This is a genomic window from Gordonia rhizosphera NBRC 16068 (genome assembly GCF_000298195.1).
In the GTDB taxonomy this organism is placed as follows: domain Bacteria; phylum Actinomycetota; class Actinomycetes; order Mycobacteriales; family Mycobacteriaceae; genus Gordonia; species Gordonia rhizosphera.
Genome location: NZ_BAHC01000182.1, coordinates 1 through 48,699, shown reverse-complemented (window position 1 = coordinate 48,699; position 48,699 = coordinate 1). Strand labels below are relative to the sequence as shown.

Here is a 48,699-nt window from a genome sequence, read left to right as displayed (position 1 = left end):
CGAACCGTCGATTTCACCGACGGTCAGGATGGTCGTATTGGCCATCTTGCCCCAGCTGATCTCGCCGAGCACCGGAAGCGCGTCCTCCATCGAGGGGAAGGTGTGGGTGGCACCGAGCTTCTCGGCCATCTGCAGCTTGAACGGCACCGGGTCGATCGCGGCGACGATCCGCGCTCCGGCCGCCGCGGCGCCCTGCACCGCATTGATACCCACACCGCCGATACCGACGACGACAACCACGTCACCGGCGTGCGTCCCACCGATCTCGACCGCGGACCCCCAGCCGGTTGCGACACCACATCCGAGAAGCGCCGCGGTCTGCAGCGGGATGTCGTCCTCGATCTTGATCAACGATGCCTGGTTGACGGTGATGTAGGGCGCGAACGTGCCGAGCAGGCACATCTGGGTCAGGCCCTGGCCGTCAGAGGTGGTGCATCGATGTGTGTCGTCGGCGATCGCGAGACCGGTCAGCAACCGGGCGCCCTCGTCGCAGAAGTTCTGGTCGCCCCGTGAACACGGTTCACAGACACCGCAGGCGGGGATGAAGGCGGTGACCACGTGGTCGCCCTCCTTCAGGCTGGTGACGCCCGGTCCCACCTTGGTGACGACGCCGGCACCCTCGTGGCCGCCGAGCACCGGCATCGGTGCCGGGCTGTCACCGGTCCGCAGATGGTGATCGGAGTGGCACAGACCGGAACTGACCAGCTTCACCTGGACCTCACCGGCAACCGGGTCGCCGAGCTCGAACTCCTCGATCTTCCACTTCTCGCCCGGGTTACGGAGGATTGCACCCTTCGTCTTCATGTAGCGCGCCCTTTCTTTGAGCATCGGTGTGCGATCTGACTCCCATCGTTGCCGGATATGCACCTGCGTGCATACGAAATCGCGATTTCGATTGCCGGAGCATCTGTTTGATCTCGCCGGTCACCTATCGATCGACCTTCCTGCCTTTGTGCAAGTGACCCCACGGCGCCGATCAGCTCTCGACGAGCAACGGGGGTTGACGGTCGTGTAGGAATGGTCACATGGCGAAGACGGCCCGGCTGCGCTGGCTCATCCCCGCACTCCTGATCCTCGGCTGGCTCGTCATCGGCGGTATCACCGGGCCGTTCGCAGGCAAGCTGGCGTCGGTGTCGACGAACGACATCAGCGCCTTCCTTCCTTCGTCGGCAGAGTCCACCGAAGTCAACGATGCTCTCGGCGGTTTCCAGGACACCTCGACGGTGCCCGCGGTGGTGATCGCCGAGCGTCCGTCCGGGGTCACCGCCCAGGATCTCGAGTTCCTGACGACCGCCACCCAGCCGCTGTCGGGGGCGCCCGGGTTCGGAACTCCGTTCTCCCCGCCGATCCCCTCGACCGACGGCCAGGCGGCGCAGATGTTCGTGCCGATCGAGAGCCAGGGGGAACCCGCCGACACCGTCGAGCAACTGCGGGACGCCCTGTCCCCCGCGCCTGCCGGGCTCACGGTGCTGGTCACCGGCCCGGCCGGACAGATCGCCGACCTCGGCGAGGCCTTCGCCGGGATCGACGGGATCCTGCTGCTGGTTGCCGGACTGGTGGTGATCGTGATCCTCATCGTGGTCTACCGCAGTCCGATCCTGCCGTTCGTCGTCATCATCTCGGCGGTGTTCGCACTCGGCCTCGCCTCCGGGGCCATCTACCTACTCGCCGACCAGAACATCCTGGAACTCAACGGCCAGAGCCAGGGCATCCTGTTCATCCTGGTGTTCGGCGCCGCCACCGACTACGCGCTCCTGCTGGTGTCCCGCTTCCGCGAGGAACTCGTCGGGAACGCCGACAAGTACACCGCGTTGCGAACGGCGTGGCGGGCCACCATCGAACCGGTCGCCGCCTCGGCGGGCACCGTCATCGCGGGCGTCCTGTGTCTGCTCTTCTCCGACCTCAATTCCAACCGCAGTCTGGGCCCGGTCGCGGCGATCGGCATCGTGGCATCGTTCCTCGCCGCCATGACCTTCCTGCCCGCCGCGCTCGCACTCCTCGGACGCGCGGCGTTCTGGCCGTTCCGACCGCGGTTCGACCCCGACACCCGGCAGTCCGGCAGCACCCATCGTCTGTGGCGGCAGATCGCCGACCGCGTCGCGATCCGGCCCCGGCCCATCTGGATCGGAACGCTCGTCGTCCTACTCATCGGCGCCGCGTTCGCGCCGACCTTCAGGGCCGACGGCGTCGCACAGACCGACTTCTTCCTGGGCACCGTCGACTCCGTCACGGGGGCCGAGGTCCAGGCGCGGCATTTCGATGCCGGTAGCGGATCTCCGACGTGGGTGATCACCAACCAGGATCAGGCCGACCAGGTCCTGCAGACCGTCCGCCGCGTTGACGGCGTCGGCCGGGCCGAGATCGTGACCAGAGACGATGCGCCGGTCGTCGTCGACGGCAAGGTCGCGATCGAGGCCACACTCACCGAGAACGCCGACTCCCTCGCCGCCCAGGACATCGTGGCCGACATCCGCGAAGTGGTGCACCCGATCGCAGGTGCCGACGCCCTCGTCGGCGGCACCACCGCCATCGACCTCGACACCCGCGAGACGGCGATCCGCGACCGTAATCTGATCATCCCGATCGTGTTGCTGGTGGTGTTCGCCGTGCTGATCGCGCTGCTCCGCAGCCTGCTCGCGCCGGCCCTTCTGCTCGCGACCACGGTGCTGTCGTTCGCCGCCACCCTCGGGGTGGCCGCGCTGCTGTTCAACGGGCCGTTCGGCTTCCCCGGCGCCGATCCGGTGGTTCCCCTCTTCGGCTTCGTCTTCCTCGTCGCGCTGGGCATCGACTACAACATCTTCCTCATGACACGCGTACGCGAGGAGGCGTTGGCCCACGGCACCCGGTCGGGGATGCTCCGCGGTCTCACCGCGACCGGCGGTGTCATCACGTCCGCCGGTGTTGTGCTGGCCGCCACGTTCGCGTCGTTGGCGGTCATCCCACTGCTGTTCCTCGCGCAGGTGGCGTTCATCGTGGCGTTCGGGGTCCTCGTCGACACCCTGATTGTCCGCACCCTGCTGGTTCCGGCGATCACCCTCGATATCGGCAGACGGGTCTGGTGGCCGAACTCCGTGCCCCGCTGACCCTTTCGAAACCGCCTCGAGACCATCCCGGAATCGGGCGACAGACCCGGGACCGGAGAGTTCGACGAAACGCGGACGTTACATCCAAGGGAAGACTAACGTCGTCATATCCACCTTGAATGATCGTTAGCTGGTGATCGCAGATGACTCTTGCCAAGCACAAAGCGCCGCCGGGCCGTGAGGACTTCACGTCCCTCCGCAGCGGTGGCCTCAATTGGGAGTCATTCCCCTTGCGCCTGTTCATCAAGGGCAATGCGCGGTTCTGGGATCCCGTCGCGATCGACTTCAGCCGCGACGCCCAGGACTGGCACGACATCACCGACGAGCAGCGGCGCAGCACCACCTACCTGGTGAGCCAGTTCGTCGCCGGCGAGGAAGCCGTCACCCAGGACATCCAGCCGTTCATGAAGGCCATGGCCGCCGAGGGCCGCTTCGGCGACGAGATGTACCTGACCCAGTTCTGCTACGAGGAGGCCAAACACACCCAGGTCTTCCGGATGTGGATGGACGCCGTCGGACTGACCGGCGACCTGCAACCCTTCGTCGCCGACAACCCGTACTACCGGCAGCTGTTCTACGAGGAGCTCCCTGACTCGCTGCATCAACTCGACGACGACCCGTCGCCCCGCAATCAAGTGCGGGCGAGCGTCACCTACAACCACGTCATCGAGGGCAGCCTCGCCCTCACCGGTTACCACGCCTGGCAGACGGTGTGCACGCGTCACGGGATCTTCCCCGGGATGCAGAAGCTCATCCGGTTCATCGGTGGCGACGAACGACGCCACATGGCCTGGGGCACCTTCACCTGCCGACGGCACGTCGCCGCCGACGACTCGATGTGGGATGTGATCGCCGAGCGGATGGGCGAACTGATGCCGCTCGCGCTGGGCATGATCAACTGGGTTAACGAGCAGTTCGACGAGCAGCCCTTCGGACTCGACAACAACGAGTTCATCGCATACGCGGCCGACCGCGGCCAGCGCAGGCTGGGCGCCATCGAATCGGCCCGCGGGAGATCGGTCGCCGAGATCGACCTCGACTACTCCCCCGAAGCGCTCGAGGATCAGTTCGGCGAGGAGGACGCGGCCTCCGTCGGTGGCTGACCCCAACCGCTGGTCGAGTAGCGACGCGCGAGCGAAGCGAGCCCGACGCGTATCGAGACCACACCCGTGACAACAAACTAGAACACGTTCTAACCTGACTTCGTGGATGTCACCTACGACGCGACGAAACGCGAACTGACCACCGACCAGGGCACCCTGCGTTACCACGAGGCAGGCCCCGACGACGCACCACCGCTGATCCTGCTGCACGGATCGGGTCCCGGCGTCACCGGTTGGCGCAACTACCGCGGCAACCTGGGCTTCTTCGCCCAGACCCACCACTGCTACGTCCTCGAGTTCCCCGGCTTCGGCGTCAGCGATCCCGTGGAGGGGCATCCGGTGCTGACCGCCGGGTCGTCGGTCATCAGGTTCATGGACGCGCTCGATATCGGCTCGGCCGCGATGATCGGCAATTCGATGGGTGGTGTCGTCGGGGTCAACCTGGCCATCAAGAAGCCGGATCGTGTCGAGAAGCTGGTCACCATCGGCGGCGTCGGACCCAACGTGTTCAGCCCCAGCCCGAGCGAGGGCCTGCGGCTGCTACAGGAGTTCACCGACGCACCGGATCGGGACAAGCTCGTCCGCTGGCTGACCTCGATGGTCTTCGACAAGAAGCTCGTCACCGAGGCACTCATCGAGGAGCGCTGGGCCGCCGCCATCCACCCGGACGCCCAGAAGACCGCCCAGATGATGTACGGCTCGGCCGCTTTCGAGATGCAGCAGCAGTTCATGGCCGCCTCCGACACCCCGCCGTACTGGTCGATGATGCACAAGGTGTCGTGCCCGACCTTGCTGACCTGGGGGCGCGACGACCGGGTCAGCCCACTCGACATGGCGATGATGCCGATGCGACTCATCCCGGACGCCGAGCTACACGTCTTCCCCAACTGCGGCCACTGGGTGATGATCGAGGCCAAGGAGGCGTTCGAGGCCACGGTCGCAGCCTTCCTCGCTCGGACCGACACGCTCCGGCCGTAGATCCGGGCCAGTATGTGGCTCGAATCTACGGCGATCCGGCATCAGACGATGGGCAGTGGGGGCACGAGGCCACCGCCCCGGGCCAACCGTGGCGGTTCAACACCTTCCCGATCTTCACCGCGGTCGAGCACGCGCGGGCGAACACCTGACCCCAACCGATTCGGAGCGTCTCTCGGTCGGCACCGGCAGCAGCGTCCAGGTCGCGCTCCATGTCTTGATCGCGAGCGTGCACATCGTCGTGCCCAAACCGCCCGTCCAACTCCACCACCACGTGCCAGTCGGGATAGTCGACATCCCGAAACCCCTTCCGCCCCACGCCCGTCGGCGATTGCCGGTGCGGCCTCGGAAGACCATGCGCACGTTCGACTCTGGTCAGGTATCCATACTCGAGTACCGAGCACGTGCCGTCGCGCGCGTCACGGAGCACACCCTCGACGAACGCACGCCGCCGCATCCGCGGGCGGGACTGCAATGCAACGAGAAGTCGCTCGGCAGTGGTCTTTCGAGCTTGCAGGACCTCGGTGAGGCACGCAACGACACGCATCTCCGAACTCACCAGCGCGACCATGTCGAGCGCGGCTTCCTCGACCCGCTGCCGCGGTGGGTGAGCGTCACAAAGCACCTGCTCGTCGAATCTGGCTGCATAGTGGACGACCACACTCGCGCGCCGAGTCACTCGACGGTGACGCGCGACCATGATGTGAATCGGGCCGGCGCCGTGGTCCTGGGCTGTACCGACAGCCGATGCATGGCTCAGCGCGGACGGCCACGCATCGAGTACCGCCGCCCACGCCCGCTGCCGCCATGTCAGCGGTCCGGTGTGGTCGACATAGGTCCCGGGATAGATCGTGGCCCACTCGCGACGGCGCACCCGACACCGGATGTAGGGCACGGTGAACCCGCACCCGATGACCTGGCGGCGCGCGATCACCCCGTCCTGGTCGTCGAGCAACTCCTGCAGCCGGGCTACATCCGGTGTCGGGGCCATGACAGAAAGTCTCGCCGACAACCACCCCAACCAGCCGTCCCAACCGAAAGCCTGTGGATAACCAACCGCGCCGTAGATCCGAGTCGATATAAGACGCGGATCTACGGCGCAGGGGGTCAGCGAGGAGTCAGAACTTCTCGCCCTTGGCTGCCTTCTCGACGAGCGAGGCCGGCGGCTCGAAGTGCTTGCCGTACTTCGACGCGAGATCGCGAGCACGGTCGACGAAGCCCGCCACGCCACCCTCGTAACCGTTGATGTACTGGATGACACCACCGGTCCACGCGGGGAAGCCGATGCCGAAGATCGAACCGATGTTGGCGTCCTCGACGGAGGTGAGCACACCTTCGTCGAAGCACTTCACGGTCTCCAGCGCCTCGGCGAAGAGCATGCGCTCCTTCATGTCCTCGAACGGGATCTCCGTGGTGCCCGAGTTGAAGTGCTCGCGCAGACCCGGCCACAGGCCGACGCGCTTGCCGTTCTCGTCGTAGTCGTAGAAGCCCTTGCCGTCCTTGCGGGCGGTGCGTCCGTTCTCGACCATCCAGTCGACGACGGCGGACGACGCGTGCTGCGGGAAGTCCACACCGGCTTCCTTGGCCGCGGCCTCGGACTCCTTGCGGATCTTCTGCGGAAGGGTCAGGGTCAGCTCGTCCATCAGCTGCAGCGGCGCGGCCGGGTAGCCGGCCTGGGTGCCCGCGTGCTCGATGAACACCGGGTCCACGCCCTCGCCGACGGCCGCGATGGCCTCGTTGACGAAGGTGCCGATGACACGGCTGGTGAAGAAGCCGCGGCTGTCGTTGACGACGATCGGCGTCTTGCGGATCGCCAAGGTGTAGTCGATGACCTTGGCCAGCACCGCATCCGAGGTCTTCTGGCCCTTGATGATCTCGACCAGCGGCATCTTGTCGACCGGCGAGAAGAAGTGGATGCCGATGAAGTCCTCAGCGCGCTGCACACCCTCGGCGAGGATGGTGATCGGCAGGGTCGAGGTGTTCGAACCCAGGATCGCGTCGGGCTCGACGATGTCCTCGATCTCCTGGAACACCTTGTGCTTGACCTCGACCGACTCGAACGCGGCCTCGATGACGAGGTCGACGCCCTTGAAGTCGGCGGCGTCGACGGTCGGGTGGATGCGGGCCAGCAGCGCGTCGGCCTTCTCCTGGGTGGTCTTACCCTTGGCGACGGCCTTGGCCTCGAGGTTCTCCGAGTAGGCCTTGCCCTTCTTGGCGGCGTCGAGGTCGATGTCCTTGAGGACGACCTCCATGCCGGCCTTGGCCGACACGTAGGCGATCGCGGCACCCATCATGCCCGCACCGATGACTCCGACCTTCTTGGCGGTGTACTTCGGGTAGCCCTCGGGACGCGAGCCACCGTTGTTGATGTGCTGCAGGTCGAAGAAGAACGCCTTGATCATGTTCTGCGCGACCTGGCCGGTGAGCAGGTCCACGAAGTAGCGGGTTTCGATGATGTCGGCGGTGTCGACGTCGACGTAGGCACCTTCGACCGCGGCGGCCAGGATGTTACGCGGAGCCGGCATGTTGGCACCCTTGATCTGCTTGCGCAGCAGGGCCGGCAGGGCCGGGAGGTTGGCGGCGAAGGCCGGGTTGGTGGGAGCACCGCCCGGGATCTTGTAGCCCTTCTTGTCCCACGGCTGCGCGGCGTCGGGGTTCGCGGCGATCCAGGCCTTGGCGGCGGGGATCAGTTCCTCGATGGAGCCGACGACCTCGTCGATCAGGCCGGTTTCCCTGGCCTTGGTCGGGTTGAAGCGCTGGCCCTGCAGCAGCACACCCATCAGCGCGTTCTGGATACCGAGCAGACGGACGGTGCGGACCACGCCGCCACCGGCGGGAAGCAGGCCGAGGGTCGCCTCCGGCAGACCGATCTGGACACCCTTGACATCGGCGGCCACGCGGTAGTGCGTGTGCAGCGCGATCTCCAGGCCGCCGCCGAGTGCGGCGCCGTTGATGGCGGCGACGACGGGCTTGCCGAGGGTCTCGAGACGGCGAAGGACACGCTTCATGCCGTTGACGCTGTGCGTCATCTCGGTGGCGATCTCTTCCTTCGACCGACCACCGGCTCCGCTGGTCATGTCCTTGAGGTCGCCACCGGCGAAGAAGGTCTTCTTCGCGGAGGTGAGGACGACACCGGTGATGTCATCCTTCTCGGCCTCGAGGCGCTCGACGGTCGCGGACATCGACGACCGGTAGAGGTCGTTCATCGTGTTGGCGCCCTGGTTGGGGTCGTCCATGGTCAGGACGACGACGCCATCGGCGTCCTTCTCCCAGGCAATCATGTTGTCACTCATGTTGTTTGAAAGGTTCTTTCTGTAGGGCCTCCCCGCTCCCCGAGGAGCGAGTGAAGCGAGCCTCGAAGGGTCAGAGACGCTCGATGATGGTCGCGACGCCCATGCCGCCGCCGATGCACAGGGTGACCAGGCCGTAGCGGCCGCCGGTGCGCTCGAGCTCGTCGAGGCAGGTGCCGAAGATCATCGCGCCGGTTGCGCCGAGCGGGTGACCCATGGCGATGGCGCCACCGTTGACGTTGACCTTCTCGTGCGGGATCTTCAGATCCTTCATCCACTTCATGACGACCGACGCGAAGGCCTCGTTGAGCTCGAAGACGTCGATGTCGTCGACCGTCAGGCCTGCCTTCTTCAGCGCCAACTCGGTGGCCGGGGTCGGACCGGTGAGCATGATGGTCGGCTCGGAGCCGATCTCGGCGAAGGTGACGATGCGGCCGCGCGGGGTGAGGCCGTTGCGCTTGCCCGCAGCCTCGCTGCCGATCAGGACGAGTCCGGAGCCGTCGACGATGCCGGAGCTGTTACCGCCGGTGTGGACGTGGTTGATCTTCTCCACGTTGTGGTACTTCTGCAGCGCCACGTCGTCGAAGCCGGCCATGTCGGCCAACGCCTGGAAGGCAGCCTTGAGCTTGCCGAGCGACTCGACGGTCGACCCGGGACGACGATGCTCGTCGTGGTCGAGCACGATGACGCCGTTCATGTCGCGGACCGGTACGACCGACTTGGCGAAGTAGCCTGCACTCCAAGCCTTCTCGGCGCGATCCTGCGACTCCGCGGCGTAGGCGTCGACGTCTTCGCGGCTGAAGCCCTCCATGGTGGCGATCAGGTCGGCGCCGATGCCCTGCGGAACGATGTAGTTCTCGTACGCGGTGAGCGGGTCGGTGAAGAGTGCACCGCCGTCGCTGCCCATCGGCACGCGCGACATCGACTCGACACCACCGGCGAGCACCAGGTCATCGAAGCCGGACGCCACCTTGGCCGCGGCCAGGTTGGTGGCCTCCAGCCCCGAGGCGCAGAAACGGTTGATCTGGGTTCCCGGAACACTCTCGGGCAGACCGCTGTTCAGCGCTGCGGTGCGCGCGATGACCGCACCCTGCTCACCTACCGGCGAGACGACACCGAGCACGACGTCGTTGACTTCTGCCGGGTCGAGGGAGCCGTGCCGTGCCAGAACCTCGTCGATCAGGCCGGAGACCAGATCGACGGGCTTGATGCTGTGCAGCGAACCTCCACGCTGCTTGCCACGGGGCGTACGGATCGCCTCGTAGATGAATGCTTGATCAGCCACGTTGTGTGTTCCTTTCACATGAACAGGTGTGGTTCCGACTTCCAGGCTAACGCGGAATAACTTGTTTGGCTATACCGGGTGGTCACGAAGCCACATGTATCGACAAATATGCGCTATGGTCGGTTCACCATGCCTACCCCGAAGACACCCCGGCGCATCCGGCCCGCGGACCGCAAGCGACAACTGCTCGACCATGCGGCAGCCCTGTTCGCCGAGCGCGGCTACGCCCAGGTGTCGGTCGCGGACATCGCCCGTGCAGCAGGCGTGACCGCACCGTCGGTCTACCGGCATTTCGCCGACAAGCAGTCGCTGCTGGCGGCCGCGGTCAACGCCGGCGTCGACGACCTCGAGACCTGCACCGGCCGGGCGCTGACCGAGGGCGACGCACCGGTGGACGACCTCATCTCCTCGGTGTGCGCGTTGGGTGTCAAACGACCCGAGTCGACGTCGCTGTGGCGGTGGGGCAGTCAGCACCTCACCGACGAACAGAACCGCGAGGTGGTGCTGCGCACCCGCGCGATCCTGCATCACTGGGCCGACGTTCTGGCCGACGGCACCGACCTCACCGAGCGTGAGGCGGTGACCCTCGCCTGGGCGATGATCAGCGTGGCCGGCAGCCTGTCGGTACACCGAACCCGGATGTCGCTGACTCGCACGCTGGCCGAGGTGGACGCTCTGGTGCGGCGCCTGATCGCGCTGCGACCCGACTCGGCACCGCCGCTTCCCGCCCTTCCCCCGTCCGGCACGGGCGCGCCCACCCGCCGCGACGAGATCCTGGACGCCGCCGCGACGCTGTTCGCCGAGCGCGGTTACGCGGGCGTCGGCGTGGACGACATCGGCGCCGCCGTCGGGATCACCGGTCCGAGTGTCTACAAACACTTCAGTTCCAAGATCGCGATCCTGATCGGCATCGGTCAGCGCGGCGCGACGCGCCTGGAAGCCGGCGTGATGACCGCCTACGCCTCGACCTCCGATCCCGCGAAACTGCTTGCGCTGCTGATCGACTCGTATGTCAACGTGATCACGTCCACACCCGAGCTGTCGGTCACGTTCAACAGTTCCGACGCACTGGCGGGCCAACCGAACGCCTCGGACCTCGTCGACATCCAGCGTCGTTACGTGGCCCGCTGGGTAGATCTGCTCATGCAGACCGACCCCGATCTGCCCCGTGACCGCGCGGCGATCGACGTCCACGCCGCGCTGAGCATCGTCAACGACGCGGTCCGGATGCGCCGCGGCACCAGCCGGCCTGAGTTCGGCGCACAGATGGCGTACCTGATGAAGGGTGTGTTGGGGGTGTGATGCCCGAAAATGCCGGCGTCAACCGCCACGCGTCTTCCGCAGACGTTTTGGGCCGGCCGAATTCTGCGCCAGTCAAGCAGTCCAGGGATTGAGTACCTCTATACCCACGTCTGCGAAGTCGTCGACATTGCGGGTGGCCAGACGTGCGCCAGCTCCGACACCACGTTCGTATCGTCCGCCTCCATCGACCTTCCGTTCTCAGCTGCGCGAACACTCAAGGCTGCCTTCAGATCGTCGTCCAGATCACGGATTGTCAAAGTAGCCATGTCCACCGCCCGATCAGCAACGAGATCATTGCATTCAATGCAAGCAGGTAGGTGCTTGGGACGCCAGAGTCCCCTCTACCTATTGGTGCACGCCTCGGCAGAGACAGAGATGCCAATTCCCGCCGTGACACCCGATACCACGGGCGTCACGGCGGGAACGGACGAACAATTGCATTACCCCAACGAGAACGGCCTACCCCACAGCGTCGTCTCGCTCTTCGACGAGGGGGTGGTCACCTGGATGGTGATCCGCGCCCGGGCCTGCGCGTAGCCGGCACAGCCGTTGACCCGCAACTCTTCCTGACTGTAGGCGACCGACGCTTGCTTTCCGGCGAACTGATAGCCGTTGATCGTGTACAGCGCGTTGTCGGCATCGAGCGCATAGTTCTTCTGGTCGATGATCGGCACATACGCGGCCTGCCCGGGACCCAAGGTCAGGGTGCCACCCGCGGTGGGCCCGATGAGCGCCCCCGTCGACGTGTTCACGCCCGCGGCACCGGAGGTGCCGGCGCCGGCCAGATTCACCTGACAGCCGACGACATACCCGCCCTTGATGACACCGCCCTTGGCCTTCCCGGTCACCGAGACACGCACCGCACCCGACACCCACGCCACCCGCGACGTCGGTATGCCGGCGACGTTGCCCGGCTGGACATCCACCTTCTCGTTGACCAGCCGCGCGGTCATGGTGGTACCGCCGCCGAGATCGGCATGGGCGGCCCCGCCCGGAAGTGGGCCCGCCGCGGCGGGTCCGATTCCCGACAACACACCCACACCGGCCGCCACACAGACACCCCACACCACGCCGGTGGAGATCACAGACTTGCTCTTCACGTCAGACTCTTCTCTTCTTGCACAATCACTTGCATCGATGGACAGGACTAGCTGAGGCTGAACGGCTGGCCGTACAACGTGGACTGGACATACGCGCCGGTACCACCGATGTTGGTGGTGTTCGACGCGTCGATCTCATACCCTTCGACTGCCTCGACCCTCGCGTACGAGCGCGCCTGCGCCGCGCCACCGCAACCCTGCACCTGGACCTCGAGGCCGGAGTACTGGTACATGGCGTGGCCACCGGTGATGTTCTGCGTCGACAACTGCACCAGCTTGATCTCGCCCGGCGCCAACGGGAACGAGACGGTCCCCGTCACTGTCGGTGTCGCCGAGATCGTGCTGGACAGCCCCGCCGTCAGGTTCCCCAGGGAGACTTGGCAGCCCACCAGATACCCGACGCGCAGCTTCCCGGTGCCCTTGCTCAACGTCGTGGTGATCTTGCCCGACAACACCGCCGATCGACCGGCACCATTGGCCGCCATCGACAGGGCCGGGAGCGCGGACTCACCCGTACGCCACGTCTGGACGGTCACCGCACCCTCGCTGACCCGCTTGTACCCATTCGGCAATCCCGCCGCCGACGCGGGTCCGGCCAGTACCGGTCCCGCCACCGTGGCGGCAACCAGCGCAGCCACCACCGCAAACCACTTCTTCACCTGGTATTCCTCTTCTCTCCCGACCACATTTCGGCATGACTCTGCAAACGTGGAGCCACAACATCACTCAGATCCGAGGCGGCGATCCGCAGATCTGCGCCCAGGGACCGCCACGGATCGGCCCACGAAGATGTGCGTCGGTACGACGCACATTTCGACCGTCTGACCTGCTCCAATCTCTCCGCTCCCTGAGTAAATCTGGGTTTATTTTCAGAAAAATAGCGGTCGCTTGGTGTCGTGTCAAACACGACATGGGCCCGAGGTGACGACCACCACCACGATCGTGGGCGCTGCGCGCGCACCGGAGAGCACGCGTCCTTGTCGCGGCGGTCACGCGCCCTCGGCACTGCTACGCTGTGATCTGAACCACGAGAGGGCGGACATGGACGGCGAATCGCCCGACGACCAGCCTCGCTACACCCGCGACGAACTGATCGCGAAGTTGGAGCTGTCTCAGGAGTTCGCGGAAAAGATCTGGAACGCTTTCGGTTTCGCTCGACGAACCACTCCGGAGAAGATCTTCGCCGAAGCCGATCTCGCTGCGTTACGTCTGTTCGCCGGCCCCGAGTCCGCAGTGCCCGTGGACATGCAGATCGCGACCGCACGCGCCATCGGTCAGGCGATGTCGAGGCTCGCCGACTGGCAGGCCGATCAGCTTCGCGTGTTCGACCGCGACCCGACCGTGGATCTGTCCATCGACGAGATGGCCGACACCGTTGGCCGGATCCAGCATCTCATCTGGCGCCGGCACCTGACCTATGCCCTCGAACGAGGCGTCGAGCAGGAATCGGATGAACATCTCGATCTGGTGGTGGGTTTCGCCGACATCGTCGGCTACACGAGCTTGTCCCGACGAATCGAGCTCAAGGAACTCGAGACACTCCTGGAGACCTTCGAGGAGGACACGTTCGAGATCGTCGCGGCCAACGGCGGCAGTGTGGTGAAAACGCTGGGTGATGCGGTGATGTTCAGCTTCCACGACCCCGCGTCGGCCGCCGCCACCGCGATCGCCATTCAGGATCACTCCGACAGCGGCGTCATCCCGACCCTACGGATCGGGATGACGCGCGGCCACGTCCTCAACAGACTCGGCGACGTCTTCGGCGAACCGGTCAACATCGCGGCACGGCTGGCCGGATCTGCCTATCCCGGAACAACATTGATCGACGAGGCGATGGGCATCGCCCTCGCCGGAGACGACCGATTCCGCATCCGACCCATTCCGACATTGAACGTCCGCGGCTACCGACGACTCAAGGCACGCACGCTCCAGGCGAACCGTTCTCACAACGGGTCGCCCACCTCGATCGCGGAGACAGGCGCGCCCGGCGAAGCCACCCCGTAGATCCGCACCTCGCTCGCCTTGAGAACCAGCACGACATCTTGCCCGACGACGAGACCGAGATCGCGCACCGCAGACCATGTGACCTCGGCGTCGACGATCTGCCGCCCGACCAGCGTGCGCACCACAGCGTGATCGCCCCGTGGCACTACATCGGTCACCCGTGCACGCATCATCGTGCGCGGGCTCCCGTGTGGCGGTGCAAGATACACCGCGACCGCGCGCGGCGAGAACGCCGCCGCGCACGGACTGCCCTCCGGCACATCCTCGACCACACCACCCACGACGCGGTGTCCCTCATCGTCGTCGACGGCGTGATCGACGTGGCGCCCGACGAAGAGGTTGAGCCCCGACAGCGACGCGGTGAACGGATGCCCCGGCGTGGTCAGCACCTCCCGCGTCCGACCGGCATCGACGACCCGGCCGGCATCCATGACCGCCACGTCGTCGGCCAGACTCACCGCATCGATGAGGTCGTGGGTGACCAGAACCGTGACCCCGGACCGTTGACCGAGCAGGTCGCGCAACAGCGAGCGGATCTGCTGTGTCACAGATACATCGAGGGCCGCGAACGGTTCGTCGAGCAGCAGGACCCGCGGTTCGCATGCCAACGCCCGCGCGAGCGCAACCCGCTGCGCCTGCCCACCCGACAACTGACCCGGCATCCGGTCGGCGAGATCGGCCACCCCCACCGCGTCGAGCCACCGGTCGGTGCGTTCGGTGACCTCGCCCCGTTGCAGCCGCAAGGCCGACGGCCCGAACGCCACGTTGCGGCGCACACTGAGGTGCGGAAAAAGCTTGGGCCGCTGGGCCAGCAGGACGACCGACCTCCGGTGCGCCGGAAGGAAACGACGCCCGTCCTGCACCACCTCGTCACCCACTGTCACCGTCGAGGCGCTGCGGCGCAGGCCGGCCAACACAGACAACGCCGTGCTCTTGCCCGCCCCGTTGGGACCCATGATGGCCAGCGTCGCGCCGTCGTCGATGTCGATGTCGACCGACACCGCCGGGGTGTCACATCTGATCGAGGCGTGCAGACCGCTCATCGCGCTCCCGTCGCACCCGGGCGCATGTGCACCCCGACGACAACCACCAATGCCACGACCATCAACACCAGTGCCAGCGGCAACGCCTGAATCGGGTTGTTGATCGCGTCGAGATAGATCTTCAACGGAGCGGTCTGCGTAGTACCGGGGAGGTTGCCCGCGAAGGTGATCGTCGCGCCGAATTCCCCGAGGGCACGCGCAAATGCGAGAACCGTACCCGCCAGCAACGACGGCACCACCAGCGGCAGCGTCACCTTCCACAGGGTCCGGGTGGGTCCGGCGCCGAGCGTCGCGGCCACCTGCTCGTACTCGTCGTCGGAGGACCGCAACGCCCCTTCGACGCTGATCACCAGGAACGGTAGGGCCACGAAGGTCTGCGCGAGCACCACCGCGGTGGTGGTGAACGCGATCGTGATCCCCTGATCGTCGAGGTACTGCCCGACGATCCCGCGCCGTCCGAGCGCGTAGAGCAGGGCGAGGCCCCCGACGACGGGCGGAAGGACGAGCGGCAACAGCACCAGGGCGCGGACGATCCGCACGACGACGCCGTTGGATCGGGCGAACACCACGGCCATCGGGACGCCGAAGACCAGACACAGAGCGGTGCTCGTCAGCGCCGTGACCACGGCCAGGCGCAACGCGTCGAGCGATGCGGGAGATGTCACCGATGCGACGAAGTCCGTCCATGGCATCCGGATGACGAGCGCCATCGGTCCGAGCAGGATGAACGCGACTCCGATCAGTGCCGGTACATAGACCCAACGCGGAACGCGACGCATCGTCGGGCCGATCAGCCCGCGGGCGGGGCGAAACCCGCCGCACCCAGGTACTCGGCGCCGGTCTCTCCGAGCACCATGCCGACGAACATCTGCGCGTCCTCGCTGTGTGTGGTTCCCTTCAGGGTCGCGATCGGGTAGCTGTTGACCACCCTGGCGAATGCGGCGTCGCCGACCGTGGCCACCGCGTCGCCGGCACCGCGGGCATCGGTGACGTAGACGAGGCCGGCGTCGGCCTGTCCGGAGGTCACCTTCGCCAACACCGCGCTCACCGATGTCTCCTCGCTGACCGGGTCGAGATCGACGCCGGTGTTCTTCTCGACCTGTGCGGTCGCCGCGCCGCACGGCACCTCGACCGCACAGACCACCGTCTTGATGTCGGGGTTGCGCAGACCGGCGAAGTTCACGATGTTCTTCGGGTTGCCCGGCGCGGTCACGATCACCAGAGTGTTGGTGGCGAAGACCTTCGGGTCCACGGCCTGTTCCCCGAGTCGGGCCATGGTCGCCTGGTTCGCGGTGGCGATCACGTCGGCGTCGGCGCCCTGCTGGATCTGGTTGACGAGCGCCGAGGAGCCGGCGAAGTTGAGCTTCACGTCGACGTCGTGCACCTTCTCGTACTCGTCGGCGATCTCGGTGAATGCCTCCGTCAGCGACGCCGCCGCATACACGTTCAGCACGGCCTTGCCGGCCGCGTCGTCGTTGCTCGCGCAACCGGTCGCGGCCGAGGCGACCGCCAGCACCACCCCCACCGCGGCGAACCCGCGGCGCACGGCCCTACTCATCGTCATCGGATCTCCTGGTTCGGTGCCCCGAGGTTCACGGTGCACGCCTTTCCACGATCACCGTGGTCGCCTTGACCACTGCGGTCGCCACCACACCCGGCTGCAGCCCGAGTTCGCGGACCGCCTCGGCACTCATGAGGGAGGTGACCTCGAACGGACCGCACTGCAACGTCACCTGGGCCATCACCCGGTCCGCGATCACCTCGGTGACCAGTCCGGTGAAGCGGTTCCGGGCCGAGCGCAGCACCCCGGCACCGTCGTCGGGTGGCCGACCGGCCCGCTCACGGGCCAGCGCGGCGAGCTGCTCACCGTCGACGGTGGTGACGGCGCGCTCACCGCTGGTCGCCTCGAGGACCCCCGAGGTCACCCATCGGCGCACGGTGTCGTCGCTGACTCCGAGTAGCGTCGCGGCATCGCGGATCCTGATCTCGGCCACCCGCACAATCTATCCGCATCTGCGGACGTATTTCGCACTTTGTTCCGCATCATCGGAGATATATGCCGGATTTGCGGAGATTTTCGTACTCTCTGTCTCCGGCACCGATGAATTCCGCCGACGCCCACGGTCTGTCCCACCGACCGCGGCTCGAGGTCAGCCGAAAAACGAGTCGCACCCTGTCGGTACCGATCGATAACGTGGAGAATCATGAGCTCACCATTCACCCCGGCCCGGATAGACGGCCCCGCGACAGGCGAGGTCGCCATAGAGGCGGTCGACCTGGTCAAGCGCTTCGGCGACTTCACCGCCGTCGACACGGTCAGCTTCACGGTCCCGCGGGGCTCGGTCCTCGGTCTCCTCGGCCCCAACGGCGCCGGCAAGACCACCATCGTCCGGATGATGACCACGCTGTCCCCGCCGACCAGCGGTTCCGCCCGAATCGCGGGCTATGACGTCGCGACCGAACCCGAGATGGTCCGTCGCAGCATGGGGTTGACCGGGCAGGCGGCCACCGTCGACGAGATCCTCACCGGCCGGGAGAACATCCGGATGATCGGGGGTCTCTACGGTATCGGCCGTCGAGAACTCGCCCGGCGATCCGATCAACTCCTCGAACAGTTCTCCCTGGCCGACGCCGGGAACAAGCAGGTCAAGTCGTACTCCGGTGGTATGCGCCGCCGACTCGACCTCGCGGTCAGCCTGCTCGCGGCACCGCCGGTGCTGTTCCTCGACGAGCCGACGACGGGTCTCGACCCGCGCAGCCGGTCGGAACTGTGGGATGTGTTGCGGTCCCTGGTCGCCGAGGGCACCACCCTGCTGCTGACCACGCAGTACCTCGAGGAGGCCGATCAACTCGCCGACAAGATCGTGGTCATCGACAAGGGCCGGGTCATCGCGCATGGCACGCCGCTGCAGCTCAAGGAGCAGGCCGGAGCGGCGAGCCTGGTGCTGACGGTGTCCGACGCCGGTGACATCCCCGAGGCGGAAGCGCTGCTGCGAAAAACCGGCGGCGAGGTCTTCGTCGACCACGGAGCGCGCCGGCTCACCTCCCCGGCCAACGGGCTGGGCGACCTGACCCGCGTCGTCTCGTGGTTCGACGAGAGCGGGATCGCCATCGACGATCTCGGTCTGGCCCGCCCCAGCCTGGACGATGTGTTCCTGTCCCTCACCGGCCACAAAGCCGAGGACGACGCCTCCACCGACGAGGAGAAATCCGCATGACCACCACACTCGTCACCGGCGACCCGGTGACCCAGCGCCCCGAGATCCATCAGACCAGCATCTGGCAGCAGTCCTGGATCATGGTCAAACGCAACATGATCCACACCCGGCGGATGCCGGAGATGCTGTCCGACGTCACCATTCAGCCGATCATGTTCGTGCTGCTGTTTGCCTACGTGTTCGGCGCCTCCATCACCAACACCGGCGGTGTGTCCTACAAGGAGTTCCTGCTTCCGGGCATCATGGGCCAGACGATCGTGTTCACCGCGTTCATCGTTTCCACCGGCATCACCGCCGACCTGGAGAAGGGCATCATCGACCGATTCCGATCGCTGCCGATCCGGCGGTCGTCGGTACTGATCGGACGGAGCATCGCCAGCCTGCTGCATTCGTCGATCGGCATCGTCGTCATGGCGATCACCGGTCTGGCGATCGGCTGGCGGATCAACGGCACCTTCGGCGAAGCGATTCTGGCGTTCGCGCTGTTGCTGATGTTCGGGTTCGGAATGATCTGGTTCGGCATCCTCATCGGTTCGTGGCTGCGTTCGGTGGAGGCCGTGAACGGATTCATGTTCACCACCCTGTTCCCGCTCACATTCCTGTCCAACGCATTCGTGCCGACCGCGCCCATGCCGACGTGGCTGCGCACCATCGCCGAGTGGAATCCCATCTCCGCACTCGTGCAGGCGTTGCGCGTGCTGTGGGGCAATGGACCCGCGGCTCCGGCCGATGCACCCCTGCCGCTGCAGTACCCGGTGCTCGCCACGCTGATCTGGGCGGTCGTCCTGACCCTGGTGTTCGCGCCGTTCGCCCTGCGTGCGTACACCAAGCGCACCTCGAACTGACCCGACACCCGGGTTGAGTACGTCACGCGGTGAACGTAACCGCCTCCAGCGGATCGGCGTAGATGGCATCGAGTGACACCGCACCGGCCGCCTGCTGTTGCACCGTCGTCCCCGAATGTGACACGCGGACGTCACGATCGGCGACCACCGACGTCGCGGCCAGCGCCTTCGCCACGGTGGGCAGGGTGGCGGGGAAATCGGTGAAGGCCTGACCGCCGAGCACGATGTGATCGGGGTTGAAGATGTCGGCGATCAGCGCGACCGTCCGGCCCAGGACCTCGGCGCGCTCTTCGAGGATCGCGCGGGCGGTCGGGTCACCACCGCGGGCCAGCTCATGCAGCCCTTCGGCGTCGGTCACCGCGAGACCCAGAGCGCGTGCCGCCTCGACGACACCGGTGTCGCTCACCGTCTGTTCGAGGCGCCCGGTGCGGTCCGGGTCGAGCAGGGTCGTCGCACCGGTCGGGAAGTGCCCGATGACCGGCGGGCCGGCGCTCGGCGTATGCACCGTGCCGTCCACGCTGAAGGCGATGCCAACCATCTCGCGCGCGTAGAAATAGAGGAAGCTGGCCTTGTTCTGGTCCGGGTTGGCGACCAGTTCGGCGGCTGCCATGGCCTCGACGTGCGAGGCCACCGACACCGGGACGCCCACGGTCTCGGCGATGATCCGTCCCACCGGCGCGCCCGTCCACCCCAGCTTCGGGTGGTCGACAAACCCTCCGGAGGCGACCCGGCCGCCGAGCGCGACCCCGGCCCACAGGATGCGGCGTCCGGTCCAGCGCCCCGCGAACCGACGGGCGCTCTGACCGATCGCCGTGAGTGTTTCCTCGGGTGTCGCGGCGACCGGGGTCGGGATCTGGATGGCCCCGACGACACGATGCCCGAGATCATGGGTGGTGATCGACGTGACCTTGTAGCCGATGTGGATCCCGACGGTCAGGAAGTCGGTGACGTTGAGCTCGAAGGGCAGTCGCGGACGTCCGATGGCGCCCGCGGGCGTGAGGTCGGCGCGTTCCCGGATGAGTCCGGCCTTCAACAGGGCGCCGACCTGGCGGTTGACGGTCGAGGTGCTCAGCCCGGTGCGATCGGCCGCGTCGTCGCGGAACACCGGCCCGGCGAGCCGCGCGGTCCGCAGGACGAGTGCGGCCGGTTTGGACGACAGTTGCAGCTCCGGTGTCGCGACGTGGATCGTCGGCGTCGCGACGCGCGGGGGGCCATAGGCGAGGGGACGGCGGCCGCGGGCGGCAGCCGGCCGCAGGGCCTGCGGTCGCGGAGGCGCGGTGGTGGTGTGGAGATCGAGTGTTGCGGTCATCGGTGTTGTCCTCGTCGGAAGCGCCACATCGGCCGACGCGTTCGCCGCGAGATGCGGCGCCGATCGTGCGGATGAGCGGAAGTCTGGGCCGTTGCGGCCCGGGGCGAATGGCGGGGTCAGCGCATTCGACGACAACACAGGACACGAGCCAGCGGCAGCCGACAGCCCAGAGCAGTTGTCACATAGGTGACCTCTGGGACGTAGGGCTGGGCGCTCATGTCGATCAAGCTAGCAACGGTCGCCAGGAGATGGCAACCCGCAGCGAGACGGGTCACAGGGCTGCGCCGGTGTCGCGCCCGATCCCCGCGCTCCAGCGGTTTGGGACGTGAAGCTGTCGGTGGGACGACGTAGCCTGGGACACATGTCCACCACAACCACGGGTAGGGCTTCTGACGCCGCGTTCCTCGAGGCCACCGACCCGTTCCGGCGTGAGATTCTCGCGCACTGCTATCGGATGATGGGGTCTCATCACGACGCCGAGGACCTCATGCAGGAGACCTATCTTCGCGCCTGGCGCGGCTACGCCAAATTCGACCGGCGCGCGTCGGTGCGGACGTGGCTGCACAAGATCGCCACCAACACCTGTCTGACCGCGCTGCAGAGTCGTCAACGCCGGCCGCTGCCGTCGGGACTGGGGGGCGACGCATTCGATCCGACCGACGACCTGCTCCAGGATCACGAGGTGCCGTGGCTGGAACCGTTCTCGGGCACCGTCGACGAGGTATCTCCCGGCGACGACGCCGACCCGGCCTATGTGGTGGGCGCGCGGGAGTCCATCCGGCTCGCCTTCATCGCCGCGCTCCAGCACCTGCCCGAACGCCAACGTGCCGTGCTGATTCTGCGCGACGTGTTGCAGTGGAAGGCGGCCGAGGTGGCCGACACCATCGGCGTCACCACCGCCACCGTCAACAGCCTTCTGCAGCGCGCCCGCGAGCAGCTGAAGCACGCGGCGCCGCGGGAGGGCTCCCAGGAGGAGCTCGACGACGCGGCCAAACGCGAGTTGCTCGCTCGCTATGTGTCGGCCTTCGAACGCTACGACGTCGACGCGATCGTCGAACTGTTCACCGACAAGGCGATCTGGGAGATGCCGCCGTTCACCGGTTGGTACCGGGGCGCCGAGTCGATCGGCACACTCATCCGGCACAACTGCCCGGCGGAGAAGGAAGGAGACCAGATCATGCTGCCCACCGTCGCCAATGGGCAACCGGCGTTCGGTCTCTACATGCGCGAGCCCGACGGAATACATCGCGCTTTCCAACTGCAGGTACTCGACTTCGACGACGCCGGCAGGGTTGCCCACGTGGTGGCGTTCTTCAGCAACACCATCGACGACGTCTTCGCCCGGTTCGGACTCCCGCCGACCCCCTACGACGCGCCGCCGCGCACCACACCCAGCGCCTACCACTGACAGCGCCGCCCACCGACCCGGGCCGCAGAGTCAGTCGTCTTCCGGGATCCGGGACGCGTCCATCCAGACCATCTCCCAGGCGTGACCGTCGGGGTCGCAGAAACTGCGGCAGTACACGAACCCGAGATCCTCGGTCGCACGCAGCCGCGTCCCCTCGTGCGCCAACGCCGAGTCGGCCAGCCGGTCGACCTCGGCCCGGGAATCGGCGGAGACGGCCAGCACCGTCTCGCGGCCGCAATCGGGACCGGCTGCCGCATAGCCGGCGAACCGGTCGCTGCGATGCAGCACCACCCGACATGACGGGTTGATCTGGAAGCAGAGGGTGCCACGATCACAGAACAGCACGTCGGGTCGAAAACCGAGACTCGCGTAGAAGCGTCGCGCCTTCTCCACGTCGGCCACCGGCAGGTTGACGAACACCATCGTCGACAAGCAGCACACTCCTCCCTCGTCACCCCTGACGGGACTGACCGTCTGGTGGACCCGAACTCATCGTCGGGCCCGCGGTGCCCATAGGGTGAACGGCATGGGTGTCATCTATCTGGTGCGGCATGGCCAAGCGGACCCGAATGCCTACGGCATTTCCGACAGCACCGAGCCCGCCCCGAACGGCCCTGGTGGCCTCACCGATGCCGGCGTGATGCAGGCGCGCCTGAGCGGCATGCTGCTGGCCCGGCTCATCGACCGCGTCACCGCCGCGGTCAGCGGTGACCTGCCCCGCCAGACGCAGACGCTGGCCGCGGTGCTCGGCGAGATCGACGGTGCGCCCGAGCCGCGCGTCGACCCCGGCTGGAACGAGTACGAATTGCCTGCGCTCGTCGGGACCGCGACGACCGACGAGTACCGGGATGGTCGCAGCTACCAGCGGCGTCTCGACGAGGGACTGATGGAGTGGATCTCCGGTGGCGGTGAGCACGGCGCCGGCGAGACCTATCACCACTTCGGCCGTCGGGTGTCCGACGCCGCCGACCGGGTCCGGGCGCTGGCCGGCTCGGGGCAAACCGTCGTCGTCGTCTCGTCGGCCGGTTCGATCACCCAGTGGATCGGTCAGCTGTGGGGTCTGCCGGCCGAACGATGGCCGGTGCTCTCCCGGACGATGGTCAACGCCTCGGTCTCGAAGCTCATCGTCGGGCGCAGTGGTGTCACGGTGGTCTCGTTCAACGAGCACGCGCACCTCTCCGACCGTGACGGCGGCCTCGCGACCTACCGCTGAGCCCCGACTCCCGCTCACCGCGCCGACTCCCGCTCACCAATTCCTCTCCCGCTCACCCGATCGCATCGGAATCGGTGAGCAGGAGCAGGTTTGGTGAGCGGGAACGGATTAGGTGAGCGGGAGGGAGCCGAAATCGCCCCGCCGTGCCGCGAAGTCCGAGTGGAACCGGTCGCCGAGTCGTCGCGTCCAAGAAGACATGGCCACCTATCCCACCGATCGGTACGGACTCATCAGACGTGAGGCGACGCTCGCACGCGGCATCTCCGACGCACAGATCGCCACGGCAGTCCGCAAGAAGGATCTGCTCCGACTGACACCCGGTGTGTGCGTGGAGAACAGCGGCACTTTCGAGGGCCACAAGGGCGCTGACAAGCTATATCGGCTGCGCTCCATCGCCGTCGCGACATCGGAACTCCTCGGTGAACGCGCACTCCCCCTGAGCCATCAATCGGCCGCGGCCGTCCATGGTCTGGCGCTGCTCAAGCCTGACCGCAGTCGGGTGCATGTCAGCACCGGACGTGCGGCGGGAGGGTCGGTCCGCAAACATCGTCACCTCCACGCCGGGCTGGTGGCACCCGATGAGATCATCGTCGTCGACGGAATCCGGGTGACCAGCGTCGAACGCACCGCGGTCGACATCGCCGCCGCAGGGGATTTCGCCCAGGCGCTCACCGTCTTCGACACCGCGCTGCGTGCGGGTGCCGACCGGGGCCTGATGGAGCAGCTCCTGAAGACCAGACGCCGCAACGGCATTCAGCGTGCGTTCAGCGCGTTGTCGGCAGCGGATCCGCTGTCGGAGAGCGTCGGCGAGTCATGGAGTCGGGCCCAGATGATCGAGGCTGGGTTGCCCGTGCCACGCCTGCAGCACACCTACCGGTGTGGGAGCAAGAAGTACCAGACCGACTACGACTCGGACGACCGGATGGTCGGCGAGTTCGACGGCAAAAAGAAGTACCTCCGGCTGCGCAGGCCGGGTGAGAGCATCGAGGAGGCGGTGATGCGGGAGAAGGTCCGTGAGGACGAACTCCGAGCACTGGGACTCATGGTGATTCGCTGGACGTGGGCGGTGCTGGAACGCCACGGCTTGGTCGAGCTGCTGCGACCCTGGCTCGTCCGGCTGGGCATCATCGCAAGGTGAGATGTGGTCGCAGCGGGCCAGTCCCCGCTCACCCATTCCGTTCCCGCTCACACATTCCGTTCCTGCTCACCCAATCAGATCGGATTCGGTGAGCAGGAACGGATTCGGTGATCGGGAACGGATTCGCGGCTCAGGCGCGGTGCAGGTTGGTGCCCGGACGCGTGAGGATCACGTTGGGAAGCACAGCGAAACGGGAGAGCTGGGTGACCGCGTGCGCCATCGTCGCGACATCGCCGACGGTGATCATTTCGTCAGCCGGGATCTGATCCTTGAGCCAGCCGGACATGTCGGTGTCGACGTAGCCCGGCGCGATCGTGGTGGCGCTCAACCCGTTCAACGACTCCTCGAGGTTGAAAGTCTCACACAGCGAGATGAGCGCCGCCTTGGTGGCGCCATAGGCGGACAGTTCCGGCTCGGGGTATACGCCGGTGATGGACGCGACGGCGATGACCTTCGACGACCCGTGCGCCTGCGCCGTCGAGCGCAGTGTCGGGATCAGCGACTGCAGAAGGATGTACGGTGCACGGACATTCACCTGATAGAGCCGGTCGAAACGCCGTACCGGCAGATCCGCGACCGCACCCTTCTGCCCCATACCGGCATTGATGACGAGGGCATCGCAACGCCCGAAGGCCTCCGCATGCGCGGCGGCCAAGCCCTCGACGGCGTCGGCGTCGGTCATGTCGGCGGGGATCACCTCGACGCGACCGGCGCCGACATCGCGGAGTTCGTCGGCGCGCTGCTCCAGCGCCTCCTGACCACGCGAGCTGATCGTGAGGTCCCAGCCGTCGGCGGCGAGACGCGACGCGATGGCCGCTCCGATACCGCGCGACGCGCCGGTGACGAGCGCAACCCTGTTATCCGACATGCTGTTTGTCTCCCGTGGTCGAGCCGAGTTGAGCCAACCCGGCACTGATGAATTCCGCGGTCGCCTCGGCGGCCCGCTCCGCACCGTCGGAGGCTGCACCGGCCAGTGCGCGGTGAGTGATGCCCTCGGCGATCACGCCGAGCTTCAGGTTCGCCAGGGCGAGGTAGAAGTCCCAGTCACCCAGATCTCTTCCGGTCGCGACCGCATAGCGCTGGGCGATCTCGTCGGCCGACGGGTACCGGTCGCTGGTCCAGGCGGCCTCGAAGCCGACGACCCGATCGAATCCCGGCCGGCGGTAGACGCACATCAGGGCGGCGTCGGTGAGCGGGTCGCCCAATGTCGACATCTCCCAATCCACCACCGCCCGAATCACTCCCGGATCATCGGCGGCGATGATGGTGTTGTCGACGCGGTAGTCGCCGTGCACGATCGTGTTCTCCGTGGTCGCGGGAACCCGCTCCGTCAGTGCGGCGACCAGCCGGTCCACGTCGCCGAGTTCACGGGTCTTCACATGCCCCCATTGGCGTGCCCACAGTTTCACCTGACGGGCCGCGAAGCCGTCCGGGCGGCCGAACTCACCGAGCCCGACAGCCTGGTAGTCGACGTCGTGCAGCCGCGCGAGGGTATCGACGAGACCGTCGATATTGCGGGCCACATCGCCGTCGGACAGCGAATCCAGGTCGTCGCGGGTCCTGATGACGCGACCGTCGACGAACTCGACAACCGTGAACGGCGCACCGAGCAACTCGCCCTCCGCGTCGATGGCGACCGTCGTCGCCACCGGCACGTCGGTCGACTGCAGCGCACTCGTCACCGCCCACTCGCGGTTCATGTCGTGCGCGGACGGGGTGAGCCCACTCGTCGGCGGCCGCCGCACGACCCAGACAGAGGCGTCATCGGACACGCTGAAGGTGAGGTTGGACTTGCCGCCGCTGATCAACTCGACGCGCAGTTCCCCGACGACGGGCACACCCCGATCGACCAGAAATTGCCGCAGCGGCGCGGACGGCAGTGCCTCGAACTCGGTCATCGGGCCGACTCCGCCCGCGCGGCAGCCTTCTTCGCCCGTCCGACGGCACGCCGCGCGATCGCCCAGCGATGAACCTCGGACGGACCGTCGTAGATCCGGAACGGCCGCAGCTCATTCTGTAGCCGGGACAGCGGCAGATCCTCGGAGACGCCCAAACCGCCGCACATCTGGATGCTGCGGTCGGCAATCCTCGTATAGGCCTCGGCGGCAAAGGTCTTCGCGATCGAGGTCTCGTTGGATGCGTGGTTGCCCTGATCGAGTTCGTAGCAGGCCTTGACCAGCAGGGCCATGCTCGCGGCCAGGTCGATCTCGTTGTCGGCCACCATCTGCTGGATCATGCCCAGGTCGCCGAGCTTGCCGCCGAAGCCCTCCCGCTTCGAGACATAGTCGACCGCGACGTCGTGGCATCGTTGCGCCGAACCGTACCAACGCATCACGTGGGTCATGCGGGCCGGCCCGAGGCGTACCTGCGCATACCGGTATCCCTCGTCGACCTCGCCGAGGATGTCCTCGTCGGGGACGAAGACGTCGGTGAAGCTCACCTCGCAGTGTCCGCCGATCATCGAGCGGTCGGTCGTCACGATGTGGCGGTCCACGGAGATACCCGGGGTGTCGGCCGGCGCGAGGAACATCGTCGCGCCGCCCCGGTCACCCGGCGAACCGGCGGTCCGCGCCATGATGATGAAGAAACCCGCACCGTCGGCGCCGGTGATGAATCGCTTCTCGCCGTTGATCTTCCAACCGCCGTCGACCTTGACGGCCATGGTGCGCAGAGCATCGGGGTCGGCACCGGCCCCAGGCGACGGTTCGGTCATCGCGAACGCCGATCGAACGTCGCCCGCCGCGAGCGGCGCGAGGTACCTATGCTTCTGCTCGTCGCTCGCGATGTGTGCGAGCATGTGCACGTTGCCCTCATCGGGTGCGCCGATGTGCAACGCCACCGGCCCGAAGGTCGAGTAGCCGGCCGCGGCGAAGACCGGGGTGCGATCGGACATGTTCAGGCCCAGTCCCCCGAATTCGACTGGAGCGTGGGGCGCGAAGATGCCCTCGGCCTTGGCCTTGGCGTTCATCTCGCGCCGGATGTCGTCACCGCCGGCCGTGGTGATGTCGCCGCCGTATTGGTATTCGATCGGCAGGATCTGATCGCGGACGAACCTCGACGTCTTCTCGACGATGTCGGCCACATCGGGGGCGTAACTCAGGTCAACAGGCATCGCAGCTCCTCGGGGATTCGCCGACCGACCGAGCGATCGTTCGGCGCCCGTCACAATGCCAGCTGCGAGCATCGTGGTCAAGTCGTGGCGCGTCGTCCCTCCGTTGCACTGTCGCACCAGCGCGGGGGTGGGCGGGTGGGCGCGTGGGTCAGGAGCGGTAGCCGACCGCGTCGCGCGCGATCTGCAGATTGCGGTGGATGAGCTCGTCCGCGCCGAGCTCGCCGCCGAGTTTGAACCAGGTCGAGACGCCGACACACATCGTGGTGACCGCCCGGCTCGCGTCCTTGGGGTAGCGAGTGGCGAAATCTCCTGCCTCGACGCCCGCGAAGACGATCTCGTCGACCATATGTTGCTGGCGGTCACGGTGGGCGATATAGGTCGGTCGATAGTCGTCGTCGAGACTGCGGATCTCGGTCGAACCGACAAAGGCCTGTTCACGCCGGTACATGTGGAACCGCAGCAACGACTCCACGACGGCATCGAATTGGTCCACCGGCTTGTCACCGGCCTCGGCGACGGCCATCTCCGACCGCCGGAGCAGGTCGGTCATCGTCCGCTCGAGCAGACCCTGAAGCAGCGACTGCTTGGACGGGTAGTGGTGATACAGACCCGGGACCGACAGGTTGGCGCGAGCGGCGATCTCACGGACCGACGTCCCGTGATAGCCGTGTTCGGTGAATGCCGCCAAGGCCGCTGCCAGCGGCACCGGCAGCTCCGATTCCCCGTAATCACGCCATTCACCGAGAGAGTCTGTACGCACCTCCGTCTCGCCGGCCCCGCTGCTCATGGTTTACAACATAGCCGTTTGAGGACCCACCCTCGCAGCGCGGGCGTCACGACCCGAACCGGGATACTCCTTCGGCGACGGACATGATCAGGCCCACACTCGCCTCGACGACACCGTCGGGGTCGAGTTCCAGGAGCCCGTCCAACCACGCGGCGAGCAGCCGCCCGAGGCCCCCGACCTGGAAATGCGCGGCTGCGAGCGCCATCGGCCCGGCCTTGACATCCATGACCCCCGACGCAGTCTGCAACGTCAGACCGGCGAAAAGTGCGGTCGATTCCATCCGCTTGGTCGCGATCGTCGGACTCAGCAGCGATTGCGAGAACAGCAATCGTCCCTTGCGTCGGTCCTCGTCGATGACCCGCACGATCGCCGCGATCGCCGCCGTCACCTTGCCCGGAACATCCGTCCCGGCCTCGAACGCCGCGAGCGCATCCTTGGAGAGCTCCGCGGTCACCTCGTCGAAGGTCGCGCCGACGAGAGCCTCGATCGAGTCGAAGCTCTCGTAGAAGTAGCGCGTGGTCAGGCCCGCCTCGCGGCACACACCGCGGACGGTGATCGACCCCCCGTCGGAGGCACCCAGCAGTTCGAGGGCCGCGTCGATGAGTGTGGCGCGACGACGCGCCACCCGACTGTCACCGGCCTCGCCGCCGTACGCACGCAGGCCTTCGCCGCTCGCGGGGTTGGTCCTGGTCTCTCCGGAAGAACTCACCACAGGGTCTATCTTGACATCCACAACCTTGCCATCGTTGAATGTAAGAGAAAACACCCGTTGTCAGTTTTGTTCACTTCACCTGGGGGGTCACCGTGAGTATCGAACAGATCATCGAGACCGATGTCGACGTGGCGATCGCCAAGCCGTCACCCGACACCGAGTACCTGCCTCCGGCCGCACGGATGACCCGTGGTGAGCTCGACGCCCTGCCGGCGCGGCAGAACGAGATGAAGGGCATCTCTGTCCTCGCCGGACCCGCCAACGTCATCATGCAGCTCGCCCTGCCCGCGGTGGGATACGGGGTCAAGGAGAGCCGGGTGGAGAGCGGCAGCCTCTTCCATCATCCGATCAAGCGCACCCGCACCACCTTGAGCTACCTCGCGGTCGCCAGCATGGGCACCCCGAAAGATCGCAAGGCCTATCGCAAGGCGATCGGCAGGGCGCACGCCCAGGTCCGCTCGACCCCCGAGAGCCCTGTCGCCTACAACGCCTTCGACCCGAAGTTGCAGCTGTGGGTCGCGGCCTGCCTCTACAAGGGCTGGGAGGACATGCAGCGCATCTACGGCGACCCGGCCGACATCACCGAGGAGACCTACCAAAGCGGCGCGGTGCTGGGGACGACGCTCCAGGTGCCCCGCGAGATGTGGCCGGCCACCCGGGCCGACTTCGAGACCTACTGGGACGAGACCGTCGAGTCACTCGAGATCGATCCGACGATCCGCGACATGCTGCTGTCGATCGTGCGCGTGCAGTTCATGCCGCGCTGGTTCAGCATCATCTTCGGCTGGTGGTTCGAGCTGCTCACCATCGGCTTCCTGCCGGAGAACTTCCGAAAGAAGATGGGTCTGCGCTTCCGCCCGTGGCAGCGTGCCGTGTTCGACACCCACAACAAGATCGCCCGCGCGATCATCAGCCGAATGCCGAAGCCTCTGCGCGAGTTCCCGTTCAACATCCTCCTGTGGGATGTGCGCTGGCGGATGCGGACCAATCGCCCCCTGGTGTGACCTGATCGCGGGAGTCGCCTCGATCGCCGACGAAGGCGGTAACCGCGGTCACATTGCCTGTCGCCACCGCGTCAGTAGGCTTGCGGAAGACGACAGGGGAGGTCTCCGTGGCGCTGTGGTTGTATCGGCTCGGCCGGTTCACGTTCCGGCACAAGTGGTGGATCATCGGCGCCTGGGTGGCGATCGTCGTCGCGCTGGGCGTGCTCACCAGCGCGCTCGCACCGAAATTCGCGACCGATTTCTCCCTGCCGGGTACCGATTCCGATCGCGCAATGTCGGTGATGAAGACGGATTTTCCGGCACAGAATGATCAGCTACTGAAGGCCTCGACGACGATCGTCGTGCAGGCCGACGATGGGCTCGCCAACCACACCGAGCAGATCGACGCCCTGGCCGCGAAGGCCAGGACGCTACCGGAGGTCGTCGACCCTCAGGCCATCGCGAACCCCGTCACCGTCGCCGAGGCGAACCCCGCGATGGCCGCCCGGGTGCTCAGCCCCGACGGCACGGTCGGCCTCATCCAGATCCAGCAGGACATTCCGCGCCAGGATCTCACCCCGGCCGACATGGCCGAGTTCGAAGATCTGCTCGCCGAGTTCCGCGGCAATGGCCTGCAGGTCGAGGGCACCGGAGCCCTGATGCAGGTGTTCGAGCCCGGCGGCGCCGCGGAACTGCTCGGTTTCGCGATCGCCTTCATCGTCATGATCGTCGCGTTCGGCGCGCTGATCGCCGCGTTCATCCCCATCGTCACCGGCGTGCTGGGCGTCGGGATCACCATGCTGCTCGTCACGCTCAGCGCCAAGATCATCGACGTCCAGCAGAGCGCGACGACGATCATCACCATGCTCGGTATCGCCGTCTCGATCGACTACGCGCTGTTCATCGTGTCGCGCTACCGGTCCGAACTGAACCTCGGCGGTAGCCGTGAGGCAGCCGCCGGTCGCGCCGTCGGAACCGCGGGTTCGGCGGTCTGCTTCGCCGGGCTCACCGTCGTGGTCGCCGTCTCCGCGCTGGCCGTCGTCGGCATTCCGTTCATCACCCAGATGGGAATCGCGGCAGCGCTGGCGGTGGTCATCGCGGTGCTCGGCGCGATCACGCTGATCCCGGCGCTGCTCGGCGCGTTCGGGCGATTCGCGTTCAAACCTCGCATCCCAGGTCTGCACCACGGCGACGAACCCGACTCCGCACCGTCCAACGGACTTCGCTTCGCCCGTCAGCTCACCCGCCATCCCCTGCCGTGGGCGATCGGCGGGCTGGTCGTGCTCGTCATCGCCGCGATCCCGATGACCAACATGGAACTCGGGATGGGCTCGACCACCGACAAGGAGTACGCCGCGACCCAGCTGCTTCAGCACGGATTCGGTGAGGGCGTCAACGGCGCACTGATGATCGTGGTCAGCGACGCGGACGGCGGGAACGTCACCACCGCGGCCGACGATGTGGTCGCACACGTGAAGACGCTCGACAACGTGGCCAATACGACGACGTTGACCTGGATCGGCAACGGCGCCAACCCGGCCAACCCGCAGGCCGGCGCCACCACGGCGCTCATCTCCGTCATCCCCGAACTGTCGCCGAGCGGCCCGGAGACCCAGCACCTGATGGAGCAGATCCGCGAGTACGCCACCACGTCGCCGGATGGGGCAACAGTCAATGTCGGAGGCCAGACCGCGATCATGGCCGACATCTCGTCAAAGCTGTCGTCGGCGCTGATCCCATTCCTCGTCGTCGTTGTCGGGTTGGCGTTCATCATCCTGATGATCGTGTTCCGGTCGTTGCTGGTGCCGCTGATCGCCACGGTCGGCTTCCTGTTCTCGGTCTGCGCCACCTTCGGCGCGACGGTGTGGATCTTCCAGGAAGGCCACTGGGGCCTCATCGCCCACACCAAACCGCTGATCGCATTCCTGCCGATCTTCATGGTCGGCGTCGTCTTCGGCCTCGCGATGGACTATCAGGTGTTCCTGGTGACGCGAATGCGCGAGGAGTACGTCCACGACGTCCCGGCCAAGGAGTCGGTCATCATCGGCTACCAGCACGGCGCGCGGGTGGTCGCGTCTGCCGCGGTGATCATGATCTCGGTGTTCGCCGCGTTCATGCTGTCGTCGGACACCACGGCCAAGATGATGGGGTTCGCGCTGGCGGCGGCGGTCTTCTTCGACGCGTTCATCATCCGCATGGTGGTGGTGCCTGCGGTCATCACCCTGCTCGGTGACGCGGCCTGGAAGCTACCGGGGTGGCTCAACCGACTGCTGCCGGATGTCGATGTCGAGGGCACCGCGATCCGGAAGATCCCGATCGAGCCGGAGGCCGATCCGTCGGCCGGACAGCCCGTCGTCGTCTGACGGTTGTCCTGAGAGATCTCAGACCGAGACGACCAGCATCGCACCCAGCCCGATCATCACGATCGCGACAAGGGCGTCGAGGATCTTCCAGGCCCGCGGGGTGGAGAACAGCGGCGCCAGCCGGCTCGCCCCGCCGCCCAGGGACGCGAACCACACCAGGCTTGCCACACTCGCCCCGATGGCGAAGGCCCACCGGGCGCTGCCGTGGCTGTTCGCGATGGCCCCCATGGTCAGGACGGTGTCGAGGTAGACGTGCGGGTTGAGCCAGGTCAGCGCCAGCGTCATGGCGATGGCGGCCCACCTGCTGACTGTCGCCGCCTCGTCGGGATTGGCGACGATCGACTCGGTGCTCCGCAGGCATCGGCGGGCGGCCAGCAACCCGAGGACGATCACGTATCCGCCGCCGAGCAGCTTGGCTGCGGTCACCACGCTCGGATGGGCGGCGACCACCGCGCCGAGTCCGGCGACCCCCGCGACGATGAGCACCACGTCGGAGACCGCGCACACCACGACGACGGGCACGACGTGCGCGCGAGCCAGACCCTGCCGCAATACGAAGACATTTTGCGGACCGATCGCGATGATCAGCCCAGCACCGGTCAGGAGACCGGCGATCGCGGCAAAGACATACGTCGTCATACCCCCGACGCTAGGTGTGCGATCATCGACAATCCAGCGAATGTTTTTCATGAATCATAAGCGCCACTTAAGATATTCGGGTGGAGATCAGCCAGGAGGGCCTGCAGACCCTGGCCGCTGTGCTGCGCGAGGGCACCTTCGACGCCGCCGCTGCCGCGCTGCACATCACCCCGTCGGCAGTCAGCCAGCGCATCAAGGCGCTGGAGAGTTCGGTCGGCCGCGTGGTGCTGCGCCGCACGAAACCCGCCACCGCCACGCCCGACGGCGAGGTTCTCGTTCGTCTCGCCAAACAGTGGGAACTGCTGGCGTCCGAAGCCCGCAGCGAACTGCTGGGTGGCCAGACCGCGCAGGACACCGAGTCGCGGATTCGCGTCCCGATCGCCGCGAACGCGGACTCGCTGGCGACCTGGTTCCTACCCGTGTTGGCCCGCATGCATGCCGAGCACCCGGTCGCGATCGAGATCCTGCGCGACGACGAGAGCCAGAACGGTCGATTCCTCCGCTCGGGTGAGGTGTTGGGCGCCATCACCTCCGACCCGCTCGGCATCCGCGGTTGCGCGATTCTCCCCCTCGGGGCGATGCGGTACATCCCGGTCGCGACGCCCGCGTTCGTCGAGAGATGGTTGCCCGACGGGCCGACCACCGAGGCGCTCTCCCGCGCCCCGATGGTCCAATTCGACCGCAACGACTACCTGCAACATGACGTCCTTGCGGCCATCGCCGAACAACCCGTGTCCCCGCCCATCAGCTACATCCCCGCCTCCACCGAGTTCCACCGTGCGGTGGAACTCGGCATCGGCTGGGGTGCGGTCCCGCAGGTACAGATCGCCGACGCCCTGCGCTCGGGCCGCGTGGTCCGGATCGTCGGCCATCACGTCGACGTCCCGCTGTTCTGGCAGTACTGGAAGCTCAGCTCACCGATCCTCGACACGCTCACCGAGCTCACCGTCGCGGCCGCCGCCGAACACCTCACCCCGGCCGGGTCCCGGGTCAGGTGAGCACAGGGTCGTCGTCGACGACGGCCCCCTCCACTCGCAGCGGGTGCGCGACCTCGTCGCGCCACAGCCGCGCCGCGCAGTAGAAGCCGAACGCGACCGGCACCGGGAGGAGACCGGCGAGCACGAACGTCGACGCCAGACCGATCGCCTGGCTGACCGGCGCGGCGATCGCCATCGAGACCGGCATCAACGCGACGGACACGAAGAAGTCCAGGCTCGCCACCCGTCCGAGCAACGCCGGTGGCACACGACGCTGGAGCAGGGTGCCCCACAGCACCATCGGACCGTCGAACAGCACGCCCATCAACAAGCCGGAAACGACGAACATCCAGGTCCGATCGGCGAGCCCCATGATCACCAGCGGCAGGCTCGAGAATCCCCAGATCCCGAACATCAGCGAAAGGTATCGCCGCGGCATCGGGATCGACGCGAACACCAGCGACGCCGATGCCGCCCCGATTCCGAAGGCTGCCAACACAAGTGAGTGATCGCCTGCATCGCCGCCAACACGTTCCCGCAACGCGAATGGGATGAGGACCTCAATCGGCCCCATCGTCGCGAGTACCAGCAGGCACGCGAAGAACAGCGTCGCCCACAGCCACGGGGTCCGCCACAGGTAGGCGAAGCCCTCGGCGATGTCGGCGATGACCTCCCGGACCCGGTGTCCGGCCGCCGCCGCGAGTTCGCGGCGCACGGCGACCGGTGCCATCGCCAGGTAGAACAACGCCGACGACGCGCTCGCGACGCCCGCCAGCACGATCGCCAGGCCCGGCGACGCGATCGAGATGACCCCACCCGCGACCATCGGGCCCAACGCCTGGAAGATCACCGGGCGCAGGAAACCCTCGATCCCGTTGGCCGCCTGCAACTGTGACTCCTCGACGATGCTCGGCAGCAGCGCCGAATACGCCGGGTAGTACATGCCCATGGTGATACCGCCCAGCAACGCGGCCCCGATGAGCACGGGCAGGGACAGGACTCCGAGGATGCCTGCCACCCCGACAACCGCGAACGCGGTGAGCTTGACGAGTTCGAGCCCGATCATGATGAGCCGCTGCGACACCCGGTCGGCGAGCACGCCGCCGGCGAGGGTGAATGCCACCATGCCCAGCGCGGCGACGCCGGTGACGGCCGACAGCTGACCGGGGCCGCCGCCCATCTCGATGACCTGCCACACGGCGCCGACGGCCCAGACACCGTCGGCGAACATGGCCAGCACGAGCCCCGATGCGAGCAGCCGGTATTGCCGCAGCGCAAACGGTTTCAACGCCGCGGGCACGCGGGTGTCGACCGTCGAGCTCACCCCGCCATGGTCACCTGCCCGCGCCCACCCGGGCAACTGATTTTCCGTGCGCCCCTAAGCGATCTCCACCAGGTCGAACCGCGCATGCAACTCGGCCCAGGTAGCGCAGTGCCGCCCGCTGGCGATCCGATACAGGTTGCCGTCCACCGGAGTCCACCGCCGCATCAGATCGTCGCGCACCGCGGGACGATCGATCGGTTCGTCGTCACCGCTGATGTCGGCTACCAACCACACCCGCGGATGGTCGTCGGATGTGTCGCCGTTGTGGTTGTCCCTGGAATCGTTCATCACATGAGCCTTTGCCGCTTGCCTTCGGAGCCTTCCGACGACGTTGGTGTCCTCGGTCGAATCCGTAGAGACAATTGTGCGGCGTGATCCAGGTCACAGACTGTCTCAATCTGGAACAGTCGAGGACCGACGTCGCGCGCTCACGCGGACTTCTTGGCCGCCGCTTTCTTGGCGGCAGCCTTCTTCGCCGGCGCCTTCTTCGCGGCAGTCTTCTTCGCGGGCGCCTTCCGGGCCGCAGCCTTCTTGGCGGGCGCCTTCTTCGCCGGCTCGGACTTCTCGTCGTCCGCACCATCCGTCGACGACGACGAGCCGTCCCGGTCCTTCACCGAAGCCCGCAGTGCGGCAAGCAGATCCGCGACCTCCGAGTCGGTATCCTCGGACTCGGAGGTCTCGGTCTCCGGGAAGGCTTCGGCCCCTTCGGCTTTCGCCTCCACCAGTTTGGCGAGTTCGATCTGGTAGGTGTCGGAGTACTCCGACGGATCGAAGTCCGACGCCATCGTCTCGATCAACGAGGCCGCCATCTCCAGCTCCTGGGGCCGGATCTCGGGCTCGTCGTCGAGGAAACCGAAGTCGGCGGCACGGACCTCGTCCGGCCAGAGCAGCGTCTGCAGCGTCATCACACCGTCAACCACGCGCAGGGCCGCCAGACGCGTCCGGTTACGCAATGTGAACTGCGCGATCGCAAGCCGATCGGTCTTCTGTAGTGCCTGCGCCAGCAGCGTGTAGGCCTTCGGTGATTTCGACGCCGGCTCCAGGTAGTACGGCTTATCGAAGTAGATCGGATCGACCTGCTCGGTCGGCACGAACTCCAGGATGGAGATCTCCGGACTCTTCTGCACCGGCAGCGTCGCGAGATCCTCCTTGGTGAGGATCACCGTGTCGCCGGAGTCGGTTTCGTAGGCGTTGGCGATGTCGGCGTAGTCGACCTCGGTGTCGGTGCCTTCCCGCACGCGGCGATAGCGGATGCGGACGCCGTCGGACGAGTCGACCTGATACGACTTGCGGTCGTGGCTCTCCGTCGCCGAATACACCTTGACCGGTACGTTGACCAGGCCAAAGCTCAGATCGCCCTTCCAGATCGAGCGCATGGGCCCATTGTGCCATCCGGTTGGCCGAAAACCGACGGCATGAGCGTGGACAATGGTCGGCATGGGTGGTGGTGAGAGCCTCGACGTCGACGGTCGGCGTATCGCCATCACCAACCTCGCGAAGGTCCTCTACCCTGCCACAGGCACCCGGAAGTTCGAGGTCATCGACTACTACACGCGTATCGCCGACGTGATGCTGCCGCATCTGGCGGGCCGCCCGATCACACGGAAGCGGTGGCCGAACGGCGTCGAATCGGCGCCGTTCTTCGAAAAGGATCTCCCGTCCTCTGCGCCGGAATGGCTCGCCCGCTACGCCGAACAGCACAGCCAGCGCGTGATCACCTATCCGCTCGCCACCTCCCGCGCCGATCTGGTGTGGTTCGCGCAAATGGCCGCGCTCGAGCTGCACACACCGCAGTGGCGGGTTCCGAACCCCGACGACGGGCCGCCGAAGGCCGACCGGCTCGTCCTCGATCTCGACCCGGGCCCGAACGTATCACTCTCCCAATGCGCCGAGGTGGCCCTGATGATCCGGGACATGCTCTCCGGTGCGGGCCTGACCGCCTTCCCGGTCACCAGTGGAGGCAAGGGCATGCATCTCTACGCCCGCTTCGAGCGTCCCGTCTCCCCCGACTCGGCGCGAACCGTCGCCAGACAGATCGCCACCAGCCTGGCCGCCACCCACCCCGACTCGATCACCGCGACGATGACCAAGGCGGTGCGCGAGGGCAAGGTGTTCATCGACTGGAGTCAGAACAGCGGGTCGAAGACGACCCTGGCGCCCTATTCGCTACGCGGCCGGGAACAGCCGTGGGTCGCCGCCCCGCGCACCTGGTCAGAACTCACCGAACCGAACCTGCGGCAGTTGCTGTTCCACGAGGTCCTCGAGCGGGTCGACGCCGACGGCGACCCGCTCGCCGATCTCGACCTGCCACACCCCGGCGAGACCGCCGAGCCGTCCATCAATCCCGTTGTCAGCCTGGGCGAATACCGCCGCAAACGCGACGCCGCCACCACCCGGGAACCGTTCGGCGACGAGGCGCACCGCGAACGAACCGAGGCGCAGACAGGCTCGAGCGCACCGATCTTCGTGATCCAGGAACACCATGCCCGCCGACTGCACTACGACTTTCGGCTTGAACGCGACGGAGTGCTGGTGTCCTGGGCGGTGCCGAAGAACCTGCCCGACGACCCGACCCAGAACCGTCTGGCAGTCCACACCGAGGATCACCCGATGGACTACGCCGACTTCGAAGGCGACATCCCGGCCGGCGAGTACGGCGGCGGCCATGTCGAGATCTGGGATCGCGGCACCTACGAGACGGAGAAGTGGCGCGACAACGAGGTCATCGTGCGGTTACACGGCGACCGCATCCAGGGCCGCTACGCGCTGATCAAGACCGGCGACAAGAACTGGCTCGCCCATCTGATGACTGATGAGCCGCGGCCCATTCTGCCCGACAGCCTGCGCGACCCACGCCCGATGCTGGCCACCGACGAGTCCATCGAGAACCTCGACGGGCGTGACTGGGCCTTCGAGGGGAAGTGGGACGGGTACCGAATCCTGGTGCGCTACATCGACGGCGACTTCCGGCTCACCTCCCGGTCGGGGATCGACATGACTGCCGACTTCCCCGGGTTCCGTTCCATCGCCGACGATCTCGGGTTGATCGACGTCGTCCTCGACGGCGAGGTCGTCGCGCTCGACGCCGCCGGGCACACCAATTTCGCCCTGCTCGCGGCCCGCAACACCACCGACGAGGACATCCGGCTCAAGCTCTACCTGTTCGACATCCTCTATCTGAACGGGACGTCGTTGTTGCGGCGCCCGTGGTCGCAGCGACGAGAGCTGCTCGAGGAACTCGCGCCCGCCTTTCGTCATTCGCCCCACGTGGAGATCCCGCCGCTGCTCGATGGTCCGGGCCGGGTGGCCCTGGAGCACAGCCGCGAACTCGGCTATGAGGGGGTCGTCGCCAAGCGCCGCTCGTCGACCTATCAACAGGGCCGACGCACCACCACCTGGCTCAAACACAAGAACTGGAGCGACATCGAGGTGGTCATCGGCGGCTACCGGCCCGGTCGAGGCAATCGCGCAGACACCATCGGGTCGCTGTTGCTCGGGCTGCCCGAGGAGACCGGGCTGCGGTATGTGGGCCGGGTCGGCACCGGATTCACCGACGCCCAACTCCGTTCCCTGTCGGCCGAACTCGAACCCCTGCGGATCAAGACATGCCCGTTCGTCGACAAACTCGACCGCCCGGTGGCGTCGAGTGCGGTATGGGTATTACCCAAGATAGTCGGCGAGGTCCGGTTCATGGACTGGACGAGTACCGGGCACCTCCGCCACCCGAGCTGGCGGGGTATCCGCCGCGACAAACTGCCCGGAGACCTCTAACGAAAGGACCCAACCCTTGTCGGACAAGATGATCACCATCGAGACACCCGACGGCGCGGCGGAGGCCTACGTGGCCCGCCCCGACGACGCTCCGGGCCCGCTGCCCGGAGTGCTGCTGATCATGGACGCCTTCGGTTTGCGCCCGCAGATCGAGAGGATGGCCGACCGGATCGCGTCGTGGGGTTACGTCGTGCTGGCGCCCAACGTATTCTACCGATGGGGAACCGCAGCCGAACTCGCACCGGCGGGTGACCTCACCGACGAGGAGCGCGCCAAGTTTCTCACCGAGGCGATGCCGAGGGTCCGGGCACTCACCGAAGACCTGGCCACGCCCGACCTGTCGGCCTACCTCGACGCGCTGCACGGGCTCGACGGCGTGGCCGCCGGTGACATCGGGGTCACCGGCTACTGCATGGGTGGTCGTCTCGCGCTACTGGCGGCGGTGACCCGCCCCGACGTCGTCGGTGCGGTCGGGCTGTTCCACACCGGGGGCCTGGTCACCGATCAGCCGACCAGCCCCCATCGTCGGCTTACCGACGTACGCGCCGACCTGTTGGCGGTGCACGCCGACAACGATCGCTCCCTGCCACCACAGGCGGTCGCCGAGTTCGAACACGCCCTCACATCGGCCGGTGTGACGCATTCGGCCTCGGTGTACCCGGGTGCGCTGCACGGCTACACGATGGCCGACACCGCCGTTTATCACCACGATGCCGCCGAGTATCACTACGCCGAACTCGAGAAACTCTTCGCACACAACCTGTGCTGACCGTCACATCGGTTGGTGCGCGAGCACTCTGCCAGAGGCCTCGTCGCGACGACACGGCACACCTTGACTAGCCTCAAGGGCATCGAAGACCAAGGAGCGTGAGTGTTCGTCGTCGCCCACATCAGCGACCTGCATTTCAACGGCACGCGGTTCAACCGCCGCCGCATCGAGTCGACGCTGAGCTACATCAACGCTCGCGCCGACGGGATCAATGCGCTCCTGGTCACCGGCGACATCACCGACGAGGGTTCCGAATCGGAGTATCGCGAAGCATGGGGTGTGCTCTACAGCCCGCTCCCGATGATCGTCACCGCAGGTAACCACGATCGGCGACGGCCCCTCAACGCCGGTCTGCTCGAAAGGGACACAGACGAACCGGTCAACTGGGCCGAGATCATCGACGGGGTGCAATTCATCGTCGCCGACAGCTCGATCCCGGGTCGCAACGACGGATACCTCGCGGACGAGACGCTGGCGTGGATGTCCGCGCGACTCGAGGCCGCGGGTTCCGACACACCCGCGATCGTCGCCTTCCATCACCCGCCGGTGACCCTGGAGATGCCGTTCATGGACGCCATCAAACAGACCGGGGAGGATCGTCTCGCAGCCCTGGTACAGCGGCACCCGAACATCGTCGGGTTCCTGTGCGGGCACGCCCACACCCCCTGCGTCACGACCTTCGCGGGCCGGCCGCTGGCCGTCGCCCCTGGTGTGGCGTCGACCCTGAACCTCCCCTTCGAGGGCACGGAGATCGTCAACCGCGGACAGCCGCCCGGCATCGCGTTCCATTTCATCGACGGCGACCGGCTGATCACCCATTTCCGCTCGGTGATGTTCTAGGGCAGCGGTGCCGCGCCCGCAGCCGTTCCCGCCGGGCTTCCTGCTGAAATCGGCCCCGTGGCGTCCATCCGAGGGGATATCCCGTCGGATGCTCCTGACGGGGCCATTTTCAGCAGCACGATCGCCAACAGCGATCAGTGAGGCTGGTCAGTTCGCCGACGACGACCCCGCCCCGAGCAACGTCTCCAGGAGTTTCCCCCCGAATTCGATGACGAGCCCGGGCCCTGTGTCGGGGAGACCCTCGGGTGCGCCGGGTACCGGCAGACCCGCCTGCCGGGTCGCGGGGATCTTCGCCGTTCGCGTCGCCTCGAGGCGAATCCCCTTCTGCTGGTTGCGAGTCAGCGGGGTCTCGTATTTCTCCAGATCGGTCGCGGTCGTCACGGTGGCCACCGTCTTCAGGCCCGCGGCGGCGAAATCGGCTGCACCGCGGCGGATGTGATTGGGCGAGGTGACCAGGATGATGTCCCGAATCCCCTGCGCGAGCAGGATGGCCGCGGTGTTCTGCGCATTGGCCACCGTGGAACCGGATTTGTCCTCCGTGGTGATCCGCGCGGCGTCGACGCCGTTGTCCACCAACCACTTCCTCATCGCCGCCGCCTCGGTGATGCCGGCCTTCGGCGCCCCGCCGGTCACCACGATCGGTGCGGTGGTGGTGGTCTCGGCCTGCGCCTTGCCCGCGGTCACCCGCCGGACGAGTTCGGGCGCCATCTTGCCGTTGCCGTTCAGGCCGTAGCCGAGGATGACGATGGCGGGTTGGCCGGACACCGTCTTCGGGGTGGTGTCGGGCACGATCTGCGCTGCGGCCGACACACCCTCGATGATGTCGCGCGCCGTCGTCGCGAGCAGTGGGTTGATCGCGGTCAGCCGTGTCAGCGCGGCCCGGCGGGTGGCCTCGTCGGCGGCCTGATCCGACCAGATCGCCTGCAGGGCAAGTGCGTCCCCGTCGACGGGAGACACGGTGAGCATCTGCTTGATCGCATCGAGTCCGCCTACCACGTCACCCGTGGCAAACCGTTGCTGCGCCGAGTTGTACAGCGATGCCGAATCGACCGAGGTGACCGTCGGCCGCACCCCGGGGACGCCGGACTGGTCCACCGGCAGCGCACCGATGGCAAATCCGCCGACCGCCGCGGCGCCGACCACGACTGCCGCGGCCACAACACGCTTCACTCTAGTCACATACGCCACTCGTGCAACGCTATCGTTTTCCGGCAACACCCCTACGCCGAGGCGATCCCAACTCGATAACGTATGCGACCTCAGCGGCGCAGACCCGCGACCTTCAACAGCTCGGGGCGGCGCAGGATCAAGCCGATCCAGAGCAATACGCCAAGGTAGAGGGCGAACAGCGTGGTGCTGAACAACGGCGATTCGATCCGCATGTTCGCTGTCACCGCACCGCCGAGGTACGCGGTGATCCCGACCGCACCGAGCACGGCGGTCCGCGGAATCGCATACACGACAAGGCAAACCAACAGGACCGTGCCCATCACGTAGGTCTGGTTGGTGGGGAAGCCCAATTCGGCGGTGGCCTCGACGACGGCGTCGGGGCGGGTGAGTTTGCCGAAGATGTCGAAGGCGAGGAAAGCGCCGACGATCACGCTGATCACGACTCCCGTTGTGTGCCCGCGACTTCGGATACCGGTACTTGTCGCTTCATTGCCGGTCAGAGATGCGCTCATAGTGTCCTCCACGGGTTGATGTGCTGTCTGTCGGGATAGACAACGGGCACGCGGAGAACTCATCGCACTAAAGCCAGAACCGCCCCGACGATGGGCCGGGGCGGTTCTGGTCGGACTGTGCCGGGCTACAGTGCCTTGAGTTCCTCGATGACACTGTCGACGGACTTCTTGGCGTCGCCGAACAACATCGAGGTGCCTTCGGCGAAGAACAGCGGGTTCTCGATGCCGGCGTAACCCGAACTCATCGACCGCTTGAGCACGATCGTCGAGCGGGCCTCGTCGACGTTGAGGATCGGCATGCCGTGGATGGGCGAACTCGGATCGTTGCGCGCCGCCGGGTTGGTGACATCGTTGGCGCCGATCACGATGGCGACATCGGTGCGGTTGAACTCACCGTTGATGTCGTCCATCTCCTTCATCGCGTCATACTCGACGTCGGCCTCGGCCAGGAGCACGTTCATGTGGCCCGGCATACGGCCGGCCACCGGATGAATGGCGTATTTGACCTCGACGCCCTTCGCCTCGAGCAGCGCGGCCATCTCCTTGACCGCATGCTGGGCCTGGGCGACGGCCAGACCGTAGCCGGGGACCACGATGACCTGATTGGCGTAGGCCATCTGGATCGCGGCATCGGCGGCCGAGGTGGCCTTGACGGTGCCGCCCGCGGCAGACATACCGCCCGGGCCACCCTCGTCGCCACCGCCGAAGGAGCCGAACACGATCGCCGGGATGGACCGGTTCATCGCCTTGGCCATCAGGTTGGTCAGGATCGAACCCGAGGCGCCGACGATCATGCCGGCCACGATCATCGCCTGGTTGTTCAGTGCGAGACCGGCGGCAGCAGCCGACAGACCGGTCAGCGCGTTCAGCAGCGAGATGACCACCGGCATGTCCGCGCCGCCGATCGGGAACACCACGAACAGACCCATCACACCGGCGATCACCAGCAGCAACACGATCCAGAACCACGGCGTCGCGTCGGCCGAATCGGCGGACACCCCGATGTAGATCGCGATCGCGATCGCGGCGATGGCCAGCACGATGTTGGCGAACTGGAACCCCTTGGCCGCGGCGACCAGCTTCTTCTCGAGGTTCTTGTTGAGCAGTTCCTGCAGCTTGGCGAACGCCACCAGCGAACCCCAGAACGACACCGAACCGACGATCGCGGCGAACAGCGACCCGACGATCACGTGCACGTCCGGGGTCTCGGCGATCGCGGTGAATCCGTCGGACTCGATGTACTCGGCCCACGCGATCAACGCGACCGTGCCACCACCGACACCGTTGAACAGCGCGACCAGCTGTGGCATCGCGGTCATCTTGGTCTTGAGCGCCGGTGGGATACCCAACGCGACACCGACCGCGAGGCCCAGCACGATGAGGACCCAGTTGATCCCCGGCACGCCGGCATCTCCGGCGTTGTTGTAGACGCCCAGCAGGGTCGCGATGACCGCGATGCCCATGCCGGTCGCGGCAATCCAGTTGCCGCGCACCGCGGTCTTCGGCCCTGTCAGGCCCATCAGACCGTAGATGAACAGCGAGAACGCGACGATGTAGAGAGCGGTGACCCCGTAACCGAGGCCCTCGGACACCTGACCCGACGAATCGGCGGCCAGATTCAGGACAGCGGTGTTCACTTGGCGGTCTCCTTCTTACCCTTGAACATCCCGAGCATGCGGTCGGTGACCAGGAAGCCACCCACCACGTTCAGGGTTCCGAAGATCAACGCGACGAACGTGATGACCCGCACGCCCCACGAGGCGTCGGCCGGCAACGAGCCCAGCACCACCAGGGCACCGAGCACCACGATGCCGTGGATGGCGTTGGTTCCCGACATCAGCGGCGTGTGCAGGGTGTTGGGCACCTTGGAGATCACGGCGAACCCGACGAACCCGGCCAACACCAGGATCGCGACGTTCGCGAGAAGTTCGTTGTACATCAGGCCGAAACCTCCTGTCGCGTGACACACGCGGCCGCGAGCACCTCGTCGTCGAAATCCGGTGCGATGACACCGTTGTCGTCGAGCATCAGCTCGATCAGGGCGAGCAGGTTCTTCGAATACAGCTCGCTGGCGTGCTCGGGCATCGTCGCGGGCAGATTCAGCGGCGACGAGATCGTCACATCCTCCTTGACGACGGTTTGTCCCGGCTCGGTCAACTCGCAGTTGCCGCCGGTCTCCCCGGCCAGATCGATGACGACGCTACCGGCCTTCATCCCCTCGACCGCGGCGGCGGTCACCAGCCGCGGCGCGGGACGACCCGGCACCAGCGCGGTCGTGATGACCACGTCGAAGCCCTTGATCGCGTCCTCGAGCGCCTGCTGCTGCTTCGCCCGCTCCTCGTCGGTCAGCTCGCGCGCGTAGCCGCCTTCGCCGGCGGCGTCGATCCCGAGATCGAGCCATTGCGCACCCACCGACCGGACCTGCTCGGCGACCTCGGGACGCACATCGTATCCGGTGGTCTTGGCACCCAATCGCTTCGCGGTCGCAAGCGCCTGCAGACCCGCCACACCGACGCCGAGGACGAGCACCGTGGCCGGCTTGACCGTGCCTGCGGCGGTGGTCAGCATCGGGAAGAACCGCGTCGACAGATCTGCAGCGACGATGACGGACTTGTAGCCGGCGACGTTGGCCTGCGAGCTCAGTGCATCCATCACCTGGGCACGCGAGATGCGCGGGATCGCCTCCACGGCGTAGGCCTCGACACCGACGCTCGTCAGCGCGCCGATCTGATTGTCGGCATTGCGCGGCGCGAGGAAGCCGATCAGCTTCTGTCCGCTGCGCAACCGTCCGATCTCGGCGTCGGTCGGCGGGGCCACCCGCACCACGACGTCGGCGGAATACGGGTCACCTATCGTTGCGCCCGCGTCCACGTACTGTTCGTCGGGGATCAACGCCCCCAACCCGGCACCCGACTCCACAATCACCGGGACACCCTTGCCGACCAGCGTCGAAACCACCTTGGGAACCAACGCCACACGGCGTTCGCCCACGGCGGATTCGCGCACGACACCCACACTCATAGTTCTCACCTTGTCTGGTTCACATCGGGCAGACCGGACGCGCCGCGGTCGATACCTGCACCCCGACCATGGCGGCCACGGCACACCGGGCACAGTGCACTGTCTCCCGGCTCACAAAACGTGCAAGGAACATAACATGAGCCAACCTCACTGTCCGAGTCAGTCGGATTGGTCACTTCTCCCTTGACGGAACACGTTCTATCGCTGTTGGACAAACGTCCCATTCGGCTTTCGGATCGTCCCGCGTAGCAGATCCACTCCTTGCTCCATGACGTCGTTCACGAGCGACGACACCGCCGTCGCCAGCGACTCCGGGTCGATCTGCACCGATGGCATCGGAGGCGGCGTGACGGTCGCCGACTTCGGCGTGATCGCGCGCGCCCGCCGATCGACGACGTCCGGATCGGCGGCCGGCACCGTCGTGCCGAGCCTCGTGTAGATCTGCTCCTGCAGTTCACGCGGTGTCGGGATCGCGACCCCGTTCCTCGTCGCCTGCGCGCCGGGCATCGGTACCGGGACCGCGGCGTTGAGCGTCTCGTCGAATTCCCTGGGCGCCGGCAGGCCGAGCGCGCGCAGCATCATCCCCCACGGATTGCCACCGCCGTCACCCTCGAGGACCACGTATGTGGTGTTGCCGGTGGCGCTCTGCCAGGTCTTGGTCACCGTGTAGTCGTTGACGTACGGCTGCAGAAACCCGTGGGTGAAGAACCCCGGGATCAGATAGAAGGCGGTGCCGACGGGGTCGGCCAAGGGATTGCCCACACCACAGGTGGCGTCTCCGCGCACACAGTAGGAGATGACCTGGATGCCGCCCGTGTCGGCAGGATCGCGGTTCCCGTTGGTGTACATGCCGTCGATGACGCTCGGGACGACGTTCTCTACACCGCTGTTCGGGAAGCGAGAGTCGGCTCCGACCAGGACAACGACATCGTCGTCGGGAATCGTTCCCGCGACTCCGTTCAGATTCTTCTTGTGCAATCTATATGCGATGTTCATGGCGACCGGCGCACTCTGCGAATAGCCGTTGAGGACGATCGTGCCCTTCCGTCCGCGGGCCATCCACGCAGCATGGGCATCCGTGACGCCGCGGGCCGTTCCGATATTCACCGAGTCGTTGAAGGTGGCAGCGCCGGCCAGGTCGATCTCGAGACCGAAGATCTTGAGTCCGAACGCGGCCGGATAGTCGAGGACGGAGATCTTCGGATGGTTGCGCTGACCACCCGGAGCGTCGTAGAAGCCGATGTCGACAGTCCGGCCCATCTGATCGGAGCCGTCGTAGTCGGTGGTCCCGGGTACCAGGATCACCGTCGTGTTTTCGCCGAGGGACCCGGGCAACCAGTCCGGCTTGTCGCGGGTGGGTGTCCGGCCGTCATAAAGGGGCGGCTGCTCGTCGCTGTCCGGGACCAATTGGATTCCGCCGATGCGCAGGGCATTCGCCGAGCCCGTCGGAAACCCGGGCAGCAGCATCGCGCTGATTGTCAGGAAAACGATCAGCGACACCAGAATCCCGCGCACGATCCCTCGATCTCCGCAGTGGCCCACCCCAGGGGGTAGTTTACCGGCCGCCTCAGGTGATCGTGTACGCCCGCGAATCCAGTCCCGTGGCCCCGTCAGGGACTGGGGATGTGCGGTCTTCGATCTGCCGTTTACCTGACTTGTCCGTCGCCCGGCAGTACACCCTGTGGTCTCCCGGCTGGGCGTCCCAACTGAACCGCCATTGCCGCCAGGTGTCGTCGGAGTAGTCGCCGGCGAGTTCGGCGGGCTCCCAGGAACCGTCGTCGACCCGGACCTCGACGGCCGCGATCCCGGTGTGCTGCGCCCAGGCGGTACCAGCGATCACCACCTCGCCGCGCCGGTGCGACGAGCGCGAGCGCGGCCGGTCGATCCGCGACGACAATTTGATCGGCCCGAGCGCCGACCACCCGCGGGTGGTCCAGTAGGCCTTGGCGTCGGCGAAACGAGTGAGTTCCCAGTCGACGACCCACTTGGTCGCGGACACGTAGCCATACAGCCCCGGGATCACCTGCCGGACCGGATACCCATGCTCGACCGGGAGCGGCTGCCCGTTCATGCCGATGGCGAGCAGCGCGTCGCGTCCGTCGGTGACCACCGAGACGGGGGTGCCACTCGTCCAGCCGTCCGAGCTCGTGGACAGCAGCATGTCTGCGCCGGGGCGTACCCCGACGCGGTCGAGGAGTGTCTTCATCGGAACGCCGAGCCAGCGCGCGTTGCCGATGAGGTCACCGCCGATCTCGTTGGAGACACACGTCAGTGTGACGAAGCGCTCGGTCATCGGCATCGCGAGCAAATCGTCCCAACCGATACGGATCTCCGTGTCGACCATGCCGTGGATGCGCAGCGACCAGTCCGACGTGGTCAGGTTCGGCACCTGCAACGCTGTGTCGATCCGGTAGAAGTCGGCGTTGCTGGTGACGAACGGGGTCGCGCCGGGGACCTCGAGGTTCGCGCTCGCCGGTACCGGCGGCGCCGGTGATCTCGGCGTCGGGAGGGTCACGCCGGCACGGTCGGCGATGGTGCGTGCGGTGTCGGCGAGCATGCGTCGGCCGACCACACCGACGACGACGGCGAGCCCCGCGATCCCGGCCGCGGTGAGGACGAATCGTCGCCCGACCCCCTCGGGTTCGTCGGTGTCCGGGGTTGCGTCTGTGTCCGAAGTTGCGCCTGTGCTCGGCGACCGCAGCATGCCGACGAGGATGCGCAGCACCAGGATCGCGGCGATGCCGGCGAACACCGACGGGATGGCGAAGGTCCAGCGCGAACCCGGCCGGTCGAGCGCGGCCAGCACACCGACGATCGCGAACAGGCCGACCGCCACCGACCCCGCCGGTGGGCGGAAACGTTCGGCGACACCGCACCCCGCGGCGATCAGCACCATCACCGCGGCCATGCCGAGGAACAACACGGGCTTGTCGCCGGTGCCGAAGGTACTGATGGCCCATTCGCGGACCGCCGTCGGTGTGTGGTCGACGACCGCCGAACCGACCGCGAAATACGGCGAGGAATCCGGGGAGACCAACACCGCGGTGCCCTCGCCCACCGCGAGTCCCGCACCGACCGCGACCACACCGGACAACGCGGCCGCCGCCAGACGACCCGAGTCACGCCGTGTGGAGGTCACACCCCTTGATACCGCAGCTCGACGCCTCGCCGGCCGGAGCGGGGATCGCCGTCACCGTCTCGTCATAGTTCGTTCGGTGGTTGCGGCCCGCCCCCGGTCGCCGAGGTCTCGATGCGTTCGTCATGCCCGGCCCCGAACTGCGTTCGGCTCTCGCCAAGATCCGGTCGATGAGGGCCTCGGCACTGTGGAAGCGGTAGGACCGTTTGCGACGGCCCTCGGGTGGGTGTTGGTGGCCTCGGTGAGAGCGTTCGACATGTCGCAGAC

The 48,699-nt window shown here is 66.6% G+C and carries 46 protein-coding genes; 16 read left to right on the top strand and 30 right to left on the bottom strand.

Annotation, left to right across the window (positions count from 1 at the left end; all coding sequences use genetic code 11):
• A partial coding sequence (locus tag GORHZ_RS22130; protein WP_040532976.1) for an alcohol dehydrogenase catalytic domain-containing protein occupies positions 1-804 on the bottom strand: 804 nt, incomplete at its 3' end.
• Positions 805-1,025: 221 nt separating this feature from the next.
• Here GORHZ_RS22130 and GORHZ_RS22125 point away from each other — a divergent pair.
• The 3 genes from GORHZ_RS22125 to GORHZ_RS22115 all read left to right on the top strand — a co-directional run bounded on the left by GORHZ_RS22125 (position 1,026) and on the right by GORHZ_RS22115 (position 5,164).
• A complete protein-coding gene (locus GORHZ_RS22125) occupies positions 1,026-3,083 on the top strand; it encodes an MMPL family transporter (RefSeq protein ID WP_006337107.1) in 2,058 nt (685 codons plus the stop codon).
• A 143-nt stretch (positions 3,084-3,226) separates the two neighbouring features.
• The gene (locus GORHZ_RS22120; RefSeq protein ID WP_006337105.1) at positions 3,227-4,186 is read left to right on the top strand and encodes a R2-like ligand-binding oxidase; all 960 of its coding nucleotides are present in this window, start codon (positions 3,227-3,229) and stop codon (positions 4,184-4,186) included.
• Positions 4,187-4,288: 102 nt separating this feature from the next.
• Positions 4,289-5,164, top strand: a complete 876-nt coding sequence (locus GORHZ_RS22115; protein ID WP_006337103.1) for an alpha/beta fold hydrolase — start codon at positions 4,289-4,291, stop codon at positions 5,162-5,164.
• A 25-nt stretch (positions 5,165-5,189) separates the two neighbouring features.
• Here the strand turns inward: GORHZ_RS22115 and GORHZ_RS22110 are convergent, their stop codons facing one another.
• The 3 genes from GORHZ_RS22110 to GORHZ_RS22100 form a co-directional block, all read right to left on the bottom strand.
• A complete protein-coding gene (locus GORHZ_RS22110; RefSeq protein ID WP_040532973.1) occupies positions 5,190-6,152 on the bottom strand; it encodes a putative endonuclease domain-containing protein in 963 nt (320 codons plus the stop codon).
• Between the two features lie 127 nt (positions 6,153-6,279).
• Positions 6,280-8,454, bottom strand: a complete 2,175-nt coding sequence (locus GORHZ_RS22105; RefSeq protein ID WP_006337100.1) for a 3-hydroxyacyl-CoA dehydrogenase NAD-binding domain-containing protein — start codon at positions 8,452-8,454, stop codon at positions 6,280-6,282.
• 70 nt (positions 8,455-8,524) lie between these two features.
• Positions 8,525-9,736: an acetyl-CoA C-acetyltransferase gene (locus GORHZ_RS22100; protein WP_006337099.1), complete on the bottom strand. Its 1,212-nt coding sequence runs from the start codon at positions 9,734-9,736 to the stop codon at positions 8,525-8,527.
• Positions 9,737-9,865: 129 nt separating this feature from the next.
• Between GORHZ_RS22100 and GORHZ_RS22095 the strand changes: the two genes are divergently transcribed.
• Positions 9,866-11,038, top strand: a complete 1,173-nt coding sequence (locus tag GORHZ_RS22095; RefSeq protein WP_040532992.1) for a TetR/AcrR family transcriptional regulator — start codon at positions 9,866-9,868, stop codon at positions 11,036-11,038.
• Between the two features lie 98 nt (positions 11,039-11,136).
• On the opposite strand, the gene GORHZ_RS32295 is transcribed toward GORHZ_RS22095, so the two are convergent.
• The 3 genes from GORHZ_RS32295 to GORHZ_RS22080 all read right to left on the bottom strand — a co-directional run bounded on the left by GORHZ_RS32295 (position 11,137) and on the right by GORHZ_RS22080 (position 12,797).
• Positions 11,137-11,304, bottom strand: a complete 168-nt coding sequence (locus GORHZ_RS32295; protein ID WP_373279627.1) for a FitA-like ribbon-helix-helix domain-containing protein — start codon at positions 11,302-11,304, stop codon at positions 11,137-11,139.
• Positions 11,305-11,478: 174 nt separating this feature from the next.
• The gene (locus tag GORHZ_RS22085) at positions 11,479-12,138 is read right to left on the bottom strand and encodes an MspA family porin (RefSeq protein ID WP_006337085.1); all 660 of its coding nucleotides are present in this window, start codon (positions 12,136-12,138) and stop codon (positions 11,479-11,481) included.
• 47 nt (positions 12,139-12,185) lie between these two features.
• Complete coding sequence (locus GORHZ_RS22080; RefSeq protein ID WP_006337084.1) at positions 12,186-12,797, bottom strand: MspA family porin; 612 nt, start codon at positions 12,795-12,797, stop codon at positions 12,186-12,188.
• Positions 12,798-13,179: 382 nt separating this feature from the next.
• Here GORHZ_RS22080 and GORHZ_RS22075 point away from each other — a divergent pair, with 382 nt between their 5' ends.
• The gene (locus GORHZ_RS22075; protein ID WP_006337083.1) at positions 13,180-14,142 is read left to right on the top strand and encodes an adenylate/guanylate cyclase domain-containing protein; all 963 of its coding nucleotides are present in this window, start codon (positions 13,180-13,182) and stop codon (positions 14,140-14,142) included.
• Here GORHZ_RS22075 and GORHZ_RS22070 read toward each other — a convergent pair.
• The 4 genes from GORHZ_RS22070 to GORHZ_RS22055 are packed head-to-tail and all read right to left on the bottom strand — an operon-like array spanning position 14,082 to position 17,179.
• Positions 14,082-15,185 (bottom strand): sulfate/molybdate ABC transporter ATP-binding protein, encoded by a 1,104-nt coding sequence (locus GORHZ_RS22070; RefSeq protein WP_006337082.1) that lies wholly within the window; start codon positions 15,183-15,185, stop codon positions 14,082-14,084. The genes GORHZ_RS22075 and GORHZ_RS22070 overlap by 61 nt on opposite strands.
• Positions 15,182-15,964, bottom strand: coding sequence for an ABC transporter permease (locus GORHZ_RS22065; protein WP_006337081.1), 783 nt, complete (start codon positions 15,962-15,964; stop codon positions 15,182-15,184). Before GORHZ_RS22065 ends, GORHZ_RS22070 begins: the two co-directional genes overlap by 4 nt.
• Before the next feature lie 11 nt (positions 15,965-15,975).
• Positions 15,976-16,749 (bottom strand): molybdate ABC transporter substrate-binding protein, encoded by a 774-nt coding sequence (gene modA, locus GORHZ_RS22060; RefSeq protein WP_006337080.1) that lies wholly within the window; start codon positions 16,747-16,749, stop codon positions 15,976-15,978.
• A 28-nt stretch (positions 16,750-16,777) separates the two neighbouring features.
• The gene (locus tag GORHZ_RS22055; protein ID WP_040532969.1) at positions 16,778-17,179 is read right to left on the bottom strand and encodes a TOBE domain-containing protein; all 402 of its coding nucleotides are present in this window, start codon (positions 17,177-17,179) and stop codon (positions 16,778-16,780) included.
• Positions 17,180-17,389: 210 nt separating this feature from the next.
• Here GORHZ_RS22055 and GORHZ_RS22050 point away from each other — a divergent pair, with 210 nt between their 5' ends.
• The gene (locus GORHZ_RS22050) at positions 17,390-18,403 is read left to right on the top strand and encodes an ATP-binding cassette domain-containing protein (RefSeq protein WP_006337061.1); all 1,014 of its coding nucleotides are present in this window, start codon (positions 17,390-17,392) and stop codon (positions 18,401-18,403) included.
• The gene (locus GORHZ_RS22045) at positions 18,400-19,248 is read left to right on the top strand and encodes an ABC transporter permease (RefSeq protein WP_006337058.1); all 849 of its coding nucleotides are present in this window, start codon (positions 18,400-18,402) and stop codon (positions 19,246-19,248) included. The genes GORHZ_RS22050 and GORHZ_RS22045 overlap by 4 nt, the downstream gene beginning before the upstream one ends.
• Before the next feature lie 22 nt (positions 19,249-19,270).
• Here GORHZ_RS22045 and GORHZ_RS22040 read toward each other — a convergent pair whose 3' ends face one another.
• Positions 19,271-20,434: an ROK family transcriptional regulator gene (locus GORHZ_RS22040; RefSeq protein WP_040532987.1), complete on the bottom strand. Its 1,164-nt coding sequence runs from the start codon at positions 20,432-20,434 to the stop codon at positions 19,271-19,273.
• A 484-nt stretch (positions 20,435-20,918) separates the two neighbouring features.
• Between GORHZ_RS22040 and GORHZ_RS22035 the strand changes: the two genes are divergently transcribed.
• Positions 20,919-21,965 carry a sigma-70 family RNA polymerase sigma factor gene (locus GORHZ_RS22035; RefSeq protein WP_040532966.1) on the top strand — a complete coding sequence of 349 codons (1,047 nt, stop codon included), beginning with the start codon at positions 20,919-20,921 and terminating at the stop codon, positions 21,963-21,965.
• Between the two features lie 30 nt (positions 21,966-21,995).
• Here the strand turns inward: GORHZ_RS22035 and GORHZ_RS22030 are convergent, their stop codons facing one another.
• Positions 21,996-22,397 carry a VOC family protein gene (locus GORHZ_RS22030; RefSeq protein ID WP_006337054.1) on the bottom strand — a complete coding sequence of 134 codons (402 nt, stop codon included), beginning with the start codon at positions 22,395-22,397 and terminating at the stop codon, positions 21,996-21,998.
• A gap of 94 nt (positions 22,398-22,491) precedes the next feature.
• On the opposite strand from GORHZ_RS22030, the gene GORHZ_RS22025 reads away from it, so the two are divergent.
• Together GORHZ_RS22025 and GORHZ_RS22020 are read left to right on the top strand one after the other, a co-directional pair.
• On the top strand, positions 22,492-23,178 hold the full coding sequence (locus GORHZ_RS22025; protein ID WP_006337053.1) for a histidine phosphatase family protein: 687 nt from the start codon (positions 22,492-22,494) through the stop codon (positions 23,176-23,178).
• Positions 23,179-23,374: 196 nt separating this feature from the next.
• On the top strand, positions 23,375-24,316 hold the full coding sequence (locus GORHZ_RS22020) for a type IV toxin-antitoxin system AbiEi family antitoxin (protein WP_006337052.1): 942 nt from the start codon (positions 23,375-23,377) through the stop codon (positions 24,314-24,316).
• Between the two features lie 130 nt (positions 24,317-24,446).
• Here GORHZ_RS22020 and GORHZ_RS22015 read toward each other — a convergent pair whose 3' ends face one another.
• The 5 genes from GORHZ_RS22015 to GORHZ_RS21995 all read right to left on the bottom strand — a co-directional run bounded on the left by GORHZ_RS22015 (position 24,447) and on the right by GORHZ_RS21995 (position 28,924).
• On the bottom strand, positions 24,447-25,184 hold the full coding sequence (locus GORHZ_RS22015) for an SDR family NAD(P)-dependent oxidoreductase (protein WP_006337051.1): 738 nt from the start codon (positions 25,182-25,184) through the stop codon (positions 24,447-24,449).
• Positions 25,174-26,214: a phosphotransferase family protein gene (locus tag GORHZ_RS22010; RefSeq protein ID WP_006337049.1), complete on the bottom strand. Its 1,041-nt coding sequence runs from the start codon at positions 26,212-26,214 to the stop codon at positions 25,174-25,176. The genes GORHZ_RS22015 and GORHZ_RS22010 overlap by 11 nt, the downstream gene beginning before the upstream one ends.
• Positions 26,211-27,428: an acyl-CoA dehydrogenase family protein gene (locus tag GORHZ_RS22005; protein ID WP_006337047.1), complete on the bottom strand. Its 1,218-nt coding sequence runs from the start codon at positions 27,426-27,428 to the stop codon at positions 26,211-26,213. The genes GORHZ_RS22010 and GORHZ_RS22005 overlap by 4 nt, the downstream gene beginning before the upstream one ends.
• Positions 27,429-27,576: 148 nt before the next feature.
• Positions 27,577-28,215 (bottom strand): TetR/AcrR family transcriptional regulator, encoded by a 639-nt coding sequence (locus GORHZ_RS22000; protein ID WP_006337046.1) that lies wholly within the window; start codon positions 28,213-28,215, stop codon positions 27,577-27,579.
• A gap of 46 nt (positions 28,216-28,261) precedes the next feature.
• The gene (locus GORHZ_RS21995; protein WP_245551491.1) at positions 28,262-28,924 is read right to left on the bottom strand and encodes a TetR/AcrR family transcriptional regulator; all 663 of its coding nucleotides are present in this window, start codon (positions 28,922-28,924) and stop codon (positions 28,262-28,264) included.
• A gap of 95 nt (positions 28,925-29,019) precedes the next feature.
• On the opposite strand from GORHZ_RS21995, the gene GORHZ_RS21990 reads away from it, so the two are divergent.
• Positions 29,020-29,931 carry an oxygenase MpaB family protein gene (locus GORHZ_RS21990; protein ID WP_006337039.1) on the top strand — a complete coding sequence of 304 codons (912 nt, stop codon included), beginning with the start codon at positions 29,020-29,022 and terminating at the stop codon, positions 29,929-29,931.
• 107 nt (positions 29,932-30,038) lie between these two features.
• On the top strand, positions 30,039-32,273 hold the full coding sequence (locus GORHZ_RS21985) for an MMPL family transporter (RefSeq protein WP_006337038.1): 2,235 nt from the start codon (positions 30,039-30,041) through the stop codon (positions 32,271-32,273).
• Positions 32,274-32,291: 18 nt separating this feature from the next.
• On the opposite strand, the gene GORHZ_RS21980 is transcribed toward GORHZ_RS21985, so the two are convergent.
• The gene (locus tag GORHZ_RS21980) at positions 32,292-32,912 is read right to left on the bottom strand and encodes a LysE/ArgO family amino acid transporter (protein ID WP_040532961.1); all 621 of its coding nucleotides are present in this window, start codon (positions 32,910-32,912) and stop codon (positions 32,292-32,294) included.
• 80 nt (positions 32,913-32,992) lie between these two features.
• On the opposite strand from GORHZ_RS21980, the gene GORHZ_RS21975 reads away from it, so the two are divergent.
• Entirely contained in the window at positions 32,993-33,910 is a 918-nt protein-coding gene (locus GORHZ_RS21975; RefSeq protein ID WP_006337036.1) for a LysR family transcriptional regulator ArgP, read from the top strand.
• On the opposite strand, the gene GORHZ_RS21970 is transcribed toward GORHZ_RS21975, so the two are convergent.
• The 3 genes from GORHZ_RS21970 to ku all read right to left on the bottom strand — a co-directional run bounded on the left by GORHZ_RS21970 (position 33,903) and on the right by ku (position 36,589).
• The gene (locus GORHZ_RS21970; protein ID WP_006337034.1) at positions 33,903-35,213 is read right to left on the bottom strand and encodes an MFS transporter; all 1,311 of its coding nucleotides are present in this window, start codon (positions 35,211-35,213) and stop codon (positions 33,903-33,905) included. The genes GORHZ_RS21975 and GORHZ_RS21970 overlap by 8 nt on opposite strands.
• Positions 35,214-35,267: 54 nt before the next feature.
• Positions 35,268-35,501, bottom strand: coding sequence for a hypothetical protein (locus tag GORHZ_RS21965; RefSeq protein WP_006337033.1), 234 nt, complete (start codon positions 35,499-35,501; stop codon positions 35,268-35,270).
• A gap of 140 nt (positions 35,502-35,641) precedes the next feature.
• Positions 35,642-36,589, bottom strand: a complete 948-nt coding sequence (ku, locus tag GORHZ_RS21960) for a non-homologous end joining protein Ku (RefSeq protein ID WP_006337032.1) — start codon at positions 36,587-36,589, stop codon at positions 35,642-35,644.
• A 61-nt stretch (positions 36,590-36,650) separates the two neighbouring features.
• On the opposite strand from ku, the gene GORHZ_RS21955 reads away from it, so the two are divergent.
• The 3 genes from GORHZ_RS21955 to GORHZ_RS21945 all read left to right on the top strand — a co-directional run bounded on the left by GORHZ_RS21955 (position 36,651) and on the right by GORHZ_RS21945 (position 40,593).
• The gene (locus GORHZ_RS21955; protein WP_040532983.1) at positions 36,651-38,984 is read left to right on the top strand and encodes an ATP-dependent DNA ligase; all 2,334 of its coding nucleotides are present in this window, start codon (positions 36,651-36,653) and stop codon (positions 38,982-38,984) included.
• 16 nt (positions 38,985-39,000) lie between these two features.
• Positions 39,001-39,753: a dienelactone hydrolase family protein gene (locus tag GORHZ_RS21950; RefSeq protein ID WP_006337030.1), complete on the top strand. Its 753-nt coding sequence runs from the start codon at positions 39,001-39,003 to the stop codon at positions 39,751-39,753.
• Between the two features lie 102 nt (positions 39,754-39,855).
• Positions 39,856-40,593: a metallophosphoesterase gene (locus GORHZ_RS21945; protein ID WP_006337029.1), complete on the top strand. Its 738-nt coding sequence runs from the start codon at positions 39,856-39,858 to the stop codon at positions 40,591-40,593.
• Between the two features lie 147 nt (positions 40,594-40,740).
• Here GORHZ_RS21945 and GORHZ_RS21940 read toward each other — a convergent pair whose 3' ends face one another.
• The 8 genes from GORHZ_RS21940 to GORHZ_RS31435 form a co-directional block, all read right to left on the bottom strand.
• A complete protein-coding gene (locus GORHZ_RS21940) occupies positions 40,741-41,772 on the bottom strand; it encodes a YdcF family protein (protein WP_040532979.1) in 1,032 nt (343 codons plus the stop codon).
• Positions 41,773-41,852: 80 nt separating this feature from the next.
• Complete coding sequence (locus GORHZ_RS21935; RefSeq protein ID WP_040532958.1) at positions 41,853-42,275, bottom strand: DoxX family protein; 423 nt, start codon at positions 42,273-42,275, stop codon at positions 41,853-41,855.
• Between the two features lie 125 nt (positions 42,276-42,400).
• Positions 42,401-43,912, bottom strand: coding sequence for an NAD(P)(+) transhydrogenase (Re/Si-specific) subunit beta (locus GORHZ_RS21930; RefSeq protein WP_006337019.1), 1,512 nt, complete (start codon positions 43,910-43,912; stop codon positions 42,401-42,403).
• Positions 43,909-44,214 carry an NAD(P) transhydrogenase subunit alpha part 2 gene (locus GORHZ_RS21925; protein WP_006337017.1) on the bottom strand — a complete coding sequence of 102 codons (306 nt, stop codon included), beginning with the start codon at positions 44,212-44,214 and terminating at the stop codon, positions 43,909-43,911. The genes GORHZ_RS21930 and GORHZ_RS21925 overlap by 4 nt, the downstream gene beginning before the upstream one ends.
• Positions 44,214-45,296 (bottom strand): NAD(P) transhydrogenase subunit alpha, encoded by a 1,083-nt coding sequence (locus tag GORHZ_RS21920; protein ID WP_006337016.1) that lies wholly within the window; start codon positions 45,294-45,296, stop codon positions 44,214-44,216. The genes GORHZ_RS21925 and GORHZ_RS21920 overlap by 1 nt, the downstream gene beginning before the upstream one ends.
• Positions 45,297-45,494: 198 nt before the next feature.
• On the bottom strand, positions 45,495-46,811 hold the full coding sequence (locus GORHZ_RS21915; RefSeq protein ID WP_006337015.1) for an alpha/beta hydrolase family protein: 1,317 nt from the start codon (positions 46,809-46,811) through the stop codon (positions 45,495-45,497).
• Between the two features lie 52 nt (positions 46,812-46,863).
• On the bottom strand, positions 46,864-48,435 hold the full coding sequence (locus GORHZ_RS21910; protein ID WP_006337014.1) for a molybdopterin-dependent oxidoreductase: 1,572 nt from the start codon (positions 48,433-48,435) through the stop codon (positions 46,864-46,866).
• Positions 48,416-48,699, bottom strand: a 284-nt coding sequence (locus GORHZ_RS31435) for a hypothetical protein (RefSeq protein ID WP_217998352.1), incomplete at its 5' end; no start/stop codon positions are given. The genes GORHZ_RS31435 and GORHZ_RS21910, both read right to left, overlap by 20 nt.

Excerpts from the sequence above, each read along its gene's own strand:
- GORHZ_RS22010 (WP_006337049.1), bottom strand. The coding sequence starts at position 26,214 with ATGACCGAGTTCGAGGCACTGCCGTCCGCGCCGCTGCGGCAATTTCTG.
- GORHZ_RS22065 (WP_006337081.1), bottom strand. The coding sequence starts at position 15,964 with ATGCGTCGCGTTCCGCGTTGGGTCTATGTACCGGCACTGATCGGAGTC.
- GORHZ_RS22050 (WP_006337061.1), top strand. The coding sequence starts at position 17,390 with ATGAGCTCACCATTCACCCCGGCCCGGATAGACGGCCCCGCGACAGGC.
- GORHZ_RS22105 (WP_006337100.1), bottom strand. The coding sequence starts at position 8,454 with ATGAGTGACAACATGATTGCCTGGGAGAAGGACGCCGATGGCGTCGTC.
- GORHZ_RS21980 (WP_040532961.1), bottom strand. The coding sequence starts at position 32,912 with ATGACGACGTATGTCTTTGCCGCGATCGCCGGTCTCCTGACCGGTGCT.
- GORHZ_RS22035 (WP_040532966.1), top strand. The coding sequence starts at position 20,919 with ATGTCCACCACAACCACGGGTAGGGCTTCTGACGCCGCGTTCCTCGAG.
- modA (WP_006337080.1), bottom strand. The coding sequence starts at position 16,749 with ATGACGATGAGTAGGGCCGTGCGCCGCGGGTTCGCCGCGGTGGGGGTG.
- GORHZ_RS21935 (WP_040532958.1), bottom strand. The coding sequence starts at position 42,275 with ATGAGCGCATCTCTGACCGGCAATGAAGCGACAAGTACCGGTATCCGA.
- GORHZ_RS22045 (WP_006337058.1), top strand. The coding sequence starts at position 18,400 with ATGACCACCACACTCGTCACCGGCGACCCGGTGACCCAGCGCCCCGAG.
- GORHZ_RS21925 (WP_006337017.1), bottom strand. The coding sequence starts at position 44,214 with ATGTACAACGAACTTCTCGCGAACGTCGCGATCCTGGTGTTGGCCGGG.
- GORHZ_RS22125 (WP_006337107.1), top strand. The coding sequence starts at position 1,026 with ATGGCGAAGACGGCCCGGCTGCGCTGGCTCATCCCCGCACTCCTGATC.
- GORHZ_RS22075 (WP_006337083.1), top strand. The coding sequence starts at position 13,180 with ATGGACGGCGAATCGCCCGACGACCAGCCTCGCTACACCCGCGACGAA.
- GORHZ_RS21920 (WP_006337016.1), bottom strand. The coding sequence starts at position 45,296 with ATGAGTGTGGGTGTCGTGCGCGAATCCGCCGTGGGCGAACGCCGTGTG.
- GORHZ_RS22015 (WP_006337051.1), bottom strand. The coding sequence starts at position 25,184 with ATGTCGGATAACAGGGTTGCGCTCGTCACCGGCGCGTCGCGCGGTATC.
- GORHZ_RS22110 (WP_040532973.1), bottom strand. The coding sequence starts at position 6,152 with ATGGCCCCGACACCGGATGTAGCCCGGCTGCAGGAGTTGCTCGACGAC.
- ku (WP_006337032.1), bottom strand. The coding sequence starts at position 36,589 with ATGCGCTCGATCTGGAAGGGCGATCTGAGCTTTGGCCTGGTCAACGTA.
- GORHZ_RS22070 (WP_006337082.1), bottom strand. The coding sequence starts at position 15,185 with ATGAGCGGTCTGCACGCCTCGATCAGATGTGACACCCCGGCGGTGTCG.
- GORHZ_RS32295 (WP_373279627.1), bottom strand. The coding sequence starts at position 11,304 with ATGGCTACTTTGACAATCCGTGATCTGGACGACGATCTGAAGGCAGCC.
- GORHZ_RS21965 (WP_006337033.1), bottom strand. The coding sequence starts at position 35,501 with ATGAACGATTCCAGGGACAACCACAACGGCGACACATCCGACGACCAT.
- GORHZ_RS22025 (WP_006337053.1), top strand. The coding sequence starts at position 22,492 with ATGGGTGTCATCTATCTGGTGCGGCATGGCCAAGCGGACCCGAATGCC.
- GORHZ_RS22095 (WP_040532992.1), top strand. The coding sequence starts at position 9,866 with ATGCCTACCCCGAAGACACCCCGGCGCATCCGGCCCGCGGACCGCAAG.
- GORHZ_RS21955 (WP_040532983.1), top strand. The coding sequence starts at position 36,651 with ATGGGTGGTGGTGAGAGCCTCGACGTCGACGGTCGGCGTATCGCCATC.
- GORHZ_RS22120 (WP_006337105.1), top strand. The coding sequence starts at position 3,227 with ATGACTCTTGCCAAGCACAAAGCGCCGCCGGGCCGTGAGGACTTCACG.
- GORHZ_RS22020 (WP_006337052.1), top strand. The coding sequence starts at position 23,375 with ATGGCCACCTATCCCACCGATCGGTACGGACTCATCAGACGTGAGGCG.
- GORHZ_RS22000 (WP_006337046.1), bottom strand. The coding sequence starts at position 28,215 with ATGAGCAGCGGGGCCGGCGAGACGGAGGTGCGTACAGACTCTCTCGGT.
- GORHZ_RS22005 (WP_006337047.1), bottom strand. The coding sequence starts at position 27,428 with ATGCCTGTTGACCTGAGTTACGCCCCCGATGTGGCCGACATCGTCGAG.